At 62.9% G+C, this 57,671-nt stretch carries 49 protein-coding genes, 1 tRNA gene and 1 pseudogene (1 of these 51 running past the window's edge); 27 read left to right on the plus strand and 24 right to left on the minus strand.

Annotated elements, in window-relative coordinates; genetic code table 11:
- The 5 genes and pseudogenes from BHQ40_RS01445 to BHQ40_RS01465 form a co-directional block, all read left to right on the plus strand.
- Positions 1–680, plus strand: a pseudogene (locus tag BHQ40_RS01445) (TonB-dependent receptor); the annotation flags it as partial.
- Positions 681–770: 90 nt separating this feature from the next.
- Positions 771–1,676: a cupin domain-containing protein gene (locus BHQ40_RS01450; protein ID WP_070151454.1), complete on the plus strand. Its 906-nt coding sequence runs from the start codon at positions 771–773 to the stop codon at positions 1,674–1,676.
- Between the two features lie 42 nt (positions 1,677–1,718).
- Complete coding sequence (locus BHQ40_RS01455) at positions 1,719–2,495, plus strand: HpcH/HpaI aldolase family protein (RefSeq protein ID WP_070151456.1); 777 nt, start codon at positions 1,719–1,721, stop codon at positions 2,493–2,495.
- Positions 2,496–2,531: 36 nt separating this feature from the next.
- Positions 2,532–3,470: a DUF6282 family protein gene (locus BHQ40_RS01460; protein WP_070151458.1), complete on the plus strand. Its 939-nt coding sequence runs from the start codon at positions 2,532–2,534 to the stop codon at positions 3,468–3,470.
- Between the two features lie 146 nt (positions 3,471–3,616).
- Positions 3,617–4,630, plus strand: a complete 1,014-nt coding sequence (locus tag BHQ40_RS01465) for a LacI family DNA-binding transcriptional regulator (protein ID WP_083276620.1) — start codon at positions 3,617–3,619, stop codon at positions 4,628–4,630.
- 4 nt (positions 4,631–4,634) lie between these two features.
- Here BHQ40_RS01465 and BHQ40_RS01470 read toward each other — a convergent pair whose 3' ends face one another.
- On the minus strand, positions 4,635–5,021 hold the full coding sequence (locus BHQ40_RS01470) for a carboxymuconolactone decarboxylase family protein (protein WP_070151460.1): 387 nt from the start codon (positions 5,019–5,021) through the stop codon (positions 4,635–4,637).
- A 136-nt stretch (positions 5,022–5,157) separates the two neighbouring features.
- Here BHQ40_RS01470 and BHQ40_RS01475 point away from each other — a divergent pair, with 136 nt between their 5' ends.
- Complete coding sequence (locus tag BHQ40_RS01475) at positions 5,158–5,907, plus strand: SDR family NAD(P)-dependent oxidoreductase (RefSeq protein WP_070151462.1); 750 nt, start codon at positions 5,158–5,160, stop codon at positions 5,905–5,907.
- Positions 5,908–5,913: 6 nt separating this feature from the next.
- Here the strand turns inward: BHQ40_RS01475 and BHQ40_RS01480 are convergent, their stop codons facing one another.
- The 4 genes from BHQ40_RS01480 to BHQ40_RS01495 all read right to left on the minus strand — a co-directional run bounded on the left by BHQ40_RS01480 (position 5,914) and on the right by BHQ40_RS01495 (position 10,509).
- Positions 5,914–7,521 carry a thiamine pyrophosphate-binding protein gene (locus tag BHQ40_RS01480; RefSeq protein ID WP_070151464.1) on the minus strand — a complete coding sequence of 536 codons (1,608 nt, stop codon included), beginning with the start codon at positions 7,519–7,521 and terminating at the stop codon, positions 5,914–5,916.
- A 37-nt stretch (positions 7,522–7,558) separates the two neighbouring features.
- Positions 7,559–8,473 carry a TauD/TfdA dioxygenase family protein gene (locus BHQ40_RS01485; RefSeq protein WP_216094842.1) on the minus strand — a complete coding sequence of 305 codons (915 nt, stop codon included), beginning with the start codon at positions 8,471–8,473 and terminating at the stop codon, positions 7,559–7,561.
- An 83-nt stretch (positions 8,474–8,556) separates the two neighbouring features.
- Positions 8,557–9,981, minus strand: coding sequence for an NAD-dependent succinate-semialdehyde dehydrogenase (locus tag BHQ40_RS01490; RefSeq protein ID WP_070151466.1), 1,425 nt, complete (start codon positions 9,979–9,981; stop codon positions 8,557–8,559).
- Positions 9,982–10,032: 51 nt separating this feature from the next.
- Positions 10,033–10,509: a nuclear transport factor 2 family protein gene (locus tag BHQ40_RS01495; protein ID WP_070151468.1), complete on the minus strand. Its 477-nt coding sequence runs from the start codon at positions 10,507–10,509 to the stop codon at positions 10,033–10,035.
- 325 nt (positions 10,510–10,834) lie between these two features.
- Here BHQ40_RS01495 and BHQ40_RS01500 point away from each other — a divergent pair, with 325 nt between their 5' ends.
- Together BHQ40_RS01500 and BHQ40_RS01505 are read left to right on the plus strand one after the other, a co-directional pair.
- Positions 10,835–12,676 carry an NAD(P)/FAD-dependent oxidoreductase gene (locus BHQ40_RS01500; RefSeq protein WP_253183218.1) on the plus strand — a complete coding sequence of 614 codons (1,842 nt, stop codon included), beginning with the start codon at positions 10,835–10,837 and terminating at the stop codon, positions 12,674–12,676.
- Entirely contained in the window at positions 12,673–14,112 is a 1,440-nt protein-coding gene (locus BHQ40_RS01505; RefSeq protein WP_070151473.1) for an MFS transporter, read from the plus strand. The genes BHQ40_RS01500 and BHQ40_RS01505 overlap by 4 nt, the downstream gene beginning before the upstream one ends.
- On the opposite strand, the gene BHQ40_RS01510 is transcribed toward BHQ40_RS01505, so the two are convergent.
- Genes BHQ40_RS01510 through BHQ40_RS01520 form a run of 3 tightly spaced genes read right to left on the minus strand, consistent with a single transcriptional unit; the run spans position 14,106 to position 18,035 of the window.
- On the minus strand, positions 14,106–15,773 hold the full coding sequence (locus BHQ40_RS01510; RefSeq protein ID WP_083276621.1) for a thiamine pyrophosphate-binding protein: 1,668 nt from the start codon (positions 15,771–15,773) through the stop codon (positions 14,106–14,108). The genes BHQ40_RS01505 and BHQ40_RS01510 overlap by 7 nt on opposite strands.
- Before the next feature lie 3 nt (positions 15,774–15,776).
- Positions 15,777–16,511: a cyclase family protein gene (locus BHQ40_RS01515; protein ID WP_070151475.1), complete on the minus strand. Its 735-nt coding sequence runs from the start codon at positions 16,509–16,511 to the stop codon at positions 15,777–15,779.
- Positions 16,512–16,550: 39 nt separating this feature from the next.
- Entirely contained in the window at positions 16,551–18,035 is a 1,485-nt protein-coding gene (locus BHQ40_RS01520; protein WP_253183219.1) for an aldehyde dehydrogenase, read from the minus strand.
- A gap of 225 nt (positions 18,036–18,260) precedes the next feature.
- Here BHQ40_RS01520 and BHQ40_RS01525 point away from each other — a divergent pair, with 225 nt between their 5' ends.
- The 3 genes from BHQ40_RS01525 to BHQ40_RS01535 all read left to right on the plus strand — a co-directional run bounded on the left by BHQ40_RS01525 (position 18,261) and on the right by BHQ40_RS01535 (position 22,138).
- A complete protein-coding gene (locus tag BHQ40_RS01525; RefSeq protein WP_070151479.1) occupies positions 18,261–19,175 on the plus strand; it encodes an SMP-30/gluconolactonase/LRE family protein in 915 nt (304 codons plus the stop codon).
- 132 nt (positions 19,176–19,307) lie between these two features.
- Positions 19,308–20,963, plus strand: coding sequence for a GMC family oxidoreductase (locus BHQ40_RS01530; RefSeq protein ID WP_070151481.1), 1,656 nt, complete (start codon positions 19,308–19,310; stop codon positions 20,961–20,963).
- The gene (locus tag BHQ40_RS01535; RefSeq protein ID WP_070151483.1) at positions 20,963–22,138 is read left to right on the plus strand and encodes a mandelate racemase/muconate lactonizing enzyme family protein; all 1,176 of its coding nucleotides are present in this window, start codon (positions 20,963–20,965) and stop codon (positions 22,136–22,138) included. The genes BHQ40_RS01530 and BHQ40_RS01535 overlap by 1 nt, the downstream gene beginning before the upstream one ends.
- Positions 22,139–22,251: 113 nt before the next feature.
- Here BHQ40_RS01535 and BHQ40_RS01540 read toward each other — a convergent pair whose 3' ends face one another.
- Positions 22,252–23,175, minus strand: coding sequence for a LysR substrate-binding domain-containing protein (locus BHQ40_RS01540; protein WP_070151485.1), 924 nt, complete (start codon positions 23,173–23,175; stop codon positions 22,252–22,254).
- A 198-nt stretch (positions 23,176–23,373) separates the two neighbouring features.
- Here BHQ40_RS01540 and tcuA point away from each other — a divergent pair, with 198 nt between their 5' ends.
- Genes tcuA through BHQ40_RS01560 form a run of 4 tightly spaced genes read left to right on the plus strand, consistent with a single transcriptional unit; the run spans position 23,374 to position 29,217 of the window.
- Positions 23,374–24,903, plus strand: coding sequence for an FAD-dependent tricarballylate dehydrogenase TcuA (gene tcuA, locus BHQ40_RS01545; RefSeq protein ID WP_070151487.1), 1,530 nt, complete (start codon positions 23,374–23,376; stop codon positions 24,901–24,903).
- Between the two features lie 24 nt (positions 24,904–24,927).
- Positions 24,928–26,334 carry an MmgE/PrpD family protein gene (locus BHQ40_RS01550; protein WP_070151489.1) on the plus strand — a complete coding sequence of 469 codons (1,407 nt, stop codon included), beginning with the start codon at positions 24,928–24,930 and terminating at the stop codon, positions 26,332–26,334.
- A gap of 1 nt (position 26,335) precedes the next feature.
- Positions 26,336–27,745: an MmgE/PrpD family protein gene (locus BHQ40_RS01555; protein WP_070151491.1), complete on the plus strand. Its 1,410-nt coding sequence runs from the start codon at positions 26,336–26,338 to the stop codon at positions 27,743–27,745.
- Positions 27,742–29,217 carry an aldehyde dehydrogenase family protein gene (locus BHQ40_RS01560; protein ID WP_070151493.1) on the plus strand — a complete coding sequence of 492 codons (1,476 nt, stop codon included), beginning with the start codon at positions 27,742–27,744 and terminating at the stop codon, positions 29,215–29,217. Before BHQ40_RS01555 ends, BHQ40_RS01560 begins: the two co-directional genes overlap by 4 nt.
- A 45-nt stretch (positions 29,218–29,262) precedes the next feature.
- Here BHQ40_RS01560 and BHQ40_RS01565 read toward each other — a convergent pair whose 3' ends face one another.
- Entirely contained in the window at positions 29,263–30,198 is a 936-nt protein-coding gene (locus BHQ40_RS01565) for a glutaminase (RefSeq protein ID WP_070151789.1), read from the minus strand.
- Between the two features lie 135 nt (positions 30,199–30,333).
- Here BHQ40_RS01565 and bla point away from each other — a divergent pair, with 135 nt between their 5' ends.
- Positions 30,334–31,293 carry a class A beta-lactamase gene (bla, locus tag BHQ40_RS01570; protein ID WP_083276636.1) on the plus strand — a complete coding sequence of 320 codons (960 nt, stop codon included), beginning with the start codon at positions 30,334–30,336 and terminating at the stop codon, positions 31,291–31,293.
- A gap of 670 nt (positions 31,294–31,963) precedes the next feature.
- On the opposite strand, the gene BHQ40_RS01575 is transcribed toward bla, so the two are convergent.
- The 3 genes from BHQ40_RS01575 to BHQ40_RS01585 form a co-directional block, all read right to left on the minus strand.
- Entirely contained in the window at positions 31,964–34,114 is a 2,151-nt protein-coding gene (locus tag BHQ40_RS01575; protein WP_070151497.1) for a TonB-dependent receptor, read from the minus strand.
- A gap of 320 nt (positions 34,115–34,434) precedes the next feature.
- On the minus strand, positions 34,435–36,213 hold the full coding sequence (locus BHQ40_RS01580; RefSeq protein ID WP_070151500.1) for a LysR family transcriptional regulator: 1,779 nt from the start codon (positions 36,211–36,213) through the stop codon (positions 34,435–34,437).
- Between the two features lie 138 nt (positions 36,214–36,351).
- Positions 36,352–36,807 carry a PilZ domain-containing protein gene (locus tag BHQ40_RS01585; RefSeq protein WP_070151502.1) on the minus strand — a complete coding sequence of 152 codons (456 nt, stop codon included), beginning with the start codon at positions 36,805–36,807 and terminating at the stop codon, positions 36,352–36,354.
- 223 nt (positions 36,808–37,030) lie between these two features.
- On the opposite strand from BHQ40_RS01585, the gene BHQ40_RS01590 reads away from it, so the two are divergent.
- Positions 37,031–37,804 (plus strand): NUDIX hydrolase, encoded by a 774-nt coding sequence (locus BHQ40_RS01590; RefSeq protein WP_070151504.1) that lies wholly within the window; start codon positions 37,031–37,033, stop codon positions 37,802–37,804.
- Between the two features lie 49 nt (positions 37,805–37,853).
- Here the strand turns inward: BHQ40_RS01590 and BHQ40_RS26010 are convergent, their stop codons facing one another.
- Both BHQ40_RS26010 and BHQ40_RS01595 read right to left on the minus strand, forming a co-directional pair.
- The gene (locus tag BHQ40_RS26010) at positions 37,854–38,015 is read right to left on the minus strand and encodes a hypothetical protein (RefSeq protein ID WP_171905729.1); all 162 of its coding nucleotides are present in this window, start codon (positions 38,013–38,015) and stop codon (positions 37,854–37,856) included.
- Positions 38,016–38,176: 161 nt separating this feature from the next.
- Positions 38,177–38,251 (minus strand) — tRNA-Val (locus tag BHQ40_RS01595).
- 124 nt (positions 38,252–38,375) lie between these two features.
- On the opposite strand from BHQ40_RS01595, the gene BHQ40_RS01600 reads away from it, so the two are divergent.
- Entirely contained in the window at positions 38,376–39,698 is a 1,323-nt protein-coding gene (locus tag BHQ40_RS01600) for a dicarboxylate/amino acid:cation symporter (protein WP_070151506.1), read from the plus strand.
- 143 nt (positions 39,699–39,841) lie between these two features.
- Here the strand turns inward: BHQ40_RS01600 and cpdR are convergent, their stop codons facing one another.
- Complete coding sequence (gene cpdR, locus BHQ40_RS01605) at positions 39,842–40,219, minus strand: cell cycle two-component system response regulator CpdR (RefSeq protein ID WP_070151508.1); 378 nt, start codon at positions 40,217–40,219, stop codon at positions 39,842–39,844.
- Between the two features lie 223 nt (positions 40,220–40,442).
- Between cpdR and BHQ40_RS01610 the strand changes: the two genes are divergently transcribed.
- Positions 40,443–41,342: an N-formylglutamate amidohydrolase gene (locus BHQ40_RS01610; RefSeq protein WP_253183220.1), complete on the plus strand. Its 900-nt coding sequence runs from the start codon at positions 40,443–40,445 to the stop codon at positions 41,340–41,342.
- A gap of 238 nt (positions 41,343–41,580) precedes the next feature.
- Here BHQ40_RS01610 and BHQ40_RS01615 read toward each other — a convergent pair whose 3' ends face one another.
- A complete protein-coding gene (locus BHQ40_RS01615) occupies positions 41,581–42,366 on the minus strand; it encodes a SapC family protein (protein ID WP_070151510.1) in 786 nt (261 codons plus the stop codon).
- Between the two features lie 250 nt (positions 42,367–42,616).
- Between BHQ40_RS01615 and BHQ40_RS01620 the strand changes: the two genes are divergently transcribed.
- Positions 42,617–44,890: a glycoside hydrolase family 3 N-terminal domain-containing protein gene (locus BHQ40_RS01620; protein WP_070151512.1), complete on the plus strand. Its 2,274-nt coding sequence runs from the start codon at positions 42,617–42,619 to the stop codon at positions 44,888–44,890.
- A gap of 198 nt (positions 44,891–45,088) precedes the next feature.
- Positions 45,089–45,517 carry a hypothetical protein gene (locus BHQ40_RS01625; protein WP_070151514.1) on the plus strand — a complete coding sequence of 143 codons (429 nt, stop codon included), beginning with the start codon at positions 45,089–45,091 and terminating at the stop codon, positions 45,515–45,517.
- 283 nt (positions 45,518–45,800) lie between these two features.
- Here BHQ40_RS01625 and phoB read toward each other — a convergent pair whose 3' ends face one another.
- From phoB to BHQ40_RS01660, 7 genes are all read right to left on the minus strand, one after another.
- Positions 45,801–46,499, minus strand: a complete 699-nt coding sequence (gene phoB, locus BHQ40_RS01630) for a phosphate regulon transcriptional regulator PhoB (protein ID WP_070151516.1) — start codon at positions 46,497–46,499, stop codon at positions 45,801–45,803.
- Positions 46,500–46,509: 10 nt separating this feature from the next.
- The gene (gene phoU / locus BHQ40_RS01635; RefSeq protein WP_070151518.1) at positions 46,510–47,202 is read right to left on the minus strand and encodes a phosphate signaling complex protein PhoU; all 693 of its coding nucleotides are present in this window, start codon (positions 47,200–47,202) and stop codon (positions 46,510–46,512) included.
- Positions 47,203–47,220: 18 nt separating this feature from the next.
- A complete protein-coding gene (gene pstB, locus BHQ40_RS01640) occupies positions 47,221–48,012 on the minus strand; it encodes a phosphate ABC transporter ATP-binding protein PstB (RefSeq protein ID WP_070151520.1) in 792 nt (263 codons plus the stop codon).
- A gap of 7 nt (positions 48,013–48,019) precedes the next feature.
- The gene (gene pstA / locus BHQ40_RS01645) at positions 48,020–49,273 is read right to left on the minus strand and encodes a phosphate ABC transporter permease PstA (protein WP_070151522.1); all 1,254 of its coding nucleotides are present in this window, start codon (positions 49,271–49,273) and stop codon (positions 48,020–48,022) included.
- A 124-nt stretch (positions 49,274–49,397) separates the two neighbouring features.
- Positions 49,398–50,780: a phosphate ABC transporter permease subunit PstC gene (gene pstC, locus BHQ40_RS01650; RefSeq protein WP_070151524.1), complete on the minus strand. Its 1,383-nt coding sequence runs from the start codon at positions 50,778–50,780 to the stop codon at positions 49,398–49,400.
- A 37-nt stretch (positions 50,781–50,817) separates the two neighbouring features.
- Positions 50,818–51,867, minus strand: coding sequence for a substrate-binding domain-containing protein (locus BHQ40_RS01655; protein ID WP_070151526.1), 1,050 nt, complete (start codon positions 51,865–51,867; stop codon positions 50,818–50,820).
- Between the two features lie 131 nt (positions 51,868–51,998).
- Complete coding sequence (locus BHQ40_RS01660; RefSeq protein WP_070151528.1) at positions 51,999–53,243, minus strand: ATP-binding protein; 1,245 nt, start codon at positions 53,241–53,243, stop codon at positions 51,999–52,001.
- A gap of 193 nt (positions 53,244–53,436) precedes the next feature.
- On the opposite strand from BHQ40_RS01660, the gene BHQ40_RS01665 reads away from it, so the two are divergent.
- The 6 genes from BHQ40_RS01665 to BHQ40_RS01690 all read left to right on the plus strand — a co-directional run.
- Complete coding sequence (locus BHQ40_RS01665; RefSeq protein ID WP_246525025.1) at positions 53,437–53,775, plus strand: hypothetical protein; 339 nt, start codon at positions 53,437–53,439, stop codon at positions 53,773–53,775.
- Between the two features lie 23 nt (positions 53,776–53,798).
- A complete protein-coding gene (locus tag BHQ40_RS01670; protein WP_070151533.1) occupies positions 53,799–54,080 on the plus strand; it encodes an HPr-rel-A system PqqD family peptide chaperone in 282 nt (93 codons plus the stop codon).
- Positions 54,077–54,940 carry an HprK-related kinase A gene (locus tag BHQ40_RS01675; protein ID WP_070151535.1) on the plus strand — a complete coding sequence of 288 codons (864 nt, stop codon included), beginning with the start codon at positions 54,077–54,079 and terminating at the stop codon, positions 54,938–54,940. The genes BHQ40_RS01670 and BHQ40_RS01675 overlap by 4 nt, the downstream gene beginning before the upstream one ends.
- The gene (locus BHQ40_RS01680) at positions 54,937–55,977 is read left to right on the plus strand and encodes a nucleotidyltransferase domain-containing protein (RefSeq protein ID WP_070151538.1); all 1,041 of its coding nucleotides are present in this window, start codon (positions 54,937–54,939) and stop codon (positions 55,975–55,977) included. Before BHQ40_RS01675 ends, BHQ40_RS01680 begins: the two co-directional genes overlap by 4 nt.
- A 130-nt stretch (positions 55,978–56,107) precedes the next feature.
- A complete protein-coding gene (locus tag BHQ40_RS01685) occupies positions 56,108–57,151 on the plus strand; it encodes an acyltransferase family protein (protein WP_070151540.1) in 1,044 nt (347 codons plus the stop codon).
- A gap of 144 nt (positions 57,152–57,295) precedes the next feature.
- On the plus strand, positions 57,296–57,671 hold the 5' portion of the coding sequence (locus tag BHQ40_RS01690) for a GDSL-type esterase/lipase family protein (protein ID WP_070151542.1). 350 nt of this gene lie beyond the right edge of the window; only the first 376 of its 726 coding nucleotides appear in the window; it begins with the start codon at positions 57,296–57,298; the stop codon falls past the right edge of the window.

Raw genomic sequence — 57,671 nt, forward strand, 5'->3', positions numbered from 1 at the left:
ACATCAAGGTCGATGGCGCGATCGACTCCCTGACGGGCACGGCGATCGCCAACGCCTGTAAGCAGAAGAACCTGCTGTGCAACCTGATCCAGTTCAATCCCAATGGGTCGATCAATACGGTTTTCTCGAACTTCCAGAACCTGAGCAAACTGCATGCCGAAGGGTTTGAGCTGGTGTCGGATTTCCGCATTCCGGCGCTGGGTGGGGATCTGAATTTCCAGGTGAACGGAAATTATGTCCTCGACCTCTCCACGACCGACGCGACCGGCGTCGTCACGCAACTGGATAACTGGACCGGCAACGCAGGTTCAGTCACCAACATTCAGGGCGTGCCGCGCTGGAAGCTGGACGGTGTCGTCACCTATGCGCGGCCGAGCTGGTCGATGACTTTCCACGGTCGCTATATCCCGCGCGCGCTTCTGGATCCCACAAAGATCGGGCCGGAGCAGGATGGATATGATATCAATGATCCGAACAGCATAAGCGAAAATCATATTGCCGCGCGGTTCTATCTCGACATCACAGGCACTATTAAAGTCAACGAGTCCTTTGAGATGTTCGGTACGATCAACAATGTGTTCGATAAGGACCCGCCCGGCCAGTTGCGCCTGATCGGTAACCCGCTGCACTTCGATCCGATCGGCCGGTTCTTCAAGGTTGGCGTGCGAACACGGTGGTAAGCCAGCCGGTATGAGATGCTGTGGGGAGTGGCGAACATCGTCACTCCCGATCGCATGTGACGGCGCCGGGCGCCGCATGGGAGTGGATGGATGTACGACAAGGCAGATCTTCGTTCGACGCTGGCTGGCAAGGCAGCATCGGCCGCGCCGGTCGATCAGCTTTACGACGCGGAATATGGGCTGTTCTACCGCGATCCGCCCGTCGAGGACGATGCCAATGGCAAGAGCTGGTATGTCCGCGGTCAGAATTTCATCATCGCCTATAGCGAGGCCCTGCCCGGCGCGACATTTGAGCGGCTGGGGCAGGCCGATGAATATATGGTTCTGCTGCCCGATGCCGATACGCCCGCGACCGCCAGCGCCGGCGGCCAGGATGTGCAAAGCGATGGATATGCGCTGTTCATCATGCCGCCGGGGGATGGCCGTTTGACTCTGGAAAAGGGGGGACGGATCGTCCGGATATTTTCGGCGCAGTCCCCCGACCTCGTCGCCAAATGCCCCAATGCCGGAGCCTATGCCGCACAGCACGCCAATATCCCGGCGTTCCAGCCGTGGCCGCAGCCGCCGGGGGGGTACAAGATCCGGCACTATTCGCTCGATGTGCCAGCCGAACCGGGGCGGTTCGGCAGGATCTGGCGCTGCACCACGATCATGGTCAACATCCCGAACAAGCAGAAGGGGCCGCGCGACCTGACCAAGGTGTCGCCCCACCATCATGACGATTTCGAACAATGTTCGCTGGCGCTTGAGGGCATATGGCAGCACCATATGCGCTGGCCCTGGGCCGTCGACATGAACAAGTGGCATGATGACGAGCATACCGAGGTTCAATCGCCGTCTGTTACCGTCATCCCGGCGCAGGTCATCCATACCTCGACCTGGCACTCGCCGGACGAAAGCCAGTTGGTGGATATTTTTGCGCCGCCGCGTGTCGACTTCTCGCTGAAGCCAGGTTGGGTGCTCAATGAAGGCGAATATCCGATGCCGCCGCAATAGCGGTCAACAACTCAGCGCGGCGGATCGCATCAGGAGGATAGTTTGGATCGCAAACCCAGTTTTATCGAGCGCCTTGGTGAAAAGGATGCGTTTCTGGTCGGCACCTGGGCGAAGATAGCTTCGCTGGAAACGGTGGAGCTTCTCGGCCATGTCGGTTTCGATTTCGCGGTGGTCGATATGGAGCATGCACCGCACAGCTTCCAGACCGCCTATCAGGCGATTGCGACGGCGCAATCGGTGGGCATGTATACGCTGGCCCGGCTGCCGGACAGGAGCGGAAGCGCGGTTCAGCGGCTGCTCGACGGCGGGATTGACGGTCTGCTGGTGCCGCGCGTGGAAACCCCGGCCATCGCTGCTGAGGCGACCGCCGCGATGGCGTTCCCGCCCCTGGGATCGCGCGGCATGGGCTATACTTCCCGCGCCGCCCGCTGGGGCCTCGACACTGCTGCGGAATATCTGGAGCGGGGCAGGAACCATGTCATGCGGGGCGTGCAGATCGAGGATATGGCCGCGCTGGAGCAGATTGACGGGATATTGGAAGCGCCAGCGCTCAATGCCGTGTTCATCGGCTTCGGCGATCTGGCGCTGAGTTCCGGGTTGCCCGGTTCGCATCCGACATTGCGCGCGCTGGAGGCCAAGGTGCTGGCGGCGGCGAAAGCCAAGGGCGTTCCCTGCGGGACGGCGGTGCAGACGCCCGACGAGGCCGTTCGATGCCGGGAAGCGGGCTATTCCTTCGTGATGATCAGCGCGGACACAACCTTGTTCGCGCATGCGGCGCGCAAATTGATGACGGATACCCGGAGCGCGCTGGGACTGTAAGCGGCGGCGAAGGCCACCGGAAAGTGAGAGGCGATTATGGCTGTTACATTGGATCATGACATTGCGGATGAGGCGCTGGAGGAGCGGGTGTCGCGCCTGCTGGTCGGCGCGGTCGATATGCATTGTCACAGCGGCCCCTCCGTCATGCCGCGCTCACTCGATCATTTCGAGGCGTTGAAGGATGCCTCCGATGCCGGCTTTCGCGCCATGCTCATCAAGGATCATTATTATTCAGCGACGCCGATCACCGAGTTGCTGAACCGGTCGCACGGGCATCTGAAGGTCCAGCTATTTTCCGGCGTGCCGCTGAACAACACGACCGGCGGATTCAATAAATATGCCGTCGATCACGGCATTGCCCTTGGCGCGAAACTTGTCTGGATGCCGACTTTCGCGTCCAAGAACCATGTCGAGGCGGATCAGAAGCGGAAGAAGGGGTTCCCGCACACGATCAAGCCGCTGTTGCCGCCCGATCCGCTGACGCCGCTGGACGCCAACGGCAATCTGAAGGACGAAGTGAAGGAAATACTCGACATCATTGCCGAGCATGATGTGATCCTTTCGGGCGGGCATCTGCACATTTCCGAAATCTTCCCGGTGTTCGAGGAGGCGAAGAAGCGCGGCGTTAAGCGGCTTCTGGTCAATCATCCGACCTTCATCATCGGCGCGTCGCTGGACGATATCCGCCAGCTCGTGACGATGGGCGCCTATATCGAGCATTCGCTGTGCATGTTCATCCAGATGATCGGCCGCGAGAAAGCGATGTTCCCGCCGGAAGATCTGGATGCGCTGATCAAGGCCGGAACGGTGGATCGCACCATCCTTGCGTCCGATCTGGGCCAGGTCGGCAATGACCGGCCGGTGCCGGGATTCCGTGGCGTTATCCGCAACTGCATAGCCCTGGGCTATTCCGATGAGGATATCCGCAAGATGATCTCGACGAACGCGCTGCAATTGCTCGGCCTGGACGACTAATATAATCGGCCGATCGGTGGGCCGGGCGCGTGCGCGCGGTCACATTATAATGGAACGCCCAGTCAAGTTACGGTAGCAGGCTTCGATCAGCCGGAGCCTGTTCGCCTCCGCGATGGCATGTGTTAGTGCAGAGACGGGGGAGCGATTTGCCGGTATCCAAGAAACCCAATGGCACGATCCGCATGCGGGACGTCGCCGAACGTGCGCAGGTTTCGCGCATGACGGTTTCCCGCGCCCTGAACCGGCCGGAGACCGTGAACGAAGTGCTGCGCAACCGGGTGCTGGAAGCGGTTCAGGACCTGGGCTATGTCCATAATCATCTGGCGCGCAGTCTGTCGTCGCGGCGGTCAAATGTCATCGGGCTGGTTCTGCCAAGCCTGGAAAATTCCATCTTCTCCCAGACGGTCAAGGGCATTTCCGACGTGCTGCGGCCGCTCGGCTATCACCTCATGGTTGCCGAAAGTTCTGATGATCCTGAGGATGAGGAGCGCGTCATCGCGGCATTCCTTGCCCAGCGCGTCGGCGGGCTTATCCTGCATTCGACCAACCATTCCGCCAATGCCGTCAGGATGCTGAAGGCGTCCGACACGCCGGTCGTGGAGAATGGCGACTTTCCGGTCGATCCGGTCGATATGGTGGTGAGCTATTCGAACCGGGCTGCGGCGAAGGCGATGACGCTGCATCTGGCGCGCCTTGGGTATAAGCGTATCGTCTTTGCCGGGCTGGCCGCCAATCCCAGGGCGTCGCAGCGCCAGTTGGGTTTCCTGGACGCGCTGGCCGAGATTGGCCAGAAGCAGGACGCCAAGCTGTCGGTTGCTGTATCGCGCGGCTTTGGAGGGGGCACGGAAGCCATCTCCTTCATCGACGCGAACATTCCCGACGCTGACGCCCTGTTTTGCGCAGGGGACGTGCTGGCCGTAGGCGCGCTGTTTGAGTGCGACCGGCGCGGATGGGCGGTTCCCGGCAGGCTGGCGATCGCCAGCTTCGACGATCTGGACCTGATGCGTCATGTCAGCCCGGCGCTGACGTCCCTGCGCCTGCCGCGTTATGAGATCGGCCGGCGCAGTGCGCAGATGATCCTGGACAGGATCGAGGAGCGCACCATGCCGGTGACCACGGTCGATCTGGGTTTCGAGATCGTCCAGCGCGCCAGTTCCTGAGGGCCTACGCCCCGGCCTGATCGACCTCCGCGAACGCCTCCCGCGCGATCCGGGTGGAATCGAGACCCGCGGGCACGCCGCAATATATGGCGACCTGGAGCAAAGCTTCGCGAATTTCATCGCGCGACAGGCCGTTGGTCAGCGCCGCCTTCACATGCAGTTTCAATTCATGGGGCCGGTTGAGCGCGCTGATCATCCCGATGTTCAGCAGGCTGCGGTCGCGGCGGGACAGACCCTCCCGGCACCAGATCTTGCCCCAGCAATATTCGGTGGACAGCTCTTGCATGGGGCGGCTGAAATCGTCCGCATTGGCGAAGGATTTGGCGACATAATCCGCGCCGAGCACTTCCTTGCGCAACGCCAGACCGCGATCATATTCTTCACTCGACATAGGCATCCTCCATTGAGCCATAAGGACGGCAAGCCAGCCATCGTTTGGGATTGCCGAATGCGTAGCCGGATGCGATACCGGTAACAACAGCAAAAAAGCGTAGCTTAGGTGTAAAATTATTATGGAAGGATCATTGATGCAGCTTGGTGGGCAACTCGCCGTCGTGACGGGGGCCGCGCGCGGGATAGGCCGGGCGATTGCGCGGGGACTGGCGGAGGCTGGCGCGCGCGTCGTGCTGACGGACGTTCACGAAAATGAGGCCGCCGATGCCGTCAGGGGCATAGCGGATGCGGGTGGGGAAGCCCGGTCTTTCAAGCTCGATGTATCGGACGCCGCCGCTTGCGACGCGCTGGCGGAGCAACTGCGGCGGGAGATGGGGGCGATCTCTATTCTGGTGAATAATGCGGGCGTCATCTTTCCCGGACGCATCCATGAGGAGGGGGCTGTCGAGAACTGGAATCGTACCCTCGCGATCAATGTCGGCGGACCGTTCAATATGTGCCGGGCTTTCTATCCCCATTTGCGCGAAACCCAGGGGTCGGTGATCAACCTCGCGTCGATCCGCTCGTTCGTGGCGGCCCCCAATGCGGCGGCCTATGCCGCGTCCAAGGGGGCAGTGATGCAATTGACGCGCGCGCTTGCGGTGGAATGGGGCGCTGACGGCATACGGGTGAATGCGATTGCGCCGGGCTTTATCGAATCGACCCTGGTGCCGGAAGACCAAAAGACGCCGGAGCGGGAAGCGGCGATCATCGCGCGGACGCCGTTGCGCCGGCAGGGGCAGCCTGAGGAGATTGCCGGGACGGCCGTCTATCTGGCTTCGGACGCCGCGCGCTATGTTTCCGGGACGATCATCCCGGTCGATGGCGCTTATCTGGCCGGGTAGAGGCGGTCAGCCCCGGATGGCGAGGATGAGAGCGTCGTAGCTTTCAGGGTTGATCTCGACATCGATCAGGGCGGGGCGGCCGCTGGCCAATGCTTCGGCAAAGGCCCCGGCAAGCTCTCCCTCCTCAGTGACGCGCCGTGCATGCCACCCGAAGCCGCTTGCGACCTGAGCGAAATCCGTATGGGAGAAATCCACGCCAGCGGGCGCCAGTTGCCGGCGGCGCTGCTTGGAACCGATCAGGGTCAGCGAGGAATCGTTGAATACGACGACCAGTGGCGTGGCCCCGTTCTGGATAGCGGTGCCGAGTTCGCCTAGGCACATCATCGCGCCGCCATCGCCGGTGAAGGCCACTGTGGTTCTGTCCGGGTCGACAAGGCTTGCCGCAATGGCCGCAGGGATGGCGAATCCCATGGTCGAAAGGCCGCGCGAGATGAGCGACAGGTTCGGCGCGTCGCAACGCCAGCTATGCAGCACCGGCAGCATATGCGCGCCTGCATCTATCGTGACGCGGCTATCGCCCGGCAATGCCCGCTGCGCAGCACGGACGAGTGCGGCCGGAGAGATTCCATCGCCCGTGAAGATTTGTGCGGCCGCCCAAAGCTGATCCTTGCGCTGCGCCAGCTCAGCGGGCGGCCATCCGCTTGCATCGGCGGCATCGCCAAGCGCGCCGATCGACGCCGTAATATCGCCGATGACCGAAACGGTCGGCGTGAACAGGGGATCGTCAAACGCATGGTTGGTGAGTTCGACCGAGGGGATAGAACCGTAGCGCCAGACCTGGGGAGGACCCTCGACCGGATCGAAGCCGTAGAGGATGATAAGGTCGGCCGATCCGATCAGCGGCTGTTCGGGAACGCCATTTGCGTAGAGGCCAAGACCCGGCGGGGTATTTTCCGATATAACGCCTTTCGCCTTGTACGTGGCGAGGACGGGGCAGCCGGTCGCATCGACGAAGGCGCGCAGCGCGGCCGCGGCATCCGGGGACCGGGCCTGCAATCCGGCAAGCAGGATGGGGCGGCGCGCCGAAGCGATCAGCGACCGCGCCTCCGCAAGCGCGGCTTGATCGGGCTTGGCAATGGCGGAGCTCACGCGGCCGCCCGGAGCAGCCTTTCCGGGGCGCCGGATAAAGGAGCCGGCGACCTCCAGATAGGCGGGGCCGGGGGGATTGCCGGTTGCGGCATTCAGAAGCCTGTCGACTTCCTCGATCGGGTCGGCCCCCCGCAGATTGGAGGAGGCGCGGAGCATGGGCGCCAGGATCGCCGTCTGATCGATCCGCTGATGACTGATGTAGCCCTGATCATCCTCATAGCCATCGGCAATCAGCAGCATGGCCGCGCGATCAAGGTCGGCATAGGCGACGCCATTGCTGGCCGCCGCAAGGCCGGGGCCGCGCGTGGTCATGGCGACGCCGGGCGCGCCGCTGATCTCCGACGCCACGCATGCCATTATGGCGGCGGAGGTTTCGGTGCGGGTCAGGATGAAACGAAGTCCCTGCTTTTCAGCGGCGGCAATGACATCGAGATTGCACTCGCCCCCCGGCACGCCGAAAATGAAGCGCACGCCCTCGTCGGCGAGGCGTGCGACGATGGCCTCGCTTACCGTTTCAACGGTCATTGTCAGTACCTCTTTCCCGAAAGCCGTCCGGTCTGTTTCAGATCGCCTGTTCCAGCGTCGGGGCGCTGTCTTCCAGCGTGACCCGGCGCATGTCGCGTGGATGTTTCTTGTCGTCAAAGCGCGTGCCGCGATGCATGGTGCAGCGATTGTCCCAGATCACAAGGTCGCCCACGGCCCAATGATGTTGGTAGACGAATTGCCGCTGCGTCGCGAATTCGGTCAGATGACGGATCAGCGCCATGGCCTCCGGCCGCGGCCATCCCTCGATCGCGCCGATATGGGCTGAAAGATACAGAGCGAGGCGTCCCGATTCCTGATGCAGCCGCACCATGCGCTGCGCCACGGGTTTGCAGCGCTCGATTTCCTCCGGGCTGAAAGCGTCGAAGCCCATCTGCTCGCGTGAATAGATCAGCGAGTGGTAGACGGTCAGGTCGCGGACTTCATCCTTCAATTCTTCGGGCAGATGGTCCCAGGCGACGCGCGTATCGATAAATTCCGTTTCGCCGCCAATGGGGGGAATGACGCGCGCCTGAAGCATCGACCAGTAGGCCGGGGTCGGCTTGAAGCTGCTGTCGCTGTGCCAGAGCAGATTGCCCAGATTATACATCCGCCGCCGGTCGTCCGCGCCCCAGATCTGGCCGTCCGGTCCCAGATTGGAAATATCGTTGATCTTCATATTGGCGATGCGGCGGCGGGACTGATCCACCAGTGTCGGGGTTTCCTCAATCTCGCCAAACTGCTCAGCGAAGGCGGCCTGTTCCTCGTCGCTCATCATCTGGCCGGGGAACACCACCACGGCATATTCGTCCATCGCCGCCTTGACCGCTTGCTTTTGCGCTTCGGTCAACGGTTTGCGAAGGTCGATGCCCTCCGCACGGGCGGCGAAATGGGGGTGAAGCGGCGTGCATTTCAGCAATTCGCCATTGTCTATCGTGGCTGAACGAACGGACACTGTCTTCTCCTGCAAAGCCTGGCTCAAGGCAAAATCATCTTGTTACCGGTCCCATAAATCTTTGTCACAAATGCCGCGCGGATTCAAGCGACCGAAAGACAAAGATATTTGAGTTCGAGATATTCATCGAGGCCGTGGCGCGATCCTTCGCGGCCAATGCCGGATTGCTTTACGCCTCCAAATGGCGCGACCTCGGTCGAGATAAGCCCGGTGTTTATGCCGATTATGCCGGACTCAATGCCTTCGGCGGCGCGCCATATCCGGTTTATGTCCCTGGCGTAGAAATAGGCGGCGAGGCCGAACTCGCTGTCATTCGCCATTGCAATGGCGTCGGCATCGGCATCGAACTTCACAAGCGGGGCGAGCGGACCGAAGGTTTCCTCCCGCAATACATCCATGCCGGGCTTCACATCGCGCAGCAGGGTCGGCGTGAAGAAGCGGGGGCCTTGCGGTGCGCCGGTCCCGCCCAGCACTATCCTTGCGCCCTTGCCTGCAGCGTCGTCTATGTGGCGCTTGACCTTCGCGACGGCGCGTTCGTCGATCAGCGGGCCGATGTCCGTACCGGGGTCCGCGCCGTTGCCGACCCGCAGCCTGGAGACGGCGGCGGCCATTTTCTCCACAAAGGCATTGTAAATGCCCGACTGAATATAGAAGCGATTGGCGCAGACGCATGTCTGGCCGGCGTTGCGGTATTTGGACTGTATGGCGCCTTCCACCGCCGCATCCAGATCAGCGTCGTCGAACACGATGAAAGGGGCATTGCCGCCCAGTTCGAGGCTGAGCTTCTTGATGCTGGACGCAGCCCCCTGCATCAGCAGGCGACCGACAGCGGTCGATCCGGTGAAGCTGATCTTGCGGACGGCCGGGTTTTCGAGGAACTCCGCGCCTATTTCCGCCGCATCGCCGGTTACGACGTTGAACAGTCCTTTCGGCACGCCTGCCTCGTCGGCGATCCCGGCAATGGCGAGCGCGGTGAAGGGGGTCAGTTCGGAAGGCTTGAGCACCATGCCGCAGCCCGCAGCTAGGGCGGGGGCAAGCTTGCGCGTGATCATCGCGGCGGGGAAATTCCACGGCGTTATCGCCGCCACAACCCCGACCGGCTGTTTGAGGACAAAGAGGCGCTTGTCCGCCATGTGGCCGGGAATGACCTCCCCATAGGCGCGTTTGGCTTCTTCTCCGAACCATTGGAAAAAGGAAGCGGCATAGGCGATCTCTCCACGCGCTTCGGCAAGGGGCTTGCCCTGTTCTTCCGTCAACAGGGCGGCGAGAGCGTCCGAGCGCTGCTCCATGAGCGATGCGATCCGCTGGAGAATGACTGCGCGGGCATTGGCGGGACGCGCCGCCCAGTCCCGCATCGCCTGAGCGGACGCCTCGATCGCCTTTCGGGTTTCCGGCCGGCCCAATGAGGGGATGCGCCCGATGATCGCCCCGGTGGCCGGGTTGTCCACCGAAACCCATTCCCCGTTGCTCACCCAATTGCCCGCGATGAAACATTGCTCGCGCTTCACATCATTTCCCTTGCCGACGACATTTTTTTGGCTGGCGGCCCACAGTCCGGGTCAATCCTTCAGGCTGGCGGGGCTCCATTTTTCATACCATTCGCGAGGCGGCACGGTGGTCGGCGTGTCGCTCTTGAACAGATTGACAAACTCCCTCGCGCGGAACCGCCAGCGGCCATCATCGCACAGGACAAGATGGTCGATCTGTTCGGCGATCTGGATGGGAGCATGCGACGGGAGCACCGGCGCGCCATCGCCCGCGAACAGCAGCATGACATTGTTGGTCCGGGCAATGCCGGGTTCGATCAGCTCCGCCCGGAAATTGGTGATGACATGGCGGTTGACGCGCGGCCCCCGGCTTTGCCGCCACACATAAAATTGGTGGATCGCCTCGCGTCCGCGCAGATTGAAGAAGGTGGCGTCCTCCAGATAGAAATCGCGCGTATTGAGGCCGCCATTGACGTCCACCTCATACCAATAGTCGGTCGCGTTGGAGAGGAGGATTTGGGTGAGCATGATCTTGTCTTCAGGCGTCATCGCTGAACTTTTTACCTCTCCCGCCCGCTGGCGGCGGACTTGCCATTATGCCGAGCAACACTGGCCCAGCGCCCGCCGGGCCTGCGATACTCTTGGATGCCATAGGATAATGTATTGTACGCCCATGTCTGATCGCGTTTCCTTATACTGGTACGGAAACACTTATTTCTGCCGGACATGGGGTTTTGCCATTTAAGCAATTCGGTTCAGGACAGGCTGCCGACGCGCGCGCCCTCAACACCGGCGTTCCCGGATTGCCAGGGCGGGCCTTTCCTCAATCGACAACATAAGCAGGCGGCATTTTCGTGTGGCGGAGGAGCATAGGGTGACTGGTGGGCAGCGTGACAATGAGCTGGGAATGTGGCTCGAAGCCTTTCAGGCCGCACTCAATGCCCGCGATGTAGAGGGCGTCTGCGCGCTTTTCTCCGCCGACGAATGCTATTGGCGCGACCTCGTTTCATTTACCTGGAATATCGCGACGATGGAGGGACGCGAGGCGATTTCCAAGATGCTGGCAACGCAGATCGAGGGGGTGCTCCCGTTCAGTGCCGTCATCGAGGGCGTGGCGGGCGAAGCGGACGGCATGGTCGAGGGCTGGTTTGATTTCGAAACATCAACCGGGCGCGGGAAGGGGCATGTCCGTCTGAAGGATGGCCGCTGCTACACTCTGCTGACGGCGCTTCAGGAGTTGAAGGGCTTTGAGGAGCCGGGTGGCAGGCGGCGGCCGGAGGGCGTGGTGCATCGTGCGATCAAGGATCGCGAAACCTGGACCGAAGCGCGGGCCGAAACGGCGCGGACTCTGGGTGTCGAGGAGCAGCCCTATTGCCTGATCGTCGGGGGAAGCCAGGGCGGCCTCGCGCTCGGAGCGCGGCTAAAACGGCTTGGAGTGCCCACGCTTATCATAGACGCCCTGGAAAAGCCGGGCGATGCGTGGCGCAGCCGGTATAAATCGCTCTACCTGCATGATCCGGTCTGGATCGATCACCTGCCCTATATCCCGTTCCCGGACCACTGGCCCGTCTATACCGCCAAGGACAAGATGGGCGACTGGCTGGAAATGTACGCCAAGGTGATGGAACTGGATTTCTGGGGTTCCACGCGGTGTGTCAAAGCCAATTATGACGAGGCGGCGAAGCGCTGGACCGTGACCGTCAACCGGGCCGGACAGGAAATGGTCTTGCGCCCGGCTCAGATGATACTTGCGACAGGCCTGTCGGGCATATCCAATATCCCCGTATTTCCCGGCGCTGAAAGCTTCCATGGGGTGCAATGCCATTCCAGCCAATATGAGGATGGAGCATCGTTCGCCGGCAAGACCTGCGTTGTCGTCGGCTCCAACAATTCCGCGCATGATATCTGTGTCGATCTCTGGTCGAACGATGCCGATGTGACGATGATCCAGCGGTCGCCGACGACCGTGATCAAGGCGAGCGCGTTGCGGCGGATCGCCGAAGCCGGGCCATATTCCGAGGCGGGGGTGGAAGCGGGCATCGATACGGATCGTGCGGACCTAATGATGGCGTCTTTGCCATTCCGTTTGAAGGAGCCGATCGACCGGCGGAATTGTGAGCAAATTCACAAAGAGGACGCCGCCTTTTACGAGCGGCTTGCCGCCTCGGGATTCCAGTTCGATTTCGGGGAAGACGGCACGGCCATCGGCGGGAAATATATGCGCCGCGCCTCAGGCTATTATATCGACGTCGGCGGATCGGACCTGATCTGCGACGGAGAGATTAAGGTGCGCAGCGGCGTGGGCGTGGCATCGATCACGGCGCAGGGCGTGGTCCTGACCGATGGCAGTGAACTGCCCGCCGATGCGATCATCTATGCGACCGGCTATGGCCCCATGGATGGCTGGGCGGAGATGCTGATATCCCGCGAAGTCGCAGAGAAGGTCGGCCGCTGCTGGGGGCTTGGCTCCGACACCGCGATGGACCCCGGACCGTGGGAGGGCGAGCTTCGCAACATGTGGAAACCGACCAGGCAAGAGGCGCTCTGGTTCCATGGCGGCAATCTCGTCCAGTCGCGCTTCCATTCCCTGCATCTGGCGCTGCAGCTCAAGGCGAGGATGGAGGGGCTGGATACGCCGGTGCATCAGCCGGACGCCATCATGCGTGAGCCGCTTGGTCTCGCGGCAAGTCGCGAGATGGCTTCCCAGGAGGCATGAGGGGCGAACGCCCGGATGTCCTGACCGCCGATCGACCCAAGCCGGGCAATTATCGCATTGTCGCCCTGATCGTCGCATCGACCATGCTGATGGAGCAGATCGACGCCACCATATTGGCGACGGCATTGCCCACGATTGCGCGCGAATTCGGCGAACCAGCCAACACTCTCAGCATATTGCTGACGGCCTATCTGCTGGCGCTTGCGATATTCATACCTGTGAGCGGGCGGATGGCGGATCGCTTCGGTTCGCGGTCAGTGCTGCGCGCCGCGATCCTGATCTTCATGGGCAGTTCCCTGCTTTGCGCATTCTCGACCTCGGTAACCGAAATGGGTGCGGCGCGGTTCTTACAGGGTGCGGCCGGAGCGATGATGATCCCGGTGGGACGGCTCGCCCTGTTGCGCGCCGCGCGTAAGGACGAACTGGTTTCCGCAACAGCGTGGCTTGTGACGCCCGCCCTGCTGGGTCCGATATTGGGGCCGCCAATCGGGGGATTGATCGTCACCCATCTGGATTGGCGCTGGATATTCTACATCAACCTGCCCATAGGGATCGCCGGAATAGCCGCTGTGTCGGCCTATATCGACAATATCCGGGCTGGAACGCGGGGACGGCCCGACTTTGTCGGGTTCGCCATTTGCGCCGTCGGGCTTGGCTCCTTGTTGATGGGGTGCGAAAGCGTCAGCCGGCCGGGCGAAGCGCACCATGCGCTCGCCTTTCTGATCGTCGCGGCCTTGATGGGCGGCGTGTATGCGTTTCACGCCCGCAGGCGGCTGGACCCTCTGCTCGATCTGGGGATGTTGCGGGATCGGTCTTTCCGCTTGTCCCTCATGGGAGGATCGCTGACGCGGATCACGCAGGGCGCGCAGCCCTTCCTGCTGCCGTTGATGTTTCAGGTGGGCTTCGGCTTCAGCCCGGCGATGAGCGGGATGATTTTGCTGGCCACCGCAGTCGGGTCGCTGATGGCCAAGACCATTGTTTCGCCGGTCATGCGCAGGTTCGGGTTCCGGCGCAGCCTGATCGTGAATGGCCTGCTGTCGTCACTATTCTACGGATTGTCGGGCGCGTTCCGGGCGGAATGGCCCATGCCAGCGATGATGGCGGTGCTTGTGCTGGCGGGATTCTTCATGTCCTTCCAGTTTACCGTCTATAATACGGTCGCCTATGAACATATCGAGGCGGAACGGATGAGCCGTGCGTCGAGCCTCTATTCCACCTTCCAGCAATTACTGCTGTCGCTGGGCATATGCACGGGCGCGATAGTGGTTCAGGCAAGTATGGTCTGGCGTGGGTCCCTTGTCCCGACCGCGCGGGACTTTTCAGCGGCGCTGGCCGCCGTCGCCTTCATTTCGGCGCTGGCCTTTTTCGTCAATCGCAGGTTTCCGCCGGATGCAGGGTCCGCGATGAGCGGGCATATCCCGCCCGACGATCAGTAGAAGCGCGCCTGTTCCGATGGCGTCCATGCGGGGGGATGAAGCACCAGTTCGTCGGTCACCACCTCGATAATAACCGGCGCATCGTCCCTGAATGCCGAGCGAAGAATGGGCGCCAGGTCATCCGGGCGCTCGACACGATAGGCTTTGCAGCCGAATGCCTGCGCCGCTTCCGCATAGTTGACGGGCGAGAAACGCCAATGATGGTCATAGTCCGGATTATCGATCCAGATCGGCTTTTCCTGGCTGAACCCGCCATTGTTGCTGACGATGGTCACGGTGTTGATGCCGTAACGCCGCGCCGTTTCCATCTCGCTCATATGATAGAGGAAAGCGCCATCGCCGGTGAGGCACACCACAGGCCGATTGGGCTGGGCGCATTTCGCGCCCAACGCCGCCGGATAGGACCAGCCGAGCGATCCCGCCGCACGCAGCAATCCTTGTCCGCGCCTGTCGAGATAGATGTTGCGTGCGGCCCATGCAGCGGCGTGGCCGGTATCAACAACGAGCAGCGCGCCTTCGGGCAGTTCTTCGGACAATGTTCTGCACAGCCTCTCCGGCCGGATGGGACGGGCGTTTGATGTTTCGACGGTTTCGATGGTGCGCCGCCAGTCCGCGCGCAGCGTCTCTATATGCGCAAGCCAGCCGGACCGGTCGGGCTGTTCCTCGGCTACCTCCGACAATTGTTCGCATATTGTGGCCGGATCGCCGCAGAGGCTTGCCTGCAAAGGGTAGTTGCGCCCCAGTTCGCGCGGATCGACGTCGATCTGGATCGCGGCGACGCCGGGCGCGGGGACTTTCCAGCCGGTTGTGGTCATGCTGCCCGTCGTGGTGCCCGCAAAGATGACCAGATCGGCCTCGCTCACGGCCTGATTGGCCATCTCACGCGAATAGATGCCGCATACGCCGAGGGACAACGGATCGCTTTCCGCAAGCACGGCTTTAGCGTCGAGGGAGGTCGCGAGCGGCAGCTTGTGGCTTCGCACGAATTGCTTCAGGGCATCCTGCGCGCGGCTCGAACGGATGCCCGACCCGGCAATGATGACAGGCCGCTCAGCTTGCTGCAGCAGGTCCGCCGCGCGCTGAATATCCGCGAACGGCGCGGCGTGCCGGACAGTAGGGCAGAGGGCGAAAGCGGGATTGGGGAGCGGTGCGGCATCGATCGGTTCGTTCAGCACGAAGCCGGTGAAACCGGCCAGTTCGAGATGAACAGGCCCCGGTGCGCCTGTTGTGGCGACGCGCATCGCCTGACCCAGCATGTCGGGCAGGCGGGAGGCCATGTCTATCCGCGAGGTCATCTTGGTCAGACCCGCATAGATCGGCTGCTGATCGACCTCCTGATACTGGTTGCGGTCGCGTGTTGTCGCGCTGCTTCCTCCTGTCAGCGCCAGGACGGGCGACCGGGCCATATAGGCGTCGAGCAGTCCGGCGGCGAGATTGGCTGCGCCGATTTGCTGCGCGCCGCATATGCCGATTCTGCCGGAAGCGCGCGCATAGCCGTCGGCCATATAGGCGGCGGCTTTTTCGCTATGGACGACGACCGGGTTGACCTTGGCCGCCTGCATCGCCTTCACCGCTTTCGGCAGGACGAGCGGGACATGGAAGAAATGGCTGACGCCGCACGCCGCGAAGGCATCCGCCAGATATTGATCGCCCGTATACACGGATCAGCCGATGCGACGGGCGACAACGCGGGCGGGCGATCCGTCGCCGCCCGCGATGGGGAGGGCGCCGAACATGAACTCGACCCTTTCACCCGCCAGCGCCGCATGGCCAGTCAGATGCTCGCAGATCAGAATGCCGTTTGCGAGCAGGGTGCGGTGGACCGGCCAGTCGAAACCGGGTTGCCGCAGATGGTAGACGAGATCGGGCGTGGCGAAATCGCAGGCCAGCATCTTGATGCGCCGCTCCAGCAACCAGACCGCGGCTTCCGGGCTGAAACTGGGGTGCAGTTCATATTCCGGTGTGCCGAAGCGCGCGGCCCAGCCTGTGTCCACGGCCAGAATGTCGCCTTCCCGGATCAGGGGCCGGCATTGTTCCAGATCGGCGACCGAGATGATCTCGTCACAGTCCTTCTCTATGCGCCAGACCACGCCTTCGCCGCTCAGGCGGCCGGGCGGGATCGACGCCATGTCGGGGGAATGTTCGAAATAGTGGAGCGGCGCGTCCACATGGGTTCCCGCGTGCGCGACCATATGGATGTCGGTGACGTTGAACGGATCGTCGGGTAGTGAACGCAGCTTGCCGAAATGCGGTTTGGGGAAGATCGACGCGCAGGGCATGCCGGGCCCCACATCATGCGTCAGGTCGATCCATGGTCCGGTCGGCGTTACCGGCCTGTTTTCGGGCAGGTCCAGCCAGCCAAGCCAGCCACTGGGCGCCTTTGGGCATTGTTCGCACATCGGCCAAATCCTCTCACGCTTTGCGCATTTCTTTTGGGGTCAGGTTTGCACCTGGAAGGGGTCGCGGTCATTTTCGGACAGGTTGATCATCACATTTTTGGTGGTCAGGAATTCGCGCATGCCTTCTTCGCCGCGCTCCCGCCCGAAGCCGCTGTCCTTGACCCCGCCAAAGGGGGTCTGCACGGCGACAGCGCGATAGGTGTTGACCCAGACCATCCCGGCGCGAAGCGCGGCGGATACGCGATGCATGCGGTTTAGGCCCTGCGTCCAGATACCCGATGCAAGGCCGAAGCTTTGATCGTTGCCGATCGCGATGGCTTCATCCTCGGTATCGAAGGGGATGATGGATAGCACCGGTCCGAAGATTTCCTCGCGGGCGACCCGCATCTGATTATCGACGTCTGCGAAGATGGTGGGCTTCACGAACAGGCCGTCGCGCAGGATACCCTCCCGCGCCGCTTCGCCGCCGGTTATCAGGCGCGCGCCATCCTGTTTGGCGGACTCGATGAAGGACAGGATGCGATCAAACTGCGGCTGGTTGGCGGCGGTGCCCATTTCCGTCGCCAGGTCGAGCGGATCGCCCAGGCGGATATTCTCCGCGCGCCGGGCAAGCTCCTCAACCACTGTGGCATAGACGGGACGTTGCACCAGCAGGCGCGATCCGGCGATGCAAGTCTGGCCGGTTGCGGCGAAGATGCCCGCCAAGGCGCCGACGATAGCCTTTGGCAGATCGGCGTCATCGAAAATGATGTTCGGCGATTTGCCCCCAAGCTCAAGGATAACGGGTGTAAGATTGCGGCCTGCCGCAGCCGCTATTTCCCGGCCGCCATGACTGCTGCCGGTGAAACTGATCTTGTCGAGGCCGCCGCCCTCCACAAGCGCCTTGCCGGTGCGGACGTCGCCGGTGACGACGTTGAAAACGCCTTTCGGAAAACCGGCTTCCTCGAACAGCTTGGCAAATTCCAGTGTGGTGACGGAGGCGTGCTCGGAAGGTTTCACGACCACGGTGTTGCCCGCCGCCAGCGCCGCGGGCACCTTGTTGGCGAGTAGCGCGATCGGGGAGTTCCAGGCAGTGATCACCCCGATCACGCCCAGCGGCTCCATCGTCGCATAGTCGAATATATCGGTCCGATCGACCGGGATGACCTTGCCAAAAATCTTGTCCGCATAGCCGGCGAAGAAACGGAATACGCGGGCGCAAAAGCGCATCTGGGCACGGGTTTCGCGAACCACCTTGCCATTATCGGTCGATTCCAGCGTGCCGAGCCGGTCGGCGTCCCGATCGATCAGGTCGGCCAGACGGTGCATCAGCCGGGCGCGCTCGACGCCGGGTACGCCGCGCCAGCGCTTTTCGAACGCCTCGCGGGCCGCGGCAACCGCGGCGGCGACGTCGGTCTGATCGGCCTGGGCAATGGTTGCCCAGCTCTGCTGATTGAAGGGGTTGAGGGTTGGAAAGCGCTCATTCGATGCAGGCGGCACCCACGCGCCGCCAATATAAAGATTATAGTCCTGCTGCACCGTCACTGTGATCCTCTCGCGCTTTTTTTCAGGAGTAACGCGCCGGAGCTATGCCCTCCAATATGTTTCTGTCTGACGAGAATAACGCACGCTTATGGTGGTGCGCCGTTCGCCATAAGCAAAGCTTCTCCTGAATACCGATTGGATATTGGCTTTCGCTCGCCGGACTTCGGATGGCTTTGGTCGAGTGGCGACCGCCGCCGGAAACCCGTCGAAGCATGGGAGAGGAAAATGACGATCTGGAAATCGCTGCGGGCCTTTGGGTGCGCATCCCTTGCGATCTGCGGACTGGGGGCAGAGGCTGCCACTGCATCGACGCTAAACGATATTTGCGGCGAATGCCGTTTCGAAAAGGTTGTGACCTGCGGCCAGTTCCTGGAAGGGATCAATTTCGACAAGAACGGCGCTGCATGGGCCGTCAGCCTGTTCAGCGGCGACATCATCAAGGTGGTCGACGGCAAATGCGTTACCAAAGCCAAGACCGGCGGCCACCCCAATGGCGCACGCTTTCACAAGGACGGGCGGCTTTTCATCACCGACAATGCGCGCGGCATTCTGACATATAACACAGACACCGGGGCGATGACCGTGATTGCGGACAAGGTGGATGGCAAGGCGTTCATCGCCAATGACCTGGTTTTCGACGAGGCGGGCGGCATCTATGTGACCCTCGCCAACAATTCCAACTTCATCGACCGGATCGGGCGGGTCGCCTATTTCGCGCCCGGCTCCGACAAGGCGCAGATCATTGCCGACAATCTGCCCTATCCCAATGGCGTAGCGCTCACGCCGGATGGCAAGTTCGTCAATATCGGACTCTATGGCGCCAAGACGATCATGACGATGCCTTCGGTGTCCAATGCGCAGAGCAAGCGCGGTCCCTATGTCCTTGCCCATACCGATGGCGGGATCGGACCCGACGGCATGACGATGGACAGCGATGGCAGGCTATACTGGGCGGAATTCTTTGCCGGCGCGGTGGGCATCGCTGACACGGACGGCTTCGTGCTTGGCTATCTGAGATTGCCGGCGGGCGCTGGCCGCTGGACGACCAACCTGACCATCCATGACGGCCATCTGTATGTGACGGAGGCGGACAAGGGCGAAATCTGGCGGGTGGCTGTCACGGTCAAGCCGCAGCCATGATTTGCGCAGCCACGGAAGGCGCTTTGCTGGCATAAGATTTCGATATGCTGATGGCCGTCGATTACATTGTAATGCATGCCACCCGATCCTAACGTGCGGCATAATCACTATAGATTAATAGAGGGATGCAGCGTGGAAGCACGGGCTGGCCAGCATGAAGGGCCTTATGATTTCATCGTCGTTGGCGCGGGCTCCGCAGGATGCGCGGTCGCCAATCGCCTGTCGGAAGATGGCCGTGAACGTGTCCTGCTGATCGAGGCGGGCAGGAAAGACAGCAGCATCAACATCCATATCCCGTTGATGGTGGTGAACCTGCTCAAGGACCCCAATCACACCTGGCCGTTCATCACCGAGCCGCAGACCGCGCTGAAGAACCGCACGCAGTTGTGGACGCGCGGCCGGGTACTTGGCGGGTCCAGTTCGATCAACGGCAATGTCTATGTTCGCGGCGATCCGGCGGAGTTCGATAGCTGGGAGGCGATGGGCCTGCCCGGCTGGGGCTGGTCCGACATGCTGCCCTATTTCAAGCGGATGGAAAGCTATCGGCAGGGCGATCCGGCGGTTCGCGGCCATGACGGGCCGATCGGCGTGACCAGCCTCAAGCATTTCGACAAGCTGGCCGACGCCTTTGTCGAGGCCGGATGTCAGGCGGGCTTCGATTATGTCGAGGATTATAATGACGGCCATTATGAGGGCGCATCCTATCTGCAATATTCAACGAAGCGCGGGTTTCGTTCGTCCTCGGCGGTCGGGTATCTGAAGCCCGCGCGCGGCCGGGCCAACCTTGACGTGATGGTCGATGCGCTGGTGACGCGCGTGATCATCGAGAATGGCGTTGCGACGGGCGTAGAGGTAAGGCGCGGGAACGACCTGACGCGCATCGATGCACGGAAGGAAGTGATCCTGTCGGCGGGGCCGGTGCAATCGCCCAAGCTGCTGGAACTGTCCGGGATCGGGCGCGCGTCGCTGTTGCGCGAATATGGCATAGAGGTGCTGCGGGATATGCCAGCGGTGGGCGAAAATCTGCTCGATCATCCCAATACGCGCCTGACGTTCGAATGCACCAAGCCGATCACGATCAACGATGCGCTGCAGCGCCCGACCGTCAAGGTGAAGGAGGGGCTGAAATTCGCACTGTTCGGCAAGGGGCTTTTGTCGATCTGTTCCGCCGTGGCGCATATCGTCATGCGTAGTTCGCCCGACGAACATCGCGCCGACCTGAAGCTGCAGCTTCAGCCATTTTCCGGCAAGGACCGCTATGCGCGGCGGCCGCAGGATGGGCTGGATGCCCATTCCGGCTTCACTATCGGGGTCATGGGGCTGCATCCGCATTCGCGCGGCTGGACCCATATCCAGTCGCCTGATCCGGTGGCATATCCCAAGATCGATCCGAAATATTGCGATGATCCGCATGATGTCGGCGTCCTGCTCGCGGGCATCAAGGCGGTCAGGAATGTCGCCTCTTTCCCCGCCATGCAGGAGATGATTGTCCGCGAAACGCGCCCCGGCGCCAGCACCAGCACCGATGAGGAAATTATCGACTATATCCGGGAGACGACGCAGACGACCTGGCATATTGTCGGCAGTTGCAAGGCGGGGACCGATGCAGAGGCGGTGGTCGATCCGCAATTGCGGGTGCGCGGCGTCGGCAACCTGCGCGTGATCGATTCTTCGATCTTCCCGACCATCCCTTCATCCAACACCAACGCGCCGACCATAGCGTTGGGGGAACGGGGCGCAGACATCGTGCTGGCGCAGTGGCGCAATGACCGGAAGGCGGCCGCCTGATGCGTATCGAGCGGATAGAGCTTCGCGTCACCGAACTGCCCGTGCGCCTGAAGCGCACCTTTTCCAGCGGCAGTTATGATACGGGACCGGCGGATCAGCTCCTGGGCAAACCGGTGGTGCTCAAGATCCATGCCGAGGGCGTGACGGGGATCGCCCAGATCCGGCCGATCAGTCCAGGGCATTTCGTCGCCGATACCGTGCATAGCGTGATCGGCGCCATCAAGGACATCTATGGGCCGCTGCTAATCGGCCGCAGGATCTGCGATCTGGAGGCGATCGATGGGCTGCTGACATCGCGCCTCGCCGGAAATCCGGCGGCGCGGGCGCTGATCGACATTGCCTTGCACGATGCGTTGGGCAAGGCGCTGGGCGTGCCCGTCCATGACCTGATCGGTGGGCGGGCGAATGCGGTGATCCCGCTGGAATGGTCCGTCAGCCTGTATGACGATTCGGCGCAGATGGTTGCCGATGCGCGGCGCGCCGTCGAGGAATTCGGCATTCGGGTGCTGTGCCTGAAGGCCGCGGGCAAGGGTGGCTGGCGCGCCGATGTCGCCAATTTCGAACTGGTCCGCAAGGCCATTGGGCCTGACATCATGATCGGCGTCGATCCCAACACAGGATGGACCGCAGCGGATACCGTTTCGGTGCTGCATGCGCTGCGCGATATGGATGTGGGCTATTGCGAACAGCCGGTCGAGCGCGCCAACCTGAAAGCCATGTCCGCGATCCGGGCGAAGGCGGGCGGTGTGCCGATCATGGCGGACGAAAGCCTGTTCACGCTGCAGGATGCTGCGCGCATCGTGGATGCGGAAGCGGCTGACGTATTTTGCATCAAGCTCTACAAAGTTGGCGGCCTTACGCCCGCCCGCAAGATCGCCGCTGTTGGTGAAGCGCACGGCATCGGCATCAATTGCGGCGGTCTGGCGGTTGCTTCGCAGCTTGAGGCGGCAGCGGCTGCGCATTTCTGCGCTTCGGTTCCGGCGGCGCGCACTTTCGGTGCGGCGGAGTTCGTCTTTGGCGTTGGCGTCATGGGTGATGATCCGCTCATCGCGGACGGGGCCATGCGGATTGTGGACGGAGCCGTGACCGTCCCGACAGGCCCCGGGCTTGGCCTGACGGTCGATGAAGCGGCGCTGGAACGCATGACGCTCCAGAAGCTTGATGTGACGCGCTAGACCTTGTTCAATTTTGATTGAATTAAAATCTCGGTCTAGTCCTTTGTTATTTCGTGATTTCCGAGCCGTGAAATGTTCCATTTCACTCGAAATCACTCTAGCCCGCCAGCTCCCTAAAATTCATGCACTGCCCGGCGAACCCGGAGCGGCGTCAGATTGGGCGCGACCGAATGGACGAAATCGAGCAGGAAGGACCGCAAATAGGTGTTCCGGCGCAGCACGATCTTGATCGTGCTTGACGGCAGCAGGTGGGATGCGTCGCGAGCGCGAATGCCCACATCGCGTTCGGGATCATAGGTCATCGCCGCAAGGATGCCGATGCCAAGCCCCATGCCCACATAGGTTTTGCACACGTCGGCATCGATACCGCTCATCACGATCTTCGGCTCCAGATTGGCGTCTGAGAAGGCCTTCATCACCTTCCAGCGCCCGCTATATCGCGTGTCATAGGTGATGATCGGGTAACGCGCGATTTCCTCCAGCGTCAGTTCGGGGACGGCGAGGATAGGATGATCAACCGGAGCGACGATGCAGCGATGCAGGTCGAAGCAATCGAGTTTCACCAGATTGGGGAAGTCACGCGTCGTTTCGGTGCCGATCGACAGGTCGGCGTCGCCCGCTTCGACCAATGCGCAGATTTCTTCCGGATCTCCCTGCTTCAGCACCAGCTTGACGTCCGGATAGCGGGCCACGAATTTCTCGACGACCTTGGGCAGCACATAGCGGGCCTGGGTATGCGTCGTTGCTATGGTGAATACGCCGTGATTGCCGGAATGCATGTCCTCCTTCAGCGATTTCAGCGCCGCGACATCCGTCGCGATCCGTTGTGCGATGGAAAAGACCACATTGCCCGGCTCGGTCAGGCCGATGATGCGGTTTCGCGTGCGCAGGAATATCTCGAAACCCAGTTCCTGCTCTAGCAACTGTATCTGGCGGCTCACGCCGGGCTGGGACGTATTGAGAGCGTCCGCCGCCGCCGACAGATGGTTGTTCTGCCGTACGATTTCAACAACATAGCGGAGTTGCTGGAGTTTCAATCGGAAATCCTCACCATAAGATTTCGGTATGGCAGAATGCTATAATATTACGTGCGCGTATAAAGCAATCCCCTAATCTGTTCCCGGTACCAGAGGCACGCAAAGGCAAATGTCCGGTTCTACCGGGCTTGCCCAGGCTCTGCCGCTGGCCGTCTTCAAGAGAGAGCGATCGCGCTTTCCTGGATCAAAGGGGTAGGAATGCCGGAACAGCAACAATCCGACTATGACGTTCTGGTGGTCGGCGGCGGCAATGCCGCGCTTTGCGCCGCCATCAGCGCGGTAAACGCCGGCTGCAGCGTGCTTGTGCTGGAGCGTTCGCCGATCGAGGAGCGGGGAGGGAACTCGGCCTATACCGATGGCCTGATGCGCACAGTCTATGACAGCGCAGACGATATCCGCGCCTACTGCCCCGACCTGACCGATGAGGAAGTCGCGATCAGCGATTTCGGCACCTATACCGAGGAGAAGTTCTTCGACGATATGGGCGAGATCACCCAGTATCGCACCGATCCCGACCTGTGCGAGATACTGGTCAAGGGCAGTCGCGAGACGATCCTGTGGATGCGCGATCAGGGTGTTCGCTTCTTCCCCAATTTCGGCCGTCAAGCCTATCGCGTGAATGGCCGCTTCAAATTCTGGGGCGGGGCGACAATTGCGGTGGCGAGCGGGGGTCCCGGTCTGGTGGAGGCTTTGTTCAACGCCGCGGAGAAGCGCGGCGTCGAGATACGCTATAACGCATGGGTGCGCGATCTGGTGCGCGACGAAAGCGGCATCGCTGGCGTGACGCTCATCAACGAGCAGGGAAATACCGAAACCATTGGCGCACGCGCGGTCGTGCTGGCCTGTGGCGGCTTCGAAGCCAATGCCGAATGGCGTGCGCGCTATCTGGGACCGGGCTGGGATCTGGCGAAGGTTCGCGGATCGCGGTTCAACACCGGCGACGGGCTTTCGATGGCGCTGGCCGCCGGTGCGCAGCCCTATGGCCACTGGTCGGGTTGCCATGCCGTGTCGTGGGAACGCTATGCGCAGGATTTTGGCGATCTGGCGCTCACCCCGCAATATCAGCGGCATTCCTATCCGCTCTGCATCATGGTCAATCGCGATGGAAAGCGGTTCGTCGATGAAGGCGCTGACTTCCGCAACTACACCTACGCCAAATATGGTCAGGCAGTGTTGCAACAACCCGGCCAGGTCGCGTGGCAAGTCTATGATTCCAAGGTCAATCACCTGCTGCGTGACGAATATAGGACGCGCTACGTCACCAAGGTTGCCGCGCCGACGATCGAGGAGCTGGCCGATCAGATCGGCGAGATCGACAAGGAGCAGTTCCTTGCAACGGTCAGCGAGTTCAATGCGTCGGTAAAGACCGATGTCCCGTTCGATCCCAATATCAAGGACGGGCGCGGCGCAAGCAGCAATGGCGTTGTCCGCAGCAACTGGGCCAACACCATCGATACCGGGCCATTCGAGGCTTATGCCGTGACCTGCGGCGTGACCTTCACCTTCGGTGGCGTAAAGATTTCGACCGAGGGCGAGGTGCTGGACACCAATGGCGGCGCGATCCCCGGCCTGTTTGCGGCCGGCGAGATGGTCGGCGGCATATTCTACTTCAACTATCCGGGCGCCAGCGGCCTCACCAGCGGGGCGGTGTTCGGCCGTCTCGCGGGCGGTAGCGCCGCTGCCTACGCCAAGACCATTTCGCGGAAGCCTGCGCTCTCCGTCGCCTGATCATTTTTCGAAGAAAGACCTTCCATGAACGCTCCAACAACCTTTGTCGTGCCGGGCGCCACCCGTGACATCGCTGAGTTCGCCGCGAACCTGCAATATGCCGACATTCCCGACGATCTGATCCTCAACGCCAAGCAGTGCATCCGGGACAGCCTGGGCTGCGGCGTGTTCGGCGCGCCGACCCCGTGGGTGCAGGCGGTCGTGCGCACCGTCAACCTTCTGGGCCAGAAGCCCACGGCAAGCGCCTGGGGCATGAAGGTCAAGGTCGATCCGCTTGGCGCGGCCTTCATCAACGGCACGGCCGCGCAGGGCTATGAGCTTGATGATTGCCATGATCAGTCGATGTCGCATTATGGCGCGGGCGTCGTACCGGCGGTGATCGCTAGTTCCGAAGGCGCGTTCGGCGCGTTCGACGGCAAGGACATGATCCGCGCGACCGTTGCGGGCTATGAGCTTGGCACGCGCATCGGCAACACGGTCAGCCCCTCCGCCTTCCATCGCGGTTTCCATCCCTGCGGCCTGACAAGCACATTCGGTTCGGCGGCGGCGATCGCCAAATTGCTCGACCTCGACACCGATCAATATGTGAGCGCGCTCGGCCTCGCTGGCAGCCAGGCGGCGGGTCTGATGGCGGCGCAATTCGGTGCGATGGCCAAGCGCTTCCATTCCGGCAAGGCATCGCAGAACGGCATCATCGCCGCGCTTTGCGCACGCGAAGGATTGACGGGCGTCCGCGACGTGCTGGAGGCGCCCTATGGCGGCTTCTGTTCGACCTACTCATCCGAATATGATCTGAGCTTCGCCACCAACGGCCTCGGCAGCGACTGGGAGATGCGGCGCAACGGCTTCAAGCGCTACTCCTCGCTCGCCAGCAGCCAGACTTCGGTCGATGCGCTGCGCGCGATCCGGGAGAAGGCCGGGATCAAGGGCGAGGATGTCGCCAAGGTGCGCATCGGCACGACCGAGATGGTCTTTGTGCATTGCGGCTGGCCCTATGTGCCCAATGGCGAGACGATCGGCGCGCAGATGAACCTGCCTTATACCGGCGCCGTGACACTGCTGGAGGGCAACGCCTTCATCGACCAATATACGGACGACAAGCTCACCGATCCGACGATCATCGATCTCGCCAACCGCATCGAGGTCTATGTCGACCCCGAGCTCGACGCGCGCGAGAAGCATCAGATGCGCGCGGTGCGCGTCACCGTCACCATGAAGGACGGCTCCGAACATTTCCACGAGCAGACCTATCGCAGCGGCCATTGGCGCAACCCGATGTCGGAGGAGGTGCTGAAAGAGAAGTTCCGCGACCTGGCCAGCCGTCAATTGACCAAGGAAGCGGTCGCCGAGATCGAGCGCATCATCGACAATCTCGAAAATGAGGAAGCGCCCGCCGCCGCACTTGGCGCCGCGCTGCAGCAGGTGCGCTGACATGACGCTTTCACAGACATTCGCCGCCTTCGCTGCGCATTATCCCTCGGCCGACATGCCCGCCGCCGTGCGGGAAGCGGCGCGGTGGCACATGATCGATTCGATCGGGGTTTCCATCGCAGGCGCCAATCCCAAGGAGGAAAGCGGCAAGGCCTTCGGGCAACTCACGGCGGACTGGGGGGCGGCAAAGGGGGCTTCGCTGTTCGGCCTGGACACGCAGGCGCGCGCCGAGCTTGCCGCGCTGGTCAACGGATCGCTGGCGCAGGCGCTGGAGATGGACGACAAACATGGCTCCTCCCTGGCGCGGCCGGGTTCGACGGTCGTGCCGGCGGTGCTGGCGGCGGCGGAGGCGGACGGCCTTCCCCTTTCTGCGGCGATCGATGCGGCCGTGGTCGGCTATGAAGTGATGATCCGGCTTGGTTTCGTCGCGGGCGACCGCTTCCTTGAGCGCGGCTATCATACCAGTTCGCTGATCGGGTCCTTCGGCGTTGCCGCGGCCATCGGCAGGCTGCGTGGAGCGACGCCGGAACAGATCGCCGATGCCATGGGAATTGCGGGCACCTTCGCCTCTGGCATTCAGGAATCGACCCGTACGGGCTCGACCTCCAAGATCCTGCACGGCGGCTGGGGCGCACATGCCGGTATGCTGGCCATCGATCTGGCGATGGCCGGGATTACCGGACCGGATACGGTTTTTGAGGGCAAGTTCGGCTTTTTCGAGACCCATCTGACGCCGATCACCGGCCAGCTTGATTTCGCCCGCGCCGCTGAGGGGCTGGGTAGCCGCTGGTATCTGCCGGAAACGGCCTACAAGCCCTATCCCTGCTGCCAGCTTCTCCATGCCTTCATTGAGGCTTCGAAGCAGGTGCTGGCCGATTTCGCTCGCGACGGCGTGACGGTTGACGACATCAGCAGCGTGCATTGCCAGCTTGCGGAGCCGGGCCTAACGCTGGTCACCGAGCCGCGCGACCGGAAGAAAGCGCCGCAGACGCCGCATGAGGGGCGGTTCAGCCTGTTCTTCGGCGTGGCGGCGGCGTTGGTCGACGGCGATGTCGGGCTGGAGACATTCCTGCCCGAACGGCTGGAGGATAGCCGCATCGTGGCGCTGGCCCAGAAGATCGAGGCTTCGGTTGATCCGGAGTCCGACTATCCGGCGCATTGCCCTGCGCGGCTTACCGTCGAAGCGGCTGGGCGGACCTATTTCAAGCATGTCCCCTATCACCCCGGATCGCCGGAGGCGGCGTTGTCGCGCGCCGATGTGCTGGCGAAGTTTGAGCGCAACACGCGCTGGTACTTCGGCGGTGAGGCCGTGTCGGTCGCCGAGGCGATGGGCGAGGCGTCCGAAACCGGATCGATCCTGGACATGTTGCGTCACAGCCGCCGGGCAGGGGCGCTGCGGCAGACGTCATGAGCGCCATCGAGCGTTTCGATCGCCTGTTCATCGGTGGTGAATGGGTTGCGCCGCATGCGGGCACCCATATCGCCACCATCGACCCGTCGACCGAGGATGTCTGGGCCGAGGTTGCCTCCGCGGATCAGACCGACGTGGAACATGCCGTCGCCGCCGCCAGAGCGGCGATGCAGGGTCCGTGGGGCCGCACCGCGCCAACGCAGCGGGGTGCGCTGATCGCCAAATTCGCCGATCTGGTGCGCCGCGACGCGGCCAGGCTGGCGGAGATTGAAAGCCGGGACAATGGCAAGCCGCTGCGCGATACGCTGGGCGAAGTGCAGCGCGCGGCGGACTGGCTGACCTTCTTCGCCGGGGCCGCCGACAAGGTGAATGGCGACCAGATACCCTATCGGCCCGATGCTCTGGCCTATACCCGGCTGGAGCCGGTGGGCGTGGTCGTCGCGATACTCCCCTGGAATTCCCCGATCTCGCTGGCTTCGTGGAAGCTGGGGCCGGGCCTTGCCGCCGGCAACGCCATGATCCTGAAACCGGCCGAGCAGACCCCGGCAAGCATGGTCGCGCTTGCCGCGCTCGCGCTGGAGGCGGGCTTTCCTGCGGGCGTCATCAATGTGCTGCCCGGTGACGGCGCGGTTGGCGCTGCCCTGTCCGCGCATCCCGGCGTGGCCAAGGTCAGCTTTACCGGGTCGCATGACACGGCCATCCGCATCATGCAGAGCGGCAGCGTCAACCTGAAACGCTGTTCGTTCGAATGTGGCGGGAAGTCGCCCTTCATTGTGTTTGAGGATGCCGATTTCGACAAGGCTTTGTCGGTTGCGACGCACAGCGCGTTCCGCTCGACGGGGCAGTCCTGCTCCATGGCCTCCCGCATCTTCGTGCAGCGTCCGCTCTATGCGCGCTTCGCGGCGGAGCTGGCCGGTCGTGCGGCGCGGATACGCCCCGGCGCGCCGTTCGACCCCCGGACGCATATCGGGCCGCAGACGTCCGCCGAACAGCGCGACAAGACCGAAAGCTATATCGCGCTTGGGAGAGAAAGCGGGGCGAAGGTGCTGGCGGGCGGCGGGAGACCGGCGGGGCTTCCCAAGGGCTATTTTGTCGAACCGACCGTTTTTGCAGACGCCGACAACCGGTCCAGGATTGCCCAGGAAGAGATTTTCGGTCCGGTCACTTCGGTCATGCCGTTCGACACCGAGGACGAAGCGATCGCCCTGGCCAATGACACGCGATACGGCCTGGTAGGGGGGCTGTGGACCAGGGACGTGTCGCGAGCGCACCGGGTTGCGGCGCAGATCGAAAGCGGGCTGGTTTCCGTCAACACCTTCCGTCCCGTGCATTTCATGCTGCCCTATGGCGGATATAAGATGAGCGGGATCGGCCGGGAAAACGGCTTTGATGCGATCCGCGCCTTCACCGAGACCAAGACGGTCGTGGTGGACCTGTCAGACGCCATCCCGCCCGATCCGTTCGCGGACTGAGAGGGGCGTTCTTTACCTCTGGCCTTACCTCTGCACCTCCAGGCATCAGGAAAAGGCGCGGGCGCTGAATACCGACCAGCCGGTGGCGTCGGCAAGGCGCTCCAGAGCGACGGTGCCCAGATGCGAATTGCCCGTTTCGTTGAGGCCCGGCGACCAGACGGCGATGGATGCGACGCCGGGCACGATGGCGAGGATGCCGCCGCCCACGCCCGACTTGCCCGGCATGCCGATGCGATAGGCGAAGTCGCCCGATGCGTCATAATGGCCGCAGGTCAGCATCAGCGCGCAAATGCGCCGCGCCCGCCGTTCCGACACGACGCGGCCACCGGCGGGATGCGCGCCGCCCAGCATCAAGAATCGGCCTGCGAGGGCTAGCTGGCTGCAGCTCATCTCGATCGCGCACTGGTGGAAATAGGTGCCGAGCACGAGGTCGACCGGCTGGGTGATATTGCCGAAGGCGCGCATGTAATTGGCCAGCGCAATGTTGCGAAAGCCGGTTTCCGTTTCCGATTTCGCCACGGCATTGTCGACGGCGATGCTGTCATCCTCCGTCAGATAATGGAGGAAACGGAGCTGCTCGCCGATGGCTTCGCGCGGACGATGACCGGCGAGGTTGATGTCGGCAATAACTATGGCCCCTGCATTTATGAAGGGGTTACGGGGAATGCCTGCCTCCCGTTCGAGCTGGACGATCGAGTTGAATGCGCTGCCGGAGGGTTCGCGGCCGACCCGTTTCCATAGCTGATCGCCGACCTTGCCGAGAGCCAGGGTGAGGGCGAACACTTTCGAAATGGACTGGAGGGAGAAGCCGGTGTCGGCGTCTCCGCCTTTCACCATGCGGCCATCGGCGGTGGCGATGGCTATGCCGAAACGCGCCGGATCGATCTTGGCCAGTTCGGGAATATAGGATGCGACCGCGCCGCGATCATCGGCGTCGCGCATCTGCCCAACGATGGTCTCGATGATTCGGGTCAGGTCCATGGCAATGGCATAGCGCGGCGCAGGGACGGTGGGACAGGAAAAGCCATGCAAGAGCGATGGACTTTTCCCCCTCCGTCCCGCCATAAGCCGGGGATGCGCTATATTCGTCCGCTTCTTTCGATATCGCTGGTCTTGATGACAGCGCCGGTCCACGCCGACCCGGAACCGCAAAATGTGCCGTTCAGGCTGGAATATCTGGAAGGGTTGAAGCCCGGATCGGAGCCATCCACCGAGGCAGAGCCGTCCACTGAGGCAGAGCCGACGACGGTGCCGGAACCGGCCCAACCCGCGCCCGGCGGCGATCCCGCGGCGATCGAGGAAGCGTCGGGCGGACGGCTGGGCATCGCGCTGGTCGACAGCAAGGGCGCGATGCTGCTGGGCTTCAACCGTGAGGAGCGGTTCGCCATGTGCTCGACTTTCAAGGCGCCGCTGGCCGCCGCCGTACTGATGGGTGCGGAGCAGAACCGATATGGCATGGAGGGCACGCTGCCCATCAAGCAGACCGACCTGCTGGACTATGCGCCGGTGGTGAAGGCCAATCTGGCGAAGGGCAGGATGCCGATAGCCGATCTGGCCAAGGCGGCGGTTCAGGTGAGCGACAACAGCGCCGCGAACCTGCTGCTGCCGCTGGTCGGCGGGCCGCAGGGGCTGACCGCCTTCTTCCGCAAGCATGGTGACGAAGTGACGCGGCTTGACCGCACCGAGCCGGCGCTCAACGAGAATGCGCTGGGCGACGAGCGCGACACCACCAGCCCGGCGGCGATGGCGACGGTGATGGCGCGCCTTCTGTTCCAGGACATGCCTGCTCCGGCGGCGGCGCAGTTGCGCGGATGGCTGGAGGGCAGCACGACCGGCGGCAAGCGCATCCGGGCGGGGTTGCCCGCCGGATGGAAAGCTGGAGACAAGACCGGTTCGTGCGGCACGGCGTTCAACGATGTCGCCGTGCTGCGGTCGCCACGCGGCAATGATTATGTGCTGGCCATCTATCTCGACCGCCCGACTGTGCCGGACGCCAAGGCCGACGCGACGATCGCGGAGGCGACCCGCGCAGTGATGGACATGCTGGTGCGGATCGACCGTGGCCGGGGCGGCTGAGCGGGGTTTTCCGGGCTGTCCGATCTGTCGAAGTTGCGGAAGTTGCGGGTTGTGAGATGTTTTTGCGGGGAAAGTCGCAGAAAGGTCGCATGTTGGTCTCATGTGCGTCGCATGTAGGTCGCAGGTGCGTCTCATCTGAGTCTCACCTGCGTCGCATCCATGTCTCATGTGCGTCTCACCTGCGTTGCATGTGAGTCCCGGTTGGGTCGCAATACAGTCGCAGCCTGGTTGCGCTCTGGTCGGATGTGGCCGTGCTCCTGCGTTGGCTTCGCCGCCCTTCGGGTCGCAGGAGCAGGGGGGGCGCGCCTCGCTTCGACCTGCGCGGGCATGACGTATGGGGAGGGCATAGTCCGGGCGTTCCGCGAACATGATGGGCGCGCGGTGTAGCATCGGACGGGGCGCGTAGGACAGGATCATTGGGGATGAGTCAGGCGGCTGCCGTTCCGCCCTTCGTCACCCCGGGCTTGACCCGGGGTCCCGCTATACTTCTGGTTTCAAAAGTTCAGCAGATGCGGCGGTCAGGATCGACTGACAGATCGGAGTTTGGCACCCCGTGTCTTAGCCATGCGCCCCAAGAAAGCGGGACCCCGGGTCAAGCCCGGGGTGACGGGATCGGGAGAGTGCGTACTACGACTATCCCTCGTCCAAGGGACAGGAGCCGGGCGGTCCCCTATATCCCGAACCGCGCGGTGATGCGGATGTCGCGGCCGGCGAGGGGGGCGAAGTCCTTCAGGAAGCTGGCGTGGCGGCGGGCCTCCACGTCGAAGATGTTGTTGGCCGACAGGATGATGCTGGTCTGGCTGTTGTTTGCGAAGGGCTTCACGGACAGGCTGGCATTAACGAGCGTGAAGCCGTCGGTGGGGGTTTCGCTGGCGTTGATGCGATTCTGGTCGAATGTGTGCTCCACCTCGGCGCGGGCGCTCAGCCGGTCGCCCTGTAATTCCAGGCCGCCGAGCAGGCGGAGCGGGGGGATGCGTGGGGCGGGGCCGGAACCAGTGACGGTCGCGCGGACATAATCGGCAAGGCCGTCGGCGTTAAGCGCGAATTCGCCAAGCTGGGCCAGCTTGACCGAGCCTTCCGCCTCAAAGCCGTAATATTTTGCCTTGGCCTGGAAATTCTGGAAGCAGGGAAATTCCAGATGCTCGCCGCCATTGACCGCCTCGCAGGCGGCATCATCGACCATCGTCTCGTAAATATAGTTTTTGAAACGGTTGTGATAGGCGGAGAGCGAGAAGGTATAGCCCTCGCCCTTGCCGCGCAGGGTGGCCTCTACGCCCAAGCTGCGCTCCTTGTCGAAGGCCGGATCGCCCAGCTCGAACGCCTGCGTTCCGGCATGATTGCCGCGTGCGAACAGTTCCTCGGCAGAAGGCGCGCGTTCCGTGCGGGAAAGGTTGAGGCCGACGCGCCAGCCGGGAACGATCTCATGGCTTGCGCCCGCCGAAAGGGACACGGTGTTGAACGTGCGGTGGAAGGCGTCATTGCCCAGATCCTCGTCGGCATCGGCAGACAGGATGCTGTGTTCGAACCGGCCGCCAGCCTCCAGCCGGGTTGCACCAAGGTCCAGCGACTGCAGTGTGAAGATGCCGAATTGCTGTGTCTCATTCTTCGGCAGGAATTTCTCCTCGCCGATGACGTGGAAGTCGCGGATCATGAACTGGCCGCCAATCGCACCCTCCCAGCCGCCGACCTTCGACTGGATCAGCTCCAGGCGGGATTCGACGGACTGGTTGTAGAAGGTCGTGCCGACTTCGCCGCTGCTTTCGATTTCCTCATGCTGGTAGTCGGCCCAGCCGGTGCGGAAACGGATGGCATCAAGGAAGCCGCCGCCGGTGTGCACCTCTCCGCGAAGATCGGCGCGGGTCTGCTTCATGTGGAGGCGGACATCCTCATGGCCGTGGCTGTCGCCTTCCTCTTCATCACCATGATCGTGATCGCTGTGATCCTCCAGATCCCAGCGGCCGGGCACGCCGTAGAAATTGTCGATATGATTGACCGAGAAACCAAGATTGCCGGTGTCGGTGATAAGGGCCATGCCCCCGGCCACTTCCCAACTCTTGGCCGCGCTGTTGGGCAGTTTGCCGCGCAGATCGGCCAATTCCGAAATCTCCGGGTCACCGTTCGCCGCCGCTTCGGCGCGGGCGCTGGGGGAAAGGATATAGCTGCCGGTGTCGAGATTACCGGTCTTGGTCCAGCTTCCGTCGGCATGAACGACGATCTTGTCGCCGATCGGCACTTCGATCTTGCCCATGCCAGTGCGTTCATTGGCGGCGGAGCCGTAGGTGGCCATGCCATCGATATGGATCGGTTCGTCGGGGACGTGACGGGGGATGCGGCTGTCGATGACGTTGACGACACCGCCGATCGCGGAGGAGCCGTAGAGCAGGGCCGCCGGTCCGCGCAGCACCTCGATCCGCTCCGCCGTCAGCGGGTTGATCGCCACGGCATGGTCGACCGAGGTGTTGGAGACGTCAAAGCTGCCGATGCCATCCGTCAGGATGCGGACGCGCTCGCCCTGAAAACCGCGCAGGATGGGACGGGAAGCGTTGGGGCCGAAGGAGGTGGAGGAGACGCCTGCCTGCCGCGAGAGCGTGTCGCCGATTGTCGGGCGCATCTCGCGCGTCAGTTCCGCGCCGGTGACGACCGAGGTGCCTGACAGGATGTCATTCTGACTGCGCGGGATGACGCCGGTGATCACAATGTCGGTGGATTGCTGATCATGATGGGCGTCGCGCCCCTGGCCTGTATCATCGTCGGCAAGGGCGGGTTGTGACAGTGCAAGCGCGAAGAGGGCGGAACCGGCGAGAACTGTCGAACGAAGCATAGGGGATAACATCCTGATTCGGTGGGGATGGCTTCTCCTAAATAGGATGATACAACATATCAATCCCTGTTGTGCGATGCGGTATGATTTGGCGATGAGATGTGGTTTTTGTGCTGTGGGGGTGTAGTAGGAAAAAGGGGGCGAGATGTGTGTTTTTCGGCGGTTCGCCGCATGCCGTGCTCCTGCGAAGGCAGGAGCCCAGTCCCACCGTCTGAACTGGACTCCTGCCTGCGCAGGAGCACGGCCGGGAAAGTCTGGTCTCCGCCTTCGCAGGAGCACGCTGCAGCTAACGGGGAAAGCCTCGCCGCCGGCTCACACGATCAGCGGAACAGATATTCCGCCAATGACGATATGACGGGATCGTCGCGCATATCTTCCCGCACCGCCTGGCGCACTTCCACGGGTGGCAGGGGATCGACGAGCGGCAGGCGGCGGATGCCGGGCATTTTGCCGAAATCGCGCGCCAGCAGCCCGAAGGCGGCGAAATAGCCGGCGCCATCGCGTACCGCAGTCATGATGTCGTAGAGATTGTCGGTTTCAAGCGCGGGATGCCACAGATCGACGCCGCCACGGATCATGGCGTTGTCGAGAATGGGCCGCAGGGGATTGCGCGAACCGAGCAGCACCGGCCGCACCCCGACCAGATCCTCCACCGTGATCGTTTCCTGCTGCGCCAGGGGATGAGCTGCACCGATGAAGATGGAAAGGCTCTCGCTCCAGACATAGCGGGATTCGAAGCGTTCGCGTTCGCCCATCGCGTAATAATAGACGATATCGACCTCTCCAGACGCCAGCAGTGGCTCAGCCCGCATGGCCGTGAAGGCATCCAGTTCCAGCGCGATCGCCACATCCGGGTTGGCCTGCTCGAAGGCGGTCAGCGCTTCCTGAAAATGCCCGAATACGGAGGGGTGTGCGGCAAGCGTCACTTGCTGCTGGGCATGTTTCAGCTCGACGACGGGCGCCGGGGCGAGGGGCGGGGCCGGTTCGGGATCGTTCGCCGGGACAGGCAGGGGCACGGCAGCGAACAGGGAGATGACCGTCGGCGGCGGCACCGTCGCCGGGGCGGGCGCGGCAAAGACGACGCGCACGGCGAGCGTGTTGACGATGGGAAGCGGGACGACCTTTTCCGAATCCTGCGCCGGAGACGAATCGTCCAGCGCTTCTTCCGCAAGGACCGGAGCCTCCTCCGTCAATGCCGGTTCCTCGATGGGTTCCGCTATGCCGCCGCTGGCGTCCAACGGTTCGGGCGACAGTTCGAGCACTGGCTCTGGCGCAAGTTCAGTGAGTTCGAGCGGCTCGTCCGTCACCCATGACATGCGCTTTACGGGTGGCGGCCATTCGATGTCGTCGAGTGCCGGCGCGGCCTTGATCAGCGTCGAAGGCGAAGGCATGTCGTCGAGCGCCGCGGGCGCCGGCAGGGGCGCAGCTTCCGGTTCTGCAAAGTCCGCAAGCTCCAGAATGTCCGATGCTTCATCCAGGAGCGTAGGCTGTTCCGTCTCAAGCTGTTCGTCGGGAACAGGGGCGGATATCGCCTGCTCCGCCGGATCATCCTCAAGGTCCTGAGGCGCATCGGCATTTTCCGCCGATACTGTCTCCAGCGAGGGAGCGGGATCTGCGGCATATGGGATGTCCGCCTCATCCTCCGTGATGACCTCCGGCGCGGCGGTTTCGTCTTGTGAGGGGATTTCCTGTTCGATTTCCGCAGCCACGGTGGGCGTTGGATCAGGAATATCCTCGGCCCCAGTCTCCTCTGCCGCAGCCTCTGCGGTCTCCGTCTCCTCGGCTGCGATCTCCGCGACGCCAGCTTCGTCGCTGGCAGGCTCCTCCACCTGCGGGGCGGGCGCTTCCGCTTCCTCCTGGGGAGATGCGCCCGCGGTGAGAAGCGCCATGGCGTCGACCGTCTTCTGGCCGATCGGGGTCAACGTGAAATCCGTGCCCTCAATGACGAACAATTGGTGGCCCAGCCGATGCTGGAGCGCGCGCAACTCGCTCTTGACCGCCGCTTCCGCCATGCCGAGCGCCAGCGCGCAGTCGGCAATATTGCCCGATGCGACCATCTGCGCGAAGATTTCAAGTTGCCGCAAGGTAGGCGTTGTCATTGCGCAACGATACGCGAAAAACGCTTTGTGGTTAATCCCCATAAGGTGAAGCGCTCGTGACGGCGCACCGCTTTGGCGCAACCGGCGAAAAGACCAGCCCGGTGCGGAACGATAATGGACGGATTTGCGGCTAAGCGTTCAGCGCGGAGCCTGTGGCGAACCGACTTCCAGGATACAGCTCGTCCGGTCGTCGCTGTCCGCATTGTCGGTGATGCAGTCGAGCACCTTGGGCAAAATGGGCGTGTCGAATTGCACGCCGATCCTGCTCCCGCTGCGCCAGCGGACCTGGCAGAGACGAGGCTCGACCATGCCGGTGATGGTCAGCAATATGATGGTGCCGGGCGTGAACAGATTGAGAATGCTGCTGCAATCCACTTCGGCGCATAGGTCAAGCTTGGCGCCGGCAGAGGAAATGTCGATCGTGCGGACCCGGATCAGCGATGTGGCGATGCGTACCCGCGCCGGTTCGGAGATGGTGACGCGGGTCGGGCGAACGGCGTGCGCATCATCAAGCCCGGCCTGATCCAGACGCGCAGCATCATTCGCTTCAAACCCGGTTGGCAGCGCCAGCGATGTCCCGTTCTCGACGAACATAATTCGACCTTCCGTTGCTGCCGGGAACAAGGCGGTCAGGCGGGTTAACAAAAGGTTACCCTCCGAAACCGGAGCATGCGGACTTAGACTAATGTCGCATAATGCGCTGCTCTGGGCCGCAGAAGGATGATTTTACCGGGGCCGGCGGGCGCGCGCGATGCGCCGATTCGCGGGACTGTTTCGGGGATTTCCAAGCGGACCTCTTTTCTTCTAAGGATTATCCATGAACGAACCCGCGCCCCAGGAACGCCCGGCAGCAACCACGATCATTTTCCGCGACAGGCCAGGCTCCGCTCCAGAGCTGCTGTTCATGGAGCGCTCAAGCGGCATGGCCTTTGCCGCCGGTGCGCTGGTCTTTCCGGGCGGTGCGGTGGATGCGGAGGATTTTGCGTTCGCGGCGTCCATGGACACGGCGCTGGCGGTGGACGAAGCCGCCGCCCGGATCGGCGCAATCCGCGAGACGCTGGAGGAAAGCGGGCTGGCCATCGGGTTCCGGGAAGCGCCCGATCATGGCGTCGCAGGCAAAATCCGTGAGGCCATGCTGGCTGGCGAACCCTTCGCCGCGTTGCTTGCGGGGGCGGAGCTGGCGCTGGATCTGGACAGGCTGGTGCCGTTCGCGCGATGGCATCCCAATGTGAAAGAGGGCGCGCCGCGCGTGTTCGATACCCGTTTTTACCTGGCCCGCTGGATGGAAGGCAGCCCGGAACCGACGCCGGACAGCACGGAGAATGTCCATCTGTTCTGGGCGACCGCGCAGGATGTGCTGGATCGCCATATCGGCGGCGAAGTGAAGATCATTTTCCCCACGCGGCGGAATCTGGAGCGGCTGGCTCCGTTCCAGTCCTTCGATCAGGCGGTGTCACACGCCAGCCGCTATCCGGTGGAGAAAGTAACGCCCTGGATAGAGGATCGGGACGGACGCCCCAGCCTCTGCATTCCTGAAGGCATGGGCTATCCCGTAACCCATGAGGCCCTGGAAACCGCGTTCAGGGGCTAGGGCTGATCGACATTCCGTTCTAGGCCAATCTAAGCTTCAGTCCTGGGCGTCAGTTCTGGGCCAAGGCTTCCGCCTGCCGCGCCAGGAACCCATAGCGCTGCGCCATCTCCCAATGCAGCCGGCATATATGCGGATCGGCCGCGAGTTCGGATGAGCGCATTTCCTGCATCTCCCGGTTGCGGTAAAACGCTGCGTCATCGTTCCTGTTCATGACTCTCGCTCCCGTCGAAGGCGGAAAGCGCGACTATAGCATATGCGAAACGACAGGCCTTGATATGGATCAACATGACCGGAAAGAGATGTCCGGATGCCACTCTGCGGCGCGTGGCAAGCAAAAAGCCCGCTGAACCATGCGGCTCAGCGGGCTTTTCGTGGTGGGCGTGGCAAGGATTGAACTTGCGACCCCTGCGATGTCAACACAGTGCTCTACCACTGAGCTACACGCCCACGGGAAGGGAGCCATTAGCGGGGGTCCGCAGGGCGCGCAAGCGGGAATCGCGATAATTTGGCGCAAGACGCTGGACAGCGCCGCCAACCCTCATAAGCTGCTTCATCAAAGGGGAAATCATTCATGCAGCCAAGTCTGACCGACCAGCCGCCGCCTGCGCCTGCGCCATTCTACCGGCATCTCTATGTTCAGGTGCTGACGGCGATCGCTCTGGGCGTGGCTGTGGGGCATTTCTGGCCGGAAACCGGGGCAGCGCTGAAGCCGCTGGGCGACGCCTTCATCAAACTGGTGAAGATGATCATCGCGCCTGTCATCTTCCTGACGATCGTGACCGGAATTGCCGGGATGCAGGGGCTGGGGACGATCGGCCGGGTGGCGGCGAAAGCCTTCGCCTATTTCCTGACCTTCTCCACACTGGCGCTGTTCGTCGGCCTGGTCGTCGCCAATGTGGTGCGGCCGGGGGAGGGTCTGAACATCGATCCAAACACGCTCGATGGCAGCAAGGTGGCCGACTTCGCGACCAAGGCGCATGACCGGACGCTGATCGATTTCCTGCTGAACATCATTCCCGACACGCTGGTATCGGCAGTGGCGGAGGATAACATCCTGCAGACGCTGTTCGTCGCCATCCTGTTCGGCATTGCGATGACCCTGATCGGGGACAGAGGCAAGCCGCTGATGGACGTGCTGCAGGCGGCCAGCCATGCGATCTTCCGGCTGGTTTCCATCCTGATGAAGGCGGCGCCGATCGGCGCATTTGGCGCTATGGCCTTCACCATCGGCAAATATGGGGTCGGGACGCTGGCCAATCTGGCGGGGCTGGTCGCGACATTCTATCTCACCTCCCTGATCTTCATACTGGTCGTGCTGGGCGCGGTGGCGTGGTTCGCCGGGTTCAATATCCTGAAACTCATCCGCTATCTGAAGGCGGAGCTGTTGCTGGTGCTTGGCACGTCCTCGTCGGAGGCGGCGCTGCCCAGCCTGATCGAGAAGATGGAGCGGGCCGGGTGCCGCAAGTCGATCGTCGGGCTGGTGGTGCCGACGGGCTATTCCTTCAATCTGGACGGGACCAATATCTACATGACGCTGGCCGCGCTGTTCATCGCGCAGGCGACCAATGTGCATCTGTCTTTCGAGGAGCAGTTGCTGCTGCTGCTGGTGGCGATGATCAGTTCGAAGGGCGCGGCGGGCGTCACCGGCGCAGGGTTCATCACGCTGGCGGCGACCCTGTCCATCGTGCCGTCCGTGCCGGTCGCGGGCATGGCGCTGATATTGGGCGTCGACCGGTTCATGAGCGAATGCCGCAGCCTGACCAACTTCATCGGCAATGCGGTGGCGACGGTCGTCGTGTCCGCATGGGAGGGCGGCCTGGACCGCGAACGGTTGAACGCGGCGATGGCGGGGCAGCCGCTGCCCGCGACGCCGGATATGCAGCGGGTGATTTGAGCGGGGGTCTGCCGTGATTTGGAAGCGGGTTCCTGCGAAGGCAGGAACCCAGTGCGGGCCGTGGGACTGGACTCCTGCTTTCGCAGGAGCACGCTGCTTTTAGAAAACGCCTCGCCCAAAAGGATTGGGGCGTGGGCTTCCGCTCAGTTCAGTTCGCTGGCGGCGGTGGTGTCGAACATCCGGTCGACCTCAAACACCAGGTCGCGCAGGTGGAAGGGCTTTGACAGCACCTTGGCCTGCGGAACGGCCTTGCCGGCCTTCAGCGTGACGGCCGCGAATCCGGTGATGAACATGACGCGCATTTCCGGCGCGACGCTGGCGGCGTGCTGGGCGAGTTCGATCCCGTCCATCTCCGGCATGACGATATCGGTCAGCAGCAGGTCGAAGCGGTCCGATTCGATCAGCGGAACAGCGGCGGTGCCGCGATCCACGGCGACAACCTCATAACCGGACTTTTCCAGAGCGCGCGAAAGATATTGGCGCATCGCGTCATCGTCTTCCGCCAGCAAAATCCGGACCATCGCGTCGCTACCCCTTGTTCACGCCCATGATGGCGGATTTCCGAGAATCCGCCGGCTGCCACCTTCCCAAATGATACCGGCCTGTGGCGCCAGTTTGCGCCGCCTTAATCACCAAAAATGCCACCACACCACGACTCTCCAAGCATGGGGGTGACAATTCCGGCAACCTTATGCGACAAGGCTTTAATATTTTCCAGCCATTCGAAAGGCTTTCCGCACAAAAATGCCCGCCGCGCCCACACCGGAGATGCAGCCTTCCAGTCCGCCGGTCGAGCGCACGCCCGCCTATGACCGTTATGGTCCCGATATGCCGCGCAGCCCGGTGGTCATTTCCGTGCCCCATGCCGGGCGTAACTATACGCCGACATTGCTGGCCAATGCGCGATGCGGCGTCGCGGGCCTGCGGCGGCTGGAGGATCGTTATGCGGACCTGCTCGCCCATCGGCTGATCGCGCTGGGATATAGCGTGATGATCGCCCGGACGCCGCGCGCCGTTATCGACCTCAATCGCGACGAGCGGGAGATTGACCCGGCGATGGTGCGCGGCCTGCCCCGGAATCAGCCGCTGATGACCAGCGCCAAGATGCGTGGCGGGCTGGGCCTGGTGCCCCGGCGGCTGCAGGGTATTGGCGACCTGTGGACGCTGCCTGTCGACTGGGTGGAGCTTTCCGGGCGGATCGCGTTTCTTCATCGGCCTTATCATGAGGCGCTGGCGGGCATGATGCGCCGCGCCCGCGACGCGCATGGCCACGCCATATTGCTGGACATCCATTCGATGCCGCCGCTCACCACCGGGGTCAGGCCACCGGGCATCGTTCTGGGCGACCGGTTCGGGCGCAGCGCGTCGACTCGCCTGGTGGCGCTGGCGGCCGACCTTTGCGAAGGGCATGGGATGGCGAGCGCGCAGAACCATCCCTATCCGGGGAATTACCTGCTGGAGCGGCATGGAAAGCCCGAAGCGGGGTTCCATGCCCTGCAGGTGGAGGTTGACCGGAGCCTGTACCTCGACACCGCCCTTGACCGGCCGGGACATGGCCTTGCGCGCATGCAGGGCGTGATGGTGGAGCTTGCCGAGGCGCTGGGCATCGAGTTGCCCGGAGCCTTTGCCCAGGCGGCGGAGTAAGGGGTAGGCAAAGCGCCGCCGGGTTCCCATCCATAAAAAACCACCCCATGCAAGCATGGGGTGGCCAAGGTTCAGGGAGGAGACGTCTCCAAAGGGGGAGACGCCCATGCAACACACCCGAAAGGGGGGCAGGTGCGTTGCAATTCAGGATTTAAGATAGAGTCCCTCCGGTTTCAAGCACCGAAAGGACTATTCCGGTTGGGTTTGTGCGAATTAATCGCACAAACCCCTTGAAAGCTTAGGCTTCCGCCGGTTGTGACAGGACCGTAACATCAGGCATTTTGCCCTGTTCGATCTGTTGCTGGAACAATTCGCGCATCAATTGCAGCGAAAACAGGTGGGCGTGAAGCAGCGGCAGCATGCCATTCTGCATGATCTTGCGAAGCTGATCGCCGCGCATGTCGCGCAGCTTTTCCTCATTGACCATCTGGAAACCGCGATAGACGAAGGGCTGTTCACGGTCAGGCGCCTGAATGCTGACCTCGCCTTCCATCAGCAGGTCCAGCTCCTTCAGATCCTTGACGAACTGGCCGGTGCGCTGCGCCGCCTGCTCAAACTCCTCACAGAAGCTGAGGATGTTCTTGGTGACTTCGGAGGGCTGGCCGTCCTCGATCAGCCTGTCGCCATCGGGATAATCGCCGATCAGCTCGCTGGTGGGATCGAAGCAGAGCGACATTTCATCGCTGTCCGGACGCAGCTTCGCCAGCAGCCAGGGGTAGCGGCGGACATAGGCGGGAACATAGGCGCGGCCGCGCAGACGGCCGTCATCCTCGAGGAAGATGTTGACGCCTTCGTTCAGACCCATCAGCGCCAGAGGCACAGGGTCCGGGCCGGACGAAAAGATGATCGGCAGGAAGCGCTGCGCCACAACAAATTCATCGACGGTCAACGGCACGGCATGCTGGGACGCCAGGAAGGGCGCGCTGTCGGCGGCGCGGGTGCGGTAATCGGCATGATCCTGGCTGTTGAGCGGGATCAGGTCGTTGTAGAAAATCGGCAGCGAATTGCTGGGCGCACTGGCCATCGTGAAACTCCGTAGGGCGAAGGCGCCATTGCGCCAAGGATAGATGGGGTCAGGGCAGTAAAGGCAGGATAAGGGAAACTCAATCGCTTTGTCGCCGGGGCGATTTGTTACCGGGGTGGGGCAGGATTGCGGGCCGCATATCCGCTTTTCGCGTCCGCTCTGTTGCCCGGTCTTTCCCCTGCCTTGCTGCTCCCTATCTTATACCCCGATCAGGTTCCATTCATCGGCCGATGCCCTATATCCGCGTCCCATGCCTTTCAATCGCCGCGAAATCCTGGTCGGCGCCGCTTCCGGCGCCTTTTTGTTGGGGCATGCCGGCCGTGCGCTGGCGGCCGATGATGTTGCGCGCGTCGACGCCCTGATCGCCCGCATGACGGTGGAGGAGAAGGCGGGGCAGATGAGCTGCTTCGCGGACAGCTTCCGTCCCTTCAACCAGCCCAACCCGCAGGTTGGCATTCAGGATGAGCGGCGGCTGGCGGCGGAAATCCGCAAGGGGCATGTCGGCTGCCTGTTCAATGGCATCGGTGTGGAGGGCGCGCGCCGGGCGCAGGACATCGCCGTCAAGGAAACCCGAATGGGCATACCCATCCTGTTCGCGGGTGATGTGATCCACGGCCTGCGCACCATCTTCCCGGTGCCCCTTGCGGAGGCGGCGAGTTTCGATCCTTCTCTTGCCGAAAAGACGGCGCGCGCTGCCGCCGAGGAAGCGACCGCCGCCGGGCTTCACCTGACCTTCGCGCCGATGGTCGATGTCGCGCGTGATCAGCGGTGGGGCCGAGTGGTCGAGGGATCGGGAGAGGACGTCTATCTCGGCCAGTTGTTCGCGGCCGCCCGCGTGCGCGGCTTTCAGGGGAGGAACCTGCGGCGCGACGACAGCCTGCTCGCCTGCGCCAAGCATTTCCTGGCCTATGGTGCGGTCGCGGCGGGGCTGGAATATGGCAATGTCGATATTTCCGACGAAAGCCTGCGCGAGACGCATTTGCCGCCCTTCACCGCGTCGATCGATGCCGGGGTGATGTCCGTCATGGCGGCGTTCAACGAGATTAACGGCGTGCCCGCGACGGCCGACGGAACGCTGCTGACCGACATGCTGCGTACGGAACTGGGTTTCCGGGGTTTTGTCTTTTCCGACTACACCGCCGACGAGGAACTGGTGGCGCACGGCTACGCCGCCGATGATCGGGAAGCGACGCGCCTCGCCGTGCTGGCCGGGGTGGACATGAGCATGCAGAGCGGCCTCTACATCCGCTATCTGCCCGAACTGGTGCAGTCCGGCGCGGTGCCGGTGGAGACGTTGGACGTCGCGGTGCGCCGAATCCTCTATGTGAAGACAGCGATCGGCCTGCTGGACAATCCCTATCGCTCGCTGGACCCCAAGGCGGCCGTCGCACGCATCGGCACCAGCGACAAGAGGGCGCTGGCGCGGGAAGCGGCGGCGCGGTCCATCGTGCTGCTCCAGAATGACGGCATCCTGCCGTTGGCACGCGACGGCGCCAGCCGGATCGCGCTGATCGGCCCATTCGCGGAGGACAGGGACAATCTGCTCGGTCCCTGGGCCTTCTATGGCGACAGGACGCAGGTGGTGGATGTCGCGTCGGGCATTCGCGCAGCGCTGGCCGACCCGTCGCGCTTGTCGATATCGCGTGGGTGCGAGGTCGAAACCATCCTGCCCGATGGCATCGCCAAGGCGGTAGAGGCGGCGAAGGCGGCAGATGTCGTCATCCTGACGCTGGGCGAGGGGCAGGACATGTCCGGAGAAGCGCAGTCGCGCACGACGATCGAGGTTCCGCCGGTGCAGCAGGCGCTGGCCGACGCCATTGCCGCCACCGGCAAGCCGACCATCATCCTGCTGCGCCACGGACGGGCGCTGGCTCTGCATGACACGGTCGCCAACGCCTCGGCGATCCTGGCGACATGGTTTCTGGGCAGCGAGACGGGCAACGGCATTGCCGATGTGCTGTTCGGCGCGGTCAACCCATCGGCCAAGCTGCCGGTCAGCTTCCCTTGGGAATCGGGACAGGAGCCTTTCTTCTACGACCGCAAGAGCACCGGCCGGCCGATGGTGAGCGGCGGCAATGCCGAATATAAGGCGCGTTTCCGTACGACAGACAACAGCGCCCGTTTCCCCTTCGGCCATGGCCTGAGTTATGCGCAGATGACGTTGTCCGACCTGAAGCTCAGCGACACGGCGCTGCGATGGGACGGCGCGATCGAGGTGCGGGCGCGGTTGACCAACGAAGGGTCCGTGACCGGCAGCGAGGTCGTGCAGCTCTATATCCGCGACAAGGTGGCGAGCCGCACCCGCCCGATCCGGGAATTGAAGGGCGTGCGCCGCTATACGCTCGCGCCGGGCGAGAGCGCGGAGGTGCGCTTCTCCCTGTCCCGCAAGAATCTGGAATTTGTGGGGCGGGGTAGCAAGACGATTGCGGAGCCGGGTGATTTCGACGTCTGGTTGGGGCAATCTTCAGCCAATGGTCTGCACGCGACTTTCACGCTTTACGCCGCGGAGCAGAAGCGGGGGTAAGGCATATATCGAGTTACGCACGCCCTCCGTTCGCTTTGAGCGCAGTCGAGAAGTGGGTGCGCAAGGCTTCTCGACTGCGCTCGAAGCGAACGGAGGTGGGTTTGCAAGATCGGGTTTGGTTAACGGTATGGCGGAGGTGATCGATGGCGCAATCGCGCAAATCGGTCTATCTAGGCCGCAATCAGGGAGGATGATGCGATGCGGATCACGATTCGGATGAAGGCCCTTGGCGCCGTGGCGGCCGTGCTGGTGACCGGTGCGCCGGCAATGGCCCAATATGGCGGCGCAGGCCCCGATGGCGGCAGCGGCATCCGTACGCGGGACGCGGTAAACGCGGCGATCCTGAGCGATGTATCCAGCGACCGGCAGGCCGAGCGGGAAGCCAAGCGGACGCCTTATGCCTCGCCGGGCTATGGCTCCATCCGCACGGCGAAGCAGGCGGCCGATGCCTGTGGCGCGGACGCGGTGAGCGAGGCTGGCCGGGGATCGAAACTGATCGGCAAGCCCCTGGCGCGCACGATGGCGACGGGCTGGGAGGTCGAGGGCCATGTGGATACGGGCGACGGACATGTGCCCTTTGTCTGTTCGGTGCGGAATGGGTCGGTCAGCGGGATTTTGTTGAAGTAGGGCGGGGTAAGTTCCCGACAATCCGTTTGCCCTGAGCCTGTCGAAGGGCTGTCCTTCTTTGGCTTCAGGCCGCAGCGTGCTCCTGCGAAGGCAGGAGCCCAGTCCCTCGCTCCGAACTGGGCTCCTGCTTTCGCAGGAGCACGCTGCGTTTTCGGCTAAGAAGGACAGCCCCCTTCGACTGCCTGCTTGTAGCAGTTGCTCAGGTTCGAACGAGGCACGTGACTCGTTCGAAGCTTCGACAGGCTCAGCCCGAACGGATTGTTATGACGCGCTGACCTGACGCTCAGCCCGCGATGTCGGTGTCCAGCGCATAGCCAGCCGAGCGGACGGTGCGGATGATGTCCTGGCCGCCCTGGGCGTTGATCGCCTTGCGCAGACGGCGGATGTGAACGTCCACGGTGCGCAGTTCGATGTCGCTGTCCTGACCCCAGACGCTGTCGAGCAACCGTTCGCGGGAAAATACCCAGCCCGGATGCTCCAGGAAATGCTTGAGCAGGCGGAATTCCGTGGGGCCGAGCGAAACGGTCTGTCCGGCGCGGCGGACCTTGTGCCCGACCGTATCCATCTCGACATCGGCAAAGGATAGCGTTTCGCCAGCGAGCGCAGGGCGCACGCGGCGCAGCACGGCGCCTACGCGGGCGACCAGTTCGCGCGGAGAGAAGGGCTTGGTAACATAATCGTCGGCGCCGGTTTCCAGCCCGCGCACCCGGTCCTCCTCCTCGCCGCGCGCGGTGAGCATGATGATGGGGACGTTCGCCGTGCCGTTCATGCGGCGCAGGCGGCGGCATACCTCTATGCCGGACAGGCTTTCGACCATCCAGTCGAGCAGGACGATGTCGGGCGTGTCCTCCTGCGCCAGGATCAGCGCCTCCTCACCGTCGACGGTATGGGCGACATCGAAGTCCTCCCGCTTGAAATGCCAGATCAGAAGCTCTGCGAGCGCCGCATCATCTTCCACCAGCAACATCTTGGCGCGTGCCATGCGATATTCCTCAGCTTATCTCAGTGGTATCGCCGCGCTCACGATCGGGCAGATACTGGCCCGTGGCGGCATAGTAGACCATCTCCGCGACATTGGTCGCATGGTCGCCGATCCGTTCGATATTCTTGGCGATGAACAGCAGGTGCGCGCATTCAGTGATCGTCTTGGGATTTTCCACCATGAACGTCACCAGCGTACGGAAGATGCTGTTGTAGAAATCGTCGACCACCGTATCGCGGTTGACGACGGCCAGCGCCAGATCAGCATCGCGCGCGGAAAAGGCGTTGAGCGCGTCATGCACCATCTCGCCCGCGATCTGCGCCATCGACGGCAGCAGCGATACGGGCTCCAGCGTGCGCTTGTTGACCGCGACCAGCGGAACCCGCTTGGCGATGTTCTTGGCATAGTCGCCGATGCGCTCCACCACGCCGACGATCTTGAGCGCGGCGATCACTTCGCGCAGGTCATTCGCCATAGGGGCGCGCAGCGCAATGGTCTGGATGGCGAGCTTTTCGACCTCCGATTCCAGTTCGTCGATCCGCTGGTCGCCGGCAACGACCTGCGCCGCCAGCTTCTTGTCCTCGCGCACGAGGGCGATCATCGCATCTTCGAGCGCGGATTCCGCGCGGCCGCCCATTTCGGCGATCAGGCCGCGGAGCTTGTCGATATCCTCGTCGAATGCCTTGACGGTATGTTCAGCCATAATCTGTTCCTCTCGCCGTTAGCCGTAGCGCCCGGTGATATAATCCTTCGTCCGTTCCTGACGCGGATTGGTGAAGATATCGGAAGTCACCCCATATTCGACCAGAGTGCCGAGGTGGAAAAAGGCGGTGCGTTGCGACACGCGCGCAGCCTGCTGCATATTATGGGTGACGATAACGATGGCGTAGCGGCCGCGCAGTTCGTGGATCAGCTCCTCGATCTTGGCGGTGGCGATGGGGTCCAGCGCCGAGCAGGGTTCATCCATCAGGATGACTTCCGGCTCGACCGCGATGGCGCGGCCGATGCACAGGCGCTGCTGCTGGCCGCCGGACAGTGCGGTGCCGCTGTCATGCAGGCGGTCCTTCACCTCGTCCCACAGGCCTGCGCGACGCAGCGATTTTTCGACGATCACGTCCATATCGGCCTTGGCGCTGGCGAGGCCGTGGATGCGCGGGCCGTAGGCGATATTCTCGTAGATCGACTTCGGGAAGGGGTTCGGCTTCTGGAACACCATGCCGACGCGGGCGCGCAGTTGCACCACGTCCATCGACGGCGAGTAGATATTGTCGCCGTCCAGCGTGATCTCGCCCTCGACCCGAGCACTGGCGACCGTGTCGTTCATGCGGTTCATGGTCCGCAGGAAAGTGGACTTGCCGCAGCCCGACGGACCGATGAAGGCGGTCACATTGTCCATGTCGACATCGATCGACACCTGCTTGATCGCCTGCTTCTGCCCGTAAAAGACGTTGACGTCGCGCGCCGTCATCTTCGGGTTGTTTGGCTTGAGCGCCTCTTGTTCCGGGGTCAGCATAGGGGTGTCACCAGCGCTTTTCGAATTTGTTGCGAAGATAGATGGCCAACCCGTTCATCGCGAGCAGGAAAGCCAGAAGGACGATGATCGCCGCCGAGGTCTTTTCGACGAAGCCCTTGGAGACTTCATCGGACCAGAGGAAGATCTGCACCGGCAGCACGGTGGCGGGATCGGTCACGCCGCCCGGCGGCGTCGCGATGAAGGCGCGCATGCCGATCATCAGCAGCGGCGCCGTTTCGCCGAGCGCGCGCGCCATGCCGATGATCGTGCCGGTCAGGATGCCGGGCAGGGCGAGCGGCAGGACATGGTGGAACACCACCTGCACGGGGCTTGCGCCGACGCCGAGCGCTGCGTCGCGGATGCTGGGCGGCACCGCCTTGATGGCGTTGCGCCCGGCGATGACGATGACGGGCATGGTCATCAGCGCCAGCGTCATGCCGCCGACCAGCGCGGCCGAGCGCGGGAAGTCGAGCAGGTTGAGGAAGATGGACAGGCCAAGCAGGCCGAAGATGATCGAGGGCACCGCCGCCAGATTATTGATCGACACCTCGATAATGTCGGTCCACCAGGTCTTTGGCGCATATTCTTCAAGGTAGAGCGCCGTCGCGACGCCCACTGGGAAACTGAGCGCCAATGTCACCAGCATGGTAAGCAGCGATCCTTTGAACGCGCCCCAGATGCCGACCTGCGTCGGATCGGTGGCGTCGCTGGCGGTCAGGAAGGATGCGTTGAAGCCCGTAGAAACGGCATTTGCCTGAGCCAGTTTCGCATAGGCGGCTTCGGCCTCCGGCGAACCCTTGCTCTTTGCGGCGAGGTCGATGGCGGTGGAGGAGGGGAGGGCAAGCGTTTCCTTTTTGCCCAGGATCGACGGGTCCGCCTTGATCGCGTCGCGCACGGTCAGCCAGGCGTTGGGCGAAAGCAACTCGTCTCCCTTCGGTCCGAATGCGGCGATGGCCGCAAGGTTCGTGACGTTGGGCAAACCGGCATTGGCGAGCGCCTGGTCCGCATTCGCGCCCTTCAGCGTTGCCGGGTCGACAACCATGGGCGCGGTGCTGAAGTCGATGGGCACGAGGATTTCAGTGCGGGTGAAACCGCGGATGCCGTTGCCGACCATGCTGATCAGCAGGAAAGCCAGGAAGCCGGCGGACACCAGCACTGCGGCAAGGCCAAGCAGGCGGAAGCGCCGTTCCGCGCCATAGCGGCGCGCGATGCGGCGGCGCATGACATCCGACTTCCAATCGGTCGGGTTTCGTGTCGTCATGATACCAGCCTCCGTTCACCCTGAGCGAAGTCGAAGGGGTCTCCTGAACGAAGTGAAGGCACTTCGCTTCGCTCAGGGGAGGGCTTCGACAAGCTCAGCCCGAACGGTTTCCTACTATCGGGGCTCATTCGTAGGCCTCCCGGTATTTCTTCACGACCCGCAGCGCGACGATGTTGAGCAGCAGGGTGACGATGAACAGCACCAGGCCAAGCGCGAAGGCGGCGAGCGTCTTGGCGCTGTCAAACTCCTGATCGCCGGTGAGGAGCTGGACGATCTGGGTGGTGACCGTGGTCACGCTGGAGAAGGGATTGAGGGTCAGATTTGCGGCAAGGCCCGCGGCCATCACCACGATCATGGTTTCGCCGATCGCGCGGCTGACGGCCAGCAGTACGCCGCCGACAACGCCGGGAAGGGCGGCGGGGATGAGCACGCGCTTGATCGTCTCGCTGGTGGTCGCGCCCATCGCCAGGCTGCCGTCGCGCATCGCCTGCGGTACGGCGGCGATGCTGTCGTCGGCCATGGAGGAGACGAAGGGAATGATCATCACGCCCATGACCAGGCCCGCCGCCAGCGCGCTTTCCGACGATGCGCCGTGAATGCCGACGCCGACGGCCAGATCGCGTAGGGCCGGCGCAATGGTGAGCGCGGCGAAATAGCCATAGACCACGGTCGGAACACCGGCCAGCACCTCAAGGATCGGCTTCATCCACTTGCGGGTAGTGGAACTGGCATATTGGGTGAGGTAGATCGCGCTCATCAGACCCAGCGGGATGGCGACCGCCATGGCGATGATCGCGCCGATGAAGATCGTACCCCAGAAAAGCGGCACGGCCCCGAACGCATCATCATTGCCATAGCCAAGCGCCGCCGACTGCGGACTCCATTTGGTGCCGAACAGGAAGTCGATCGGGTTCACCATCGAGAAGAAGCGCAGCGATTCCCACAACAGCGAGGCGACGATACCGACCGTGGTGATGATGGCGATCAGCGAAGCGAGCAGCAGCGTGCCCATGACCAGCCGCTCGACACGGGTGCGGGCGCGGAAGTCCGTCCGCATGCGTGTAAAGGCGTAGGCGGCCCCGGCGAAGGCCAGGATCAGCGAGAGGATCACGCCGCCGGTGGCGAAACGCGACTGCGCGTCACGGTAAGGCTGCACCAGCGGCTGGGCGAGGGGATTGAAGGCGGCCGCCTGCTTGCCTTGTGCGATGGCGCGCGCCTCGGCCAGGATCGCGCCGCGCGAGAAGGAGTCTTCAGGCAGCGCGCTCGCCGCCGGATTTTCCAGGACGCTGCCAGTCACCAGACCCGGCATCACATTGGTCCATACCGCCAGGAACAGGCAGGCGGGGAGCAGCGCCCATAGGGCGACATACCAGCCATGATAGGATGGCAGGCTGTGCATCGCGCCCTTCGGGGCCGCCGTCTGCAGGCGCGTCGCCCGTGCGCGGGCAACGACCCACGCGACGACGGCGAGCCCCAGCAGGAGCATGAAAATGGCTGGACCTGTCACGCGGCGACCCTGTTCTGTTTTCCGGTAGGCACGCGGCTTATTTCAGGCTTGCGCCGTCCAGCACGGTCAGGTTCTTCACGGCCTCGGCGCTCGCCTTGCGCACATCGTCCGGCGAGGCAACCATGCCGCGCTTGGTCAGGTAACCGCCCGGCTCCCATCCCGCCGCGAAGGCTTCCAGATAGGCTTTCAGGCCCGGAATGGCGGCGATATGCGCCTTCTTCACATAGATGTAGAGCGGACGCGCGCCCGGATACTGGCCGGTCGACACGGTTTCGTACGTCGCCTGCACACCGTTCAGCGGAATATCGTTCAGCGTGTCCTTGTTTTCCTCAAGGAAGCTGTAGCCGAAGATGCCGACGGCATTGGGATTGGCGCCCAGCTTCTGCACGATCAGATTGTCGTTCTCGCCAGAGTCGACATATTTGCCGTCCTCGCGGACGCGGGTGCAGGTCGCTTTGAACTCATCCTCATTCTTCTTTTTCAGCTCTTCCATCGCCGGGTCGCTCTCGCAGCCCTTGGTCAGGACCAGCTCGGCAAGCGAATCGCGGGTGCCGCTGGTGGATGGCGGGCCGAATACGGAGATGGGGATCGCAGGAAGCGACGGATCAACATCTTTCCACGTTTCGGTCTTGTTCTTGCCCTTGCCGAACGGATTATCGGCCAGCGCCTTGTAGATCATCACCGGCGTCAGCTTCATGCCGGGGCCTTTTTTCGATTCGGCGAAAGCGAGGCCGTCAACGCCGACCTGGATCTCGATGATCTCCTTGACGCCATTCTTCTGGCACAGCTCGAACTCGCTTTTCTTGATGCGGCGCGATGCGTCCTCAATGTCGGGATATTGCGCGCCGACGCCAGCGCAGAACAGCTTCATGCCGCCGCCCGTGCCGGTCGATTCGATGATCGGCGACTTCATGCCCGGATTGGCGTTCACGAATTGCTCCGCAACCGCGGTCGCGAACGGATAGACGGTGGACGATCCAACCGCGCGAATCTGATCGCGGGCGCTGCCGGAACCGCCGCCGCCAGCCTGATCTCCACAGGCAGAAAGCGAAAGGGCGGCGACGCCGATCAGAAGCGAATATTTCACCGGAATTCTCCTTGCGTTGGCCCATATGGTGCCTGGCTTGGCGCGGCCCTAGCGGCGCTTCATCGCGCCAGTGTGACAGTTCGGTTTCATTTTCATGACAATGGCCAAGGAAGCCATTGCGATCACAAAATTCAGTCCTCGCTGTCCGCGACTGGCAGCAGGATCGTCACGGTCGTGCCTTTCCCCATGACGCTGGCGATGTCGAGGCGGCCGCGGTGCCGCTCCACGACATGTTTGACGATGGCGAGTCCAAGGCCTGTGCCGCCCATCGCCCGGCTGCGGCCCGAATCGACGCGATAGAAGCGCTCGGTGAGGCGGGGCAGGTGATCGGGCGCAATGCCTTCTCCCTCATCCGCGACAGTCAGGCGGACCATATGCGCGCTGCCCTGCGACAGTCCGACGGTGATTGGCGTTCCGGGGCGGCCATATTTGACGGCATTGCCCACCAGATTGTGCAGAAGCTGCGAAATCTGCGCCCGGTCGCCAAGGATCGCGCGGACATTGGGGTCGATGACGGCAACGACATCCTGCCCGCGTTCGCCATGGCTCTGACGATAGACATCGGCGACTTCGGCGATCAGCCCGCCAAGGTCCACTGCGGAATCAGGCGGACGATATTTCTCCGCCTCGATGCGGGAGAGCGACATGAGATCATCGACGAGACGCTGCATCCGCCGCGCCTCGCCCTCCATGATCTTCAGGAATCGCCCGCGCGTTTCCTCGTCCGCGCCGGTGGCGGGGTCGGACAGCGTTTCGACGAAACCCAGGATTGCGGCGAGGGGCGTGCGCAGTTCGTGGCTGGCGTTGGCGACGAAATCGACGCGCATTTTTTCCGCCGCATGGGTGCCCGACCGGTCGCTCAAGTGGACAAGCCTGCGCGCCTCTCCGGGGTCGCTGGCGAGGGGAGCGATGCGCATTTCCCAATGCTGTTCCCGCGTGCCCAGCCCGACCAGATTGATCGCCACGGGTTCGGCCATCGGCGCAGTGCTGGCCAGCCGTTCCGCCGCAGCGGGATGGCGGATGGCGATGCGCACATCCTCCCCGACGATATGCGCGCCGAGCAGGCGAAGGGCGGCGCGGTTGGCGCGCACCACCTTGCCCCTTGAGGACACCAGCATCGGTTCCGACACCGCTTCCAGCAGCCCGTCAAAGTCCGGATTGCGCAATATGTCGTCATGGACCGGCGCAGGTTCGCCTATCACGGCGGCGGTCGGCGGCGGCGCCCTGTCCGCCAGCACGACCATCGCCAGCAGCCCTGCGGCGGCCGACACCAGCGCACCCTCCCATCCGCCGCCAGCCAGCAGCATGGTGGCGGCCGCGCCCGACAGGACGATGACCAATGCGACGGCGATCTGAGTGGAGGAAAGGCGATTCATGGTTATCGTCGTAGATTATTCAGGCTATTGCTGCGATGGCAATGGCGCAGGGCCTGTGTGAATTTACCGTCATGCAAGGGAATATGCGGATAGTGATCGGATGAGTGACGAAATCGACGGAAAGTCAGGCGGTGCGAACAACGCCTCCGCCGAGGGTGAAAGCCTCGCCACGCCGACCCGCCGCCGCCTGCTGATGGGTGGCGCGGTGGCCGCTTCGGCCGTCATATCGATCCGTCCGGCGCTTGCGAGCACGGCCGCATCCGTACTCAACTGCCGCATCCCGGTGCCCGACCCACCGCATTCCGGGCAGCATATCGCGCCTGACGGATCGCTGGTCCCCGCCGGAACCCAGGGCGCCGTGCCCGGCGCTGGACGTCCGTTCACGGGGGAGGAAGTGAAGGCGGCGCTGCGCGGCCGTCATCTTCCCGGCACCAGCTATGAACAAAATCAGGCCTATCTGAACTATATCCGCCGGTTGCAGTCGGGGACGAGCGGCTTCACCTGCTACGCATCCCTGCAGATGCCGCGCTGAGGATCGTTGCGGGCCAGGCAGGGATGGCGGAAAGCCGGTATCGCGCCGAACAGGGTGCCGACATCATCGTCCAACCGCTCGACGATGTAACCCTCATCTACCATCGCCGGTCCGGCCAGACGCATATCGTGGTCAGTCCCGTGCCGGAGATACTGGCGGCATTGGCGGAAGGCGAAGCGGATGTACCCGCCATTCTAACCCGTCTGGCGCGCGACTATGACCTGGACGATCCGGGCGAAGCGCGCGCAGGGATAGCGGCGCATCTGGACGAGCTTGTTTCGCTCGGTCTGGTGACTAGGATATGAAGCACCGGATCATGCTGCGGATCGGCCCTGCGTCCTTCCGCATAGGATCGGCATGGCGGCAGCCCATAGCCGATCTCGCCCGGCTCTATGCGGCCTATCCGCAGCCGGTGGACGGCGTCGCCGATTTTACCGTGCGGCTGGAGCCAACCCGGCCATGGCGGCGGTTCATCCGGCCTTCCGTCTTTATCGGCGGCGATCATATGCTTGCGGATGCAGCCCCCATGGCGCTGGCGCACGGCCTGCTGGCGGCGGAAATGGGCATGAACATGCAAATGGCGCTCGGCTGGCGCAGGCATGTGCTGCTCCATGCCTCATGCGTCGAAAAGGACGGCAAGGCGCTGGTTATGACCGGCGAGTCCGGATCGGGCAAGTCAACATTGGCGGCCCAGCTTGGAGAACGTGGCTGGCGGTTAATGGGCGACGAATTCGCGCTGCTGGAGCCGGAGACCGGCGGCGTGTTCGCTTTTCCCCGGCTGGTCAGCCTGAAGAATCAGGCCATCGGCGTCATGCAGCGGGAAGCGCCGGAAGGCCGGTTCGGCCCGTTGATGCGTGACACGCCGAAGGGGGATATCCGGCATCTGGCGCCCGGAGCAGAGGCGGTAGCGCGCATGGATGAGGGCGCGATGCCGGCCCTGCTGCTGTTTCCCCGGTTCGGATTCGCGCCTGACATAAGGGAGGTCGGGCAGGGCGAAGCCTTCATGCGGCTTACCCAGGCTTCCACAAATTATGTCACGCTGGGCGAGGCTGGATTTTCGGCGTTGACCCGTTTCGTAACCGGCGTTCCCGCGCGCGCCATCGATTTCGACAGTGGGGAGACGGCCATTGGCATGATCGACCGGCTCTGGGCGGAACTGGCATGAGTGGCGCGTTGCTGGTCGCGGTTCTCCGCAATCCTGCCGAGGCTGCCGATCTTGTTCCGGCTGAGTGGAATGCGCTGATCGCGGCCGCGCGGGCGGAAAGGCTGATCGGCACCCTGGCGGTGCTGCTCCAAGATATCGCCGTGCCCACATCCATCTCGCCGATCCTGACCGATGCGCGGGGCGAGGCCGAGCGCGAGAAGCGGCAGGCGCTTTGGGAGGCCGATCGCGCCGCCGCGGCGATGGCGTCATGCGGCGTGCCTGTCATCTTGCTGAAGGGGACGGCCTATGCCGCCGCCGGACTGCGCGCGGGGGAAGGGCGCTTCATCGGCGATCTCGATATTCTGGTGCCGCGCGACCGTTTGGCGGATGTGGAGGCCGCCATTCTGGGCGCGGGTTGGGAATGGGTGAAGCCGGACCCGTATGACGATGATTATTACCGCCGCTGGATGCATGAGTTGCCGCCGATGATCCACAAGGAGCGGGACCGGATGATCGATATCCATCATACCGTCCTCCCGCTGACCGCGCGGCAGACGCCGGACGCCGCGGCGATGATCGCCAATGCCATAGCCATCGGTCACGGCCTCCACATGCTTTCGGCCGAAGACCGGATATGCCACGCCGCCGCCCATTTGATCGCGGATGGCGACCTGGCCGGAGGATTGCGCAATCTCTGGGATATTCATTGCCTTTGCGGGGAAGCCGCCGCGGTAGATGAGGGTTTCTTTCTGTCGCTCTTTGAAAGGGCCGCTGCGCACGGCCTGACCGATCCGGTCTGGCGCGCGCTGCGCCTTGCGCATCGCCTCTACGCAACGCCGGTGACGGCCTACCGGTCGCCCATTTCGGTGGACTACAGCCTCCGCGGGGGCGACCGATTTTTCATCGCGCGCTTGCTGGCGCGGGATGGATGGGGGCGGGAAAGCCGGAAACTCCTGCGCTTCGCCTTTTTCGTGCGGTCGCACTGGCTGCGGATGCCGCCGATGATGCTTGCGCGGCACCTTTGGACGAAATGGCGAAAGGGCCATCGCCCCGCCTGACCTAGCGCATGGGGAGCCTCCGAAGAACTTAACCCATTATGGGTCAAGTAACTGATCTGGAGGGTATTTTTTCATATTCCGTTTACCGCGTACTGGCATCTCGCAAGGACAGTCGGGCGGGGTTCGGATAATGTTGCAGAAGTATGATCGCCTGTCATGGGTAGATCTTGCCAAAGGCATGGCGGTATTTCTGGTGGTCATGCACCATTCCAGCATTTATGAAAGATCGATATTTTCTCTGGGAATGGACAATGACCTTATTTGGTCAAAGGTTGAGCTTGTATTTTATAATATAAGAATGCCGCTATTCTTCCTGATTTCGGGATTTCTTGCTTCCGGTATCGCATCGCGCGGGAAGGATCAGCTTAAGCTGCGTTCCGCGCTGCCCCTGACTTATGCCTATCTCCTATGGTCTTTGATCCTGATGCAGATCGCGCCCAACTGGCCCGATGAGGGTATTGGGCAGGCGATTGGCTGGCGGCCGATTGCCGACATTGCGATGGGGAGCACGCTGGCCTGGTATCTGTGGGCTATCGTCCTGTCCTTCCTGCTGGCCTGGCTTATGCGCCGGCTGCCCGTTCCCGTCGCGCTTATCCTGTCGATCCTTCTGGGCGTGTTCCTGGAAACGCATGATCATGTGCTGGGTGGGCGCTTTCCCACGCTGGGAAGGCTGCTGCCCTTCTACATGATCGGCATTCGCTGCCCGGAGATGGTCCTGACGATCGTCCGCCGCCGCAAGTCCAGGGCGATCATCGTCGTGCTGTTCGCCTATATCATGCTGCATCGCTACTTCACGTCGATCTGGGCGGATTATGCCCGCGATCTGCTTGGGCTGGTGATCGGCCTGATGACCGCGGCGTGGGCCGCAAAGATAAGCCCGCGCCTGAGCGCCGCGATCGGGTGGCTGGGGCGGCGGACGCTGCCCGTCTATGTGATGCATTTCCCGATCGTTGCGATTCTGGGCGGGGCGTCCGTCCGCGCGCTAGGGTCTTTGAGCACGGCCCACCCGCTGGCGATAGTCTACACGCCGGCGCTTGCGGCCATAACCGTCGCCCTGTGCCTCGCCATCCATATCGGCCTGTTGCGCATGCGGTGCGGATGGTTGTTCACCATGCCGCGATGGAAACGGGCGCAGGTGCCGATCACGCCCCGAACGGCGGACAATCCGGCCTGATTTCTGCGCGCAATAGACGAAAGTATAGTGCAGCGCGCGCATTCACCTGCCACTTCTCATTGTTCGGTAAGCTTATTCCGGCCACTAAAGCGGAAAGGGAGCCGCCGAATGTCCGGCGCGAGCCGATGAGACGGGGAAGCATGGGTGCGGCAAGGAAATTCGCAGGCCGGGAAGGCATTCACCGCGATATGCGTCTTTCTGATCATCATCGGCGGTTGGGCGGGCTATCGCTATTACGCTATGCAGAAGCTCGCTTCGGCTCCTTTGCCGGATGGCGGCGGACGGCAGGGCCGGTGCGTGCTATGGTTTGTGGGCAGCTCCACCATCAATTACTGGACCTCGCTGGCGCAGGACATGGCCCCGTGGACGACGCATAATCGCGGGATCGCCGGCGCAGTATTCCCCCAGATCATCAGGCATTTCGAGGCGGATGAGAAGGTGCAGCCGCCAGAGGCGATCATGCTCTATGCGGGCGAGAACGACATCGCCAAGGGCAGCAATGCGGACAGGGAAATCGCCA

It is taken from the genome of Sphingobium phenoxybenzoativorans (genome assembly GCF_001757355.1).
GTDB classification, from domain to species: domain Bacteria; phylum Pseudomonadota; class Alphaproteobacteria; order Sphingomonadales; family Sphingomonadaceae; genus Sphingobium; species Sphingobium phenoxybenzoativorans.

Excerpts from the sequence above, each read along its gene's own strand:
- BHQ40_RS01450 (WP_070151454.1), top strand. The coding sequence starts at position 771 with ATGTACGACAAGGCAGATCTTCGTTCGACGCTGGCTGGCAAGGCAGCA.
- BHQ40_RS01460 (WP_070151458.1), top strand. The coding sequence starts at position 2,532 with ATGGCTGTTACATTGGATCATGACATTGCGGATGAGGCGCTGGAGGAG.
- BHQ40_RS01470 (WP_070151460.1), bottom strand. The coding sequence starts at position 5,021 with ATGTCGAGTGAAGAATATGATCGCGGTCTGGCGTTGCGCAAGGAAGTG.
- BHQ40_RS01475 (WP_070151462.1), top strand. The coding sequence starts at position 5,158 with ATGCAGCTTGGTGGGCAACTCGCCGTCGTGACGGGGGCCGCGCGCGGG.
- BHQ40_RS01480 (WP_070151464.1), bottom strand. The coding sequence starts at position 7,521 with ATGACCGTTGAAACGGTAAGCGAGGCCATCGTCGCACGCCTCGCCGAC.
- BHQ40_RS01495 (WP_070151468.1), bottom strand. The coding sequence starts at position 10,509 with ATGACGCCTGAAGACAAGATCATGCTCACCCAAATCCTCCTCTCCAAC.
- BHQ40_RS01505 (WP_070151473.1), top strand. The coding sequence starts at position 12,673 with ATGAGGGGCGAACGCCCGGATGTCCTGACCGCCGATCGACCCAAGCCG.
- BHQ40_RS01515 (WP_070151475.1), bottom strand. The coding sequence starts at position 16,511 with ATGTGCGAACAATGCCCAAAGGCGCCCAGTGGCTGGCTTGGCTGGCTG.
- BHQ40_RS01525 (WP_070151479.1), top strand. The coding sequence starts at position 18,261 with ATGACGATCTGGAAATCGCTGCGGGCCTTTGGGTGCGCATCCCTTGCG.
- BHQ40_RS01535 (WP_070151483.1), top strand. The coding sequence starts at position 20,963 with ATGCGTATCGAGCGGATAGAGCTTCGCGTCACCGAACTGCCCGTGCGC.
- tcuA (WP_070151487.1), top strand. The coding sequence starts at position 23,374 with ATGCCGGAACAGCAACAATCCGACTATGACGTTCTGGTGGTCGGCGGC.
- BHQ40_RS01550 (WP_070151489.1), top strand. The coding sequence starts at position 24,928 with ATGAACGCTCCAACAACCTTTGTCGTGCCGGGCGCCACCCGTGACATC.
- BHQ40_RS01555 (WP_070151491.1), top strand. The coding sequence starts at position 26,336 with ATGACGCTTTCACAGACATTCGCCGCCTTCGCTGCGCATTATCCCTCG.
- BHQ40_RS01560 (WP_070151493.1), top strand. The coding sequence starts at position 27,742 with ATGAGCGCCATCGAGCGTTTCGATCGCCTGTTCATCGGTGGTGAATGG.
- BHQ40_RS01565 (WP_070151789.1), bottom strand. The coding sequence starts at position 30,198 with ATGGACCTGACCCGAATCATCGAGACCATCGTTGGGCAGATGCGCGAC.
- bla (WP_083276636.1), top strand. The coding sequence starts at position 30,334 with ATGACAGCGCCGGTCCACGCCGACCCGGAACCGCAAAATGTGCCGTTC.
- BHQ40_RS01575 (WP_070151497.1), bottom strand. The coding sequence starts at position 34,114 with ATGCTTCGTTCGACAGTTCTCGCCGGTTCCGCCCTCTTCGCGCTTGCA.
- BHQ40_RS01580 (WP_070151500.1), bottom strand. The coding sequence starts at position 36,213 with ATGACAACGCCTACCTTGCGGCAACTTGAAATCTTCGCGCAGATGGTC.
- BHQ40_RS01585 (WP_070151502.1), bottom strand. The coding sequence starts at position 36,807 with ATGTTCGTCGAGAACGGGACATCGCTGGCGCTGCCAACCGGGTTTGAA.
- BHQ40_RS01590 (WP_070151504.1), top strand. The coding sequence starts at position 37,031 with ATGAACGAACCCGCGCCCCAGGAACGCCCGGCAGCAACCACGATCATT.
- BHQ40_RS26010 (WP_171905729.1), bottom strand. The coding sequence starts at position 38,015 with ATGAACAGGAACGATGACGCAGCGTTTTACCGCAACCGGGAGATGCAG.
- BHQ40_RS01600 (WP_070151506.1), top strand. The coding sequence starts at position 38,376 with ATGCAGCCAAGTCTGACCGACCAGCCGCCGCCTGCGCCTGCGCCATTC.
- cpdR (WP_070151508.1), bottom strand. The coding sequence starts at position 40,219 with ATGGTCCGGATTTTGCTGGCGGAAGACGATGACGCGATGCGCCAATAT.
- BHQ40_RS01610 (WP_253183220.1), top strand. The coding sequence starts at position 40,443 with ATGCCCGCCGCGCCCACACCGGAGATGCAGCCTTCCAGTCCGCCGGTC.
- BHQ40_RS01615 (WP_070151510.1), bottom strand. The coding sequence starts at position 42,366 with ATGGCCAGTGCGCCCAGCAATTCGCTGCCGATTTTCTACAACGACCTG.
- BHQ40_RS01620 (WP_070151512.1), top strand. The coding sequence starts at position 42,617 with ATGCCTTTCAATCGCCGCGAAATCCTGGTCGGCGCCGCTTCCGGCGCC.
- BHQ40_RS01625 (WP_070151514.1), top strand. The coding sequence starts at position 45,089 with ATGCGGATCACGATTCGGATGAAGGCCCTTGGCGCCGTGGCGGCCGTG.
- phoB (WP_070151516.1), bottom strand. The coding sequence starts at position 46,499 with ATGGCACGCGCCAAGATGTTGCTGGTGGAAGATGATGCGGCGCTCGCA.
- phoU (WP_070151518.1), bottom strand. The coding sequence starts at position 47,202 with ATGGCTGAACATACCGTCAAGGCATTCGACGAGGATATCGACAAGCTC.
- pstB (WP_070151520.1), bottom strand. The coding sequence starts at position 48,012 with ATGCTGACCCCGGAACAAGAGGCGCTCAAGCCAAACAACCCGAAGATG.
- pstA (WP_070151522.1), bottom strand. The coding sequence starts at position 49,273 with ATGACGACACGAAACCCGACCGATTGGAAGTCGGATGTCATGCGCCGC.
- BHQ40_RS01660 (WP_070151528.1), bottom strand. The coding sequence starts at position 53,243 with ATGAATCGCCTTTCCTCCACTCAGATCGCCGTCGCATTGGTCATCGTC.
- BHQ40_RS01665 (WP_246525025.1), top strand. The coding sequence starts at position 53,437 with ATGGGTGGCGCGGTGGCCGCTTCGGCCGTCATATCGATCCGTCCGGCG.
- BHQ40_RS01670 (WP_070151533.1), top strand. The coding sequence starts at position 53,799 with ATGGCGGAAAGCCGGTATCGCGCCGAACAGGGTGCCGACATCATCGTC.
- BHQ40_RS01675 (WP_070151535.1), top strand. The coding sequence starts at position 54,077 with ATGAAGCACCGGATCATGCTGCGGATCGGCCCTGCGTCCTTCCGCATA.
- BHQ40_RS01680 (WP_070151538.1), top strand. The coding sequence starts at position 54,937 with ATGAGTGGCGCGTTGCTGGTCGCGGTTCTCCGCAATCCTGCCGAGGCT.
- BHQ40_RS01685 (WP_070151540.1), top strand. The coding sequence starts at position 56,108 with ATGTTGCAGAAGTATGATCGCCTGTCATGGGTAGATCTTGCCAAAGGC.